The 57,671-nt window shown below is 71.2% G+C and carries 50 protein-coding genes and 1 tRNA gene (1 of these 51 running past the window's edge); 27 read left to right on the forward strand and 24 right to left on the reverse strand.

Annotated elements, in window-relative coordinates:
- Nucleotides 1–239: 239 nt before the first annotated feature.
- Entirely contained in the window at nt 240–563 is a 324-nt protein-coding gene (locus IF54_RS0129650; RefSeq protein WP_030324238.1) for a DUF202 domain-containing protein, read from the reverse strand.
- Nucleotides 560–952 (reverse strand): YidH family protein, encoded by a 393-nt coding sequence (locus tag IF54_RS0129655; protein ID WP_030324239.1) that lies wholly within the window; start codon nt 950–952, stop codon nt 560–562. The genes IF54_RS0129650 and IF54_RS0129655 overlap by 4 nt, the downstream gene beginning before the upstream one ends.
- A gap of 126 nt (nt 953–1,078) precedes the next feature.
- Here IF54_RS0129655 and IF54_RS0129660 point away from each other — a divergent pair, with 126 nt between their 5' ends.
- A complete protein-coding gene (locus IF54_RS0129660; RefSeq protein WP_234439096.1) occupies nt 1,079–1,894 on the forward strand; it encodes a response regulator transcription factor in 816 nt (271 codons plus the stop codon).
- A 10-nt stretch (nt 1,895–1,904) separates the two neighbouring features.
- Nucleotides 1,905–2,999: a sensor histidine kinase gene (locus IF54_RS0129665; RefSeq protein ID WP_030324244.1), complete on the forward strand. Its 1,095-nt coding sequence runs from the start codon at nt 1,905–1,907 to the stop codon at nt 2,997–2,999.
- On the opposite strand, the gene IF54_RS0129670 is transcribed toward IF54_RS0129665, so the two are convergent.
- The gene (locus IF54_RS0129670) at nt 2,974–3,489 is read right to left on the reverse strand and encodes an NUDIX domain-containing protein (RefSeq protein WP_030324247.1); all 516 of its coding nucleotides are present in this window, start codon (nt 3,487–3,489) and stop codon (nt 2,974–2,976) included. The genes IF54_RS0129665 and IF54_RS0129670 overlap by 26 nt on opposite strands.
- 96 nt (nt 3,490–3,585) lie before the next feature.
- Nucleotides 3,586–4,479, reverse strand: coding sequence for a DMT family transporter (locus IF54_RS0129675; protein ID WP_030324249.1), 894 nt, complete (start codon nt 4,477–4,479; stop codon nt 3,586–3,588).
- 519 nt (nt 4,480–4,998) lie between these two features.
- On the opposite strand from IF54_RS0129675, the gene IF54_RS0129680 reads away from it, so the two are divergent.
- The 4 genes from IF54_RS0129680 to IF54_RS0129695 all read left to right on the forward strand — a co-directional run bounded on the left by IF54_RS0129680 (nt 4,999) and on the right by IF54_RS0129695 (nt 8,996).
- On the forward strand, nt 4,999–5,943 hold the full coding sequence (locus IF54_RS0129680; protein WP_030324250.1) for a hypothetical protein: 945 nt from the start codon (nt 4,999–5,001) through the stop codon (nt 5,941–5,943).
- Nucleotides 5,944–5,972: 29 nt separating this feature from the next.
- Complete coding sequence (locus IF54_RS0129685) at nt 5,973–7,505, forward strand: APC family permease (RefSeq protein WP_030324251.1); 1,533 nt, start codon at nt 5,973–5,975, stop codon at nt 7,503–7,505.
- A 158-nt stretch (nt 7,506–7,663) separates the two neighbouring features.
- Nucleotides 7,664–8,392, forward strand: coding sequence for a molybdopterin-dependent oxidoreductase (locus IF54_RS0129690; protein ID WP_030324252.1), 729 nt, complete (start codon nt 7,664–7,666; stop codon nt 8,390–8,392).
- Entirely contained in the window at nt 8,376–8,996 is a 621-nt protein-coding gene (locus IF54_RS0129695; RefSeq protein ID WP_030324255.1) for a cytochrome b/b6 domain-containing protein, read from the forward strand. The genes IF54_RS0129690 and IF54_RS0129695 overlap by 17 nt, the downstream gene beginning before the upstream one ends.
- An 80-nt stretch (nt 8,997–9,076) precedes the next feature.
- On the opposite strand, the gene IF54_RS0129700 is transcribed toward IF54_RS0129695, so the two are convergent.
- Both IF54_RS0129700 and IF54_RS0129705 read right to left on the reverse strand, forming a co-directional pair.
- Complete coding sequence (locus IF54_RS0129700) at nt 9,077–10,474, reverse strand: GntP family permease (RefSeq protein ID WP_030324257.1); 1,398 nt, start codon at nt 10,472–10,474, stop codon at nt 9,077–9,079.
- Between the two features lie 162 nt (nt 10,475–10,636).
- Complete coding sequence (locus tag IF54_RS0129705) at nt 10,637–11,143, reverse strand: gluconokinase (RefSeq protein ID WP_030324259.1); 507 nt, start codon at nt 11,141–11,143, stop codon at nt 10,637–10,639.
- Nucleotides 11,144–11,285: 142 nt separating this feature from the next.
- On the opposite strand from IF54_RS0129705, the gene IF54_RS0129710 reads away from it, so the two are divergent.
- Entirely contained in the window at nt 11,286–11,987 is a 702-nt protein-coding gene (locus tag IF54_RS0129710; RefSeq protein ID WP_030324262.1) for a FadR/GntR family transcriptional regulator, read from the forward strand.
- A 13-nt stretch (nt 11,988–12,000) separates the two neighbouring features.
- Here the strand turns inward: IF54_RS0129710 and IF54_RS0129715 are convergent, their stop codons facing one another.
- From IF54_RS0129715 to IF54_RS0129730, 4 genes are all read right to left on the reverse strand, one after another.
- A complete protein-coding gene (locus IF54_RS0129715) occupies nt 12,001–12,393 on the reverse strand; it encodes a YchJ family protein (RefSeq protein ID WP_030324265.1) in 393 nt (130 codons plus the stop codon).
- Nucleotides 12,390–13,766 (reverse strand): M1 family metallopeptidase, encoded by a 1,377-nt coding sequence (locus IF54_RS0129720; RefSeq protein ID WP_030324267.1) that lies wholly within the window; start codon nt 13,764–13,766, stop codon nt 12,390–12,392. Before IF54_RS0129720 ends, IF54_RS0129715 begins: the two co-directional genes overlap by 4 nt.
- A 77-nt stretch (nt 13,767–13,843) precedes the next feature.
- On the reverse strand, nt 13,844–17,707 hold the full coding sequence (locus IF54_RS0129725; RefSeq protein ID WP_030324270.1) for a Pls/PosA family non-ribosomal peptide synthetase: 3,864 nt from the start codon (nt 17,705–17,707) through the stop codon (nt 13,844–13,846).
- Between the two features lie 272 nt (nt 17,708–17,979).
- Nucleotides 17,980–18,067, reverse strand: a tRNA-Leu gene (locus IF54_RS0129730).
- A gap of 198 nt (nt 18,068–18,265) precedes the next feature.
- Between IF54_RS0129730 and IF54_RS0129735 the strand changes: the two genes are divergently transcribed.
- The 3 genes from IF54_RS0129735 (at nt 18,266) to IF54_RS44090 (ending at nt 21,029) form a co-directional block, all read left to right on the forward strand.
- Entirely contained in the window at nt 18,266–19,591 is a 1,326-nt protein-coding gene (locus IF54_RS0129735) for a M20/M25/M40 family metallo-hydrolase (protein ID WP_030324273.1), read from the forward strand.
- 168 nt (nt 19,592–19,759) lie between these two features.
- Nucleotides 19,760–19,993 carry a chaplin ChpH gene (gene chpH / locus IF54_RS0129740; RefSeq protein WP_030324275.1) on the forward strand — a complete coding sequence of 78 codons (234 nt, stop codon included), beginning with the start codon at nt 19,760–19,762 and terminating at the stop codon, nt 19,991–19,993.
- Nucleotides 19,994–20,141: 148 nt separating this feature from the next.
- Nucleotides 20,142–21,029, forward strand: coding sequence for a chaplin (locus IF54_RS44090; protein ID WP_030324278.1), 888 nt, complete (start codon nt 20,142–20,144; stop codon nt 21,027–21,029).
- A 61-nt stretch (nt 21,030–21,090) separates the two neighbouring features.
- Here IF54_RS44090 and IF54_RS0129750 read toward each other — a convergent pair whose 3' ends face one another.
- Nucleotides 21,091–21,279 (reverse strand): DUF5703 family protein, encoded by a 189-nt coding sequence (locus IF54_RS0129750; protein ID WP_007380901.1) that lies wholly within the window; start codon nt 21,277–21,279, stop codon nt 21,091–21,093.
- 47 nt (nt 21,280–21,326) lie between these two features.
- Here IF54_RS0129750 and IF54_RS0129755 point away from each other — a divergent pair, with 47 nt between their 5' ends.
- The gene (locus IF54_RS0129755) at nt 21,327–21,995 is read left to right on the forward strand and encodes a hypothetical protein (protein ID WP_030324282.1); all 669 of its coding nucleotides are present in this window, start codon (nt 21,327–21,329) and stop codon (nt 21,993–21,995) included.
- An 85-nt stretch (nt 21,996–22,080) separates the two neighbouring features.
- Here the strand turns inward: IF54_RS0129755 and IF54_RS0129760 are convergent, their stop codons facing one another.
- Entirely contained in the window at nt 22,081–24,360 is a 2,280-nt protein-coding gene (locus tag IF54_RS0129760; RefSeq protein ID WP_030324285.1) for an ATP-dependent DNA helicase, read from the reverse strand.
- Nucleotides 24,357–25,343, reverse strand: a complete 987-nt coding sequence (locus IF54_RS0129765) for an aldo/keto reductase (RefSeq protein WP_030324287.1) — start codon at nt 25,341–25,343, stop codon at nt 24,357–24,359. The genes IF54_RS0129760 and IF54_RS0129765 overlap by 4 nt, the downstream gene beginning before the upstream one ends.
- A gap of 197 nt (nt 25,344–25,540) precedes the next feature.
- Between IF54_RS0129765 and IF54_RS0129770 the strand changes: the two genes are divergently transcribed.
- Together IF54_RS0129770 and IF54_RS0129775 are read left to right on the forward strand one after the other, a co-directional pair.
- A complete protein-coding gene (locus IF54_RS0129770; RefSeq protein ID WP_020139291.1) occupies nt 25,541–26,596 on the forward strand; it encodes an LLM class F420-dependent oxidoreductase in 1,056 nt (351 codons plus the stop codon).
- 806 nt (nt 26,597–27,402) lie between these two features.
- Nucleotides 27,403–28,191 (forward strand): hypothetical protein, encoded by a 789-nt coding sequence (locus IF54_RS0129775; protein WP_030324290.1) that lies wholly within the window; start codon nt 27,403–27,405, stop codon nt 28,189–28,191.
- Between the two features lie 105 nt (nt 28,192–28,296).
- Here the strand turns inward: IF54_RS0129775 and corA are convergent, their stop codons facing one another.
- The gene (gene corA, locus IF54_RS0129780) at nt 28,297–29,292 is read right to left on the reverse strand and encodes a magnesium/cobalt transporter CorA (RefSeq protein ID WP_030324293.1); all 996 of its coding nucleotides are present in this window, start codon (nt 29,290–29,292) and stop codon (nt 28,297–28,299) included.
- 61 nt (nt 29,293–29,353) lie between these two features.
- On the opposite strand from corA, the gene IF54_RS0129785 reads away from it, so the two are divergent.
- The 5 genes from IF54_RS0129785 to IF54_RS0129805 all read left to right on the forward strand — a co-directional run bounded on the left by IF54_RS0129785 (nt 29,354) and on the right by IF54_RS0129805 (nt 33,954).
- A complete protein-coding gene (locus tag IF54_RS0129785; RefSeq protein WP_028809915.1) occupies nt 29,354–30,040 on the forward strand; it encodes a histidine phosphatase family protein in 687 nt (228 codons plus the stop codon).
- Nucleotides 30,041–30,145: 105 nt separating this feature from the next.
- Nucleotides 30,146–30,736 carry a DUF3090 domain-containing protein gene (locus IF54_RS0129790; RefSeq protein ID WP_030324295.1) on the forward strand — a complete coding sequence of 197 codons (591 nt, stop codon included), beginning with the start codon at nt 30,146–30,148 and terminating at the stop codon, nt 30,734–30,736.
- Nucleotides 30,700–31,512 (forward strand): SCO1664 family protein, encoded by an 813-nt coding sequence (locus IF54_RS0129795; protein WP_199821262.1) that lies wholly within the window; start codon nt 30,700–30,702, stop codon nt 31,510–31,512. The genes IF54_RS0129790 and IF54_RS0129795 overlap by 37 nt, the downstream gene beginning before the upstream one ends.
- Nucleotides 31,513–31,613: 101 nt before the next feature.
- Nucleotides 31,614–32,843, forward strand: a complete 1,230-nt coding sequence (gene mshC, locus IF54_RS0129800) for a cysteine--1-D-myo-inosityl 2-amino-2-deoxy-alpha-D-glucopyranoside ligase (protein WP_030324297.1) — start codon at nt 31,614–31,616, stop codon at nt 32,841–32,843.
- A gap of 163 nt (nt 32,844–33,006) precedes the next feature.
- A complete protein-coding gene (locus IF54_RS0129805; protein ID WP_030324298.1) occupies nt 33,007–33,954 on the forward strand; it encodes an SMP-30/gluconolactonase/LRE family protein in 948 nt (315 codons plus the stop codon).
- An 80-nt stretch (nt 33,955–34,034) separates the two neighbouring features.
- On the opposite strand, the gene IF54_RS0129810 is transcribed toward IF54_RS0129805, so the two are convergent.
- Together IF54_RS0129810 and IF54_RS0129815 are read right to left on the reverse strand one after the other, a co-directional pair.
- Nucleotides 34,035–35,090, reverse strand: coding sequence for a PAC2 family protein (locus IF54_RS0129810; protein ID WP_030324300.1), 1,056 nt, complete (start codon nt 35,088–35,090; stop codon nt 34,035–34,037).
- 242 nt (nt 35,091–35,332) lie between these two features.
- Nucleotides 35,333–36,004, reverse strand: coding sequence for a FadR/GntR family transcriptional regulator (locus tag IF54_RS0129815; RefSeq protein WP_030324302.1), 672 nt, complete (start codon nt 36,002–36,004; stop codon nt 35,333–35,335).
- Between the two features lie 260 nt (nt 36,005–36,264).
- Here IF54_RS0129815 and mtnA point away from each other — a divergent pair, with 260 nt between their 5' ends.
- Entirely contained in the window at nt 36,265–37,296 is a 1,032-nt protein-coding gene (gene mtnA / locus IF54_RS0129820) for an S-methyl-5-thioribose-1-phosphate isomerase (protein WP_030324304.1), read from the forward strand.
- Between the two features lie 47 nt (nt 37,297–37,343).
- Here mtnA and mtnB read toward each other — a convergent pair whose 3' ends face one another.
- From mtnB to IF54_RS0129835, 3 genes are read right to left on the reverse strand one after another with little or no spacing between them, the layout of a single operon-like run.
- Complete coding sequence (mtnB, locus tag IF54_RS0129825) at nt 37,344–37,952, reverse strand: methylthioribulose 1-phosphate dehydratase (RefSeq protein WP_030324307.1); 609 nt, start codon at nt 37,950–37,952, stop codon at nt 37,344–37,346.
- Entirely contained in the window at nt 37,949–38,677 is a 729-nt protein-coding gene (mtnC, locus tag IF54_RS0129830; RefSeq protein ID WP_030324308.1) for an acireductone synthase, read from the reverse strand. Before mtnC ends, mtnB begins: the two co-directional genes overlap by 4 nt.
- Nucleotides 38,674–39,273 carry a 1,2-dihydroxy-3-keto-5-methylthiopentene dioxygenase gene (locus IF54_RS0129835; protein ID WP_030324310.1) on the reverse strand — a complete coding sequence of 200 codons (600 nt, stop codon included), beginning with the start codon at nt 39,271–39,273 and terminating at the stop codon, nt 38,674–38,676. The genes mtnC and IF54_RS0129835 overlap by 4 nt, the downstream gene beginning before the upstream one ends.
- 503 nt (nt 39,274–39,776) lie before the next feature.
- On the opposite strand from IF54_RS0129835, the gene IF54_RS0129840 reads away from it, so the two are divergent.
- Genes IF54_RS0129840 through mtnK form a run of 4 tightly spaced genes read left to right on the forward strand, consistent with a single transcriptional unit; the run spans nt 39,777 to nt 44,653 of the window.
- Nucleotides 39,777–40,874 carry a substrate-binding domain-containing protein gene (locus IF54_RS0129840; protein WP_030324312.1) on the forward strand — a complete coding sequence of 366 codons (1,098 nt, stop codon included), beginning with the start codon at nt 39,777–39,779 and terminating at the stop codon, nt 40,872–40,874.
- Nucleotides 40,861–42,381, forward strand: a complete 1,521-nt coding sequence (locus tag IF54_RS0129845; protein WP_030324313.1) for a sugar ABC transporter ATP-binding protein — start codon at nt 40,861–40,863, stop codon at nt 42,379–42,381. Before IF54_RS0129840 ends, IF54_RS0129845 begins: the two co-directional genes overlap by 14 nt.
- 25 nt (nt 42,382–42,406) lie before the next feature.
- Complete coding sequence (locus IF54_RS0129850) at nt 42,407–43,453, forward strand: ABC transporter permease (RefSeq protein ID WP_030324315.1); 1,047 nt, start codon at nt 42,407–42,409, stop codon at nt 43,451–43,453.
- Nucleotides 43,454–43,468: 15 nt separating this feature from the next.
- A complete protein-coding gene (mtnK, locus tag IF54_RS0129855; protein ID WP_030324317.1) occupies nt 43,469–44,653 on the forward strand; it encodes an S-methyl-5-thioribose kinase in 1,185 nt (394 codons plus the stop codon).
- Here mtnK and IF54_RS0129860 read toward each other — a convergent pair.
- From IF54_RS0129860 to IF54_RS0129880, 5 genes are all read right to left on the reverse strand, one after another.
- Nucleotides 44,613–45,128 carry a hypothetical protein gene (locus tag IF54_RS0129860; protein WP_030324319.1) on the reverse strand — a complete coding sequence of 172 codons (516 nt, stop codon included), beginning with the start codon at nt 45,126–45,128 and terminating at the stop codon, nt 44,613–44,615. The genes mtnK and IF54_RS0129860 overlap by 41 nt on opposite strands.
- Nucleotides 45,129–45,337: 209 nt before the next feature.
- Nucleotides 45,338–46,954 (reverse strand): glycerol-3-phosphate dehydrogenase/oxidase, encoded by a 1,617-nt coding sequence (locus IF54_RS0129865; protein WP_030324321.1) that lies wholly within the window; start codon nt 46,952–46,954, stop codon nt 45,338–45,340.
- 46 nt (nt 46,955–47,000) lie between these two features.
- Entirely contained in the window at nt 47,001–48,542 is a 1,542-nt protein-coding gene (gene glpK / locus IF54_RS0129870; protein WP_030324323.1) for a glycerol kinase GlpK, read from the reverse strand.
- A 48-nt stretch (nt 48,543–48,590) separates the two neighbouring features.
- On the reverse strand, nt 48,591–49,391 hold the full coding sequence (locus IF54_RS0129875; RefSeq protein ID WP_030324325.1) for an MIP/aquaporin family protein: 801 nt from the start codon (nt 49,389–49,391) through the stop codon (nt 48,591–48,593).
- Nucleotides 49,392–49,731: 340 nt separating this feature from the next.
- Complete coding sequence (locus IF54_RS0129880) at nt 49,732–50,505, reverse strand: IclR family transcriptional regulator (RefSeq protein ID WP_020139263.1); 774 nt, start codon at nt 50,503–50,505, stop codon at nt 49,732–49,734.
- Nucleotides 50,506–50,812: 307 nt separating this feature from the next.
- Here IF54_RS0129880 and metH point away from each other — a divergent pair, with 307 nt between their 5' ends.
- The 4 genes from metH to IF54_RS0129900 form a co-directional block, all read left to right on the forward strand.
- A complete protein-coding gene (gene metH / locus IF54_RS0129885; protein ID WP_030324328.1) occupies nt 50,813–54,334 on the forward strand; it encodes a methionine synthase in 3,522 nt (1,173 codons plus the stop codon).
- 142 nt (nt 54,335–54,476) lie between these two features.
- On the forward strand, nt 54,477–55,175 hold the full coding sequence (locus tag IF54_RS0129890; RefSeq protein ID WP_030324329.1) for an HAD family hydrolase: 699 nt from the start codon (nt 54,477–54,479) through the stop codon (nt 55,173–55,175).
- Between the two features lie 445 nt (nt 55,176–55,620).
- Entirely contained in the window at nt 55,621–57,225 is a 1,605-nt protein-coding gene (locus IF54_RS0129895) for an ABC transporter substrate-binding protein (RefSeq protein WP_030324337.1), read from the forward strand.
- A 77-nt stretch (nt 57,226–57,302) separates the two neighbouring features.
- Nucleotides 57,303–57,671, forward strand: partial view of an ABC transporter substrate-binding protein gene (locus IF54_RS0129900; RefSeq protein ID WP_030324343.1) — the start only. Its footprint extends 1,212 nt past the window's final position; the window shows 369 of its 1,581 coding nt (coding positions 1–369); it begins with the start codon at nt 57,303–57,305; its stop codon lies off the right edge, out of view.

The following is a 57,671-nucleotide window of genomic DNA, read 5'->3' on the forward strand; positions in this document are numbered from 1 at the left end:
AGACGGCATACGAGATTCGCCTTAGTCTCGTGGGCTCGGAGATGTGTATAAGAGACAGGTCGCGCAGTTCCCCGCGCCCCTGGGGGAGTGCGGGGGCCTGTGTCGAGGGGCTGGAGTGGGGCCGGGGCGGGAGTCCGGATCGGCTGGCCTTATGGCACTCGCCCATGTGACTCCGCGCCACGCGCCTGAAGGCCTCGCCGGGAGCGCCGACAACCCCGCATGCACCCCCCGTCACCCCCTCACAGCACCAACGCCGCCCCGCAAGCCGCCAACGCGACCGTGCACAACGCCGCTGCCGTGGCGTGGCGTGGGGTGAGGGGGGTCGGGAGGGTGGGGGACGCCAAAGAGTGGATGCGGCGGTGGGCGGCGTAGAGGAAGGTCAGCCAAAACGTGCAGCACAGGGCGCAGGCGATCAGGCCCGCGGGGGACGGTCCGCCGTGCAGCGCCGTCTTCACGGCGAGGACGGCACAGACGGTGCCCGAGAGGGTCGTACGGCGCCAGGCGAGCCGGGTGCGTTCGGGCTGGAGCCCCGGGTCGCGCTCCCCGGCGGCGCGCTCGCTCACCCCTCCCACCCGAGGAACACGACGACGACCATGGCCACGGCCACCACCGCGACCACGAGACTCAGCAACGTGGGGAACCGGGACGCCGGCAGATCCTCACCCCGCCGCATCGCCCGCTCGCACCGCACCCAGTGGTTGACCGCCCGCAGCGAGCACAGCACCCCCGCCGCGAGCAGCGCCAGCGCCAGCCCGACCCGCCAGCCCCAGCGCAGGTCCGGCAGGAACTGGTCCACGGCGAAGCCGCCGCCGATCAGGGCGAGCGCGGTCCGCAGCCACGCCAGGAAGGTGCGTTCGTTGGCGAGGGAGAACCGGTAGTCAGGGGTACGGCCCTCCTGCCGTACCTCCTCGGGGGCGAACCAGACGCGGACGTTCCGTGCGAAATCGATCACGCGCACGAGCCTATCCGCACGGCCGCGGGAGGACGCCGCCGCCCGGTGTTCACCGGCCGCGCCCGGCGCAGCGCTGCGCGGTTTTCGATATGCCGCCGATACGTGCCGGTTCGTAGCATCGGGACCATGCGTGTGCTGATTGTCGAGGACGAGCCCTATCTGGCCGAGGCCATCCGCGACGGCCTGCGCCTGGAGGCGATCGCCGCCGACGTCGCGGGCGACGGCGACACCGCGCTGGAGCTGCTGGACGTCAACACCTACGACATCGCCGTCCTCGACCGTGACATCCCCGGACCCTCAGGTGACGAGATCGCCAAACGCATCGTCGCCTCCGGCAGCGGGATGCCGATCCTCATGCTCACCGCCGCCGACCGCCTCGACGACAAGGCCTCCGGGTTCGAACTGGGCGCCGACGACTACCTCACGAAACCCTTCGAACTGCGGGAACTCGCGCTCCGGCTCAGGGCGCTCGACCGCAGACGTGCCTACAGCAGGCCACCGGTGCGGGAGATCGCCGGGCTGCGCCTCGACCCGTTCCGCCGGGAGGTCTTCCGGGACGGCCGCTTCGTCGCGCTGACCAGGAAGCAGTTCGCCGTGCTGGAGGTCCTCGTCGCCGCCGAGGGCGGTGTCGTCAGCGCCGAGGAGCTGCTGGAGCGGGCGTGGGACGAGAACGCAGACCCGTTCACCAACGCCGTCCGCATCACCGTCTCGGCCCTGCGCAAACGGCTCGGCGAACCGTGGATCATCGCCACCGTGCCAGGCGTCGGCTACCGCATCGACCCGGAGCCCGGCGTGGGCCACCGCATCGACCCGGAGCCCGGCGTGGGCCACCGCATCGAACCGCAGCCCGGCGTGGGCCACCGCATCGAACCGCAGCCCGGCGTCGGCTGCCGCACCGACCCGCAGCCGGGCGCCGGAGACGCGGGAGCGGGCCGTGGATAGGCGGCCCGGGGTGAGCGTCCGCCTGAAACTCACCCTCAGCTATGCCGGGTTCCTCATGGTCGCCGGTGTCCTGCTGCTCGCCGCTGTCTGGCTGTTCCTGCTGCGGTACGTCCCCGACCGCGGGATGCTCTACAACCCCGACGACCGGCCCGCGGGGGTCTTCCCCATCCGGTCCGCCCTCCTGGAGGTGTTCGCGCCGAGGGCGGCCGCCGTGCTGGCGTTCCTGCTGGTGTTCGGTCTGGTGGGCGGGTGGATCCTCGCCGGCCGGATGCTCGCCCCGCTGACCCGCATCACGGAAGCCACCCGCTCGGCCACCCACGGATCGCTCTCCCACCGGGTCCTGCTGCCGGGCCGCAGGGACGAGTTCCGTGAACTCGCCGACGCCTTTGACGCGATGCTCGCCCGGCTGGAGGCGCACGTCGCCGAGCAGCAGAGGTTCGCGGCCAACGCATCGCACGAGTTGCGCACCCCGCTGGCCATTTCGAAGGCCCTGCTCGACGTGGCCCGCGCCGACCCGCACGCCGACACCGGCGAGGTCATCGAACGCCTGCACTCCGTCAACGCCCGGGCGATCGACCTCACGGAGGCGTTGCTCCTGCTCAGCCGCGCCAACCAGCGCTCCTTCACCCGGGAGCCGGTCGACCTGTCCCTGCTCGCGGAGGAGGCCACCGAGACGCTCCTCCCACTCGCGGAGAAGCACGGTGTCGGGGTCGAGACCGGCGGGGACGCCGCCGCCACCGGCGGATCACCCGCGCTGCTGCTGCAACTCACCACGAACCTCGTGCACAACGCGATCGTCCACAACCTGCCCGACGGGGGCGCGGTGCGGGTCACGACCGGCGTCCGCCCGGGGACGGTGGTGCTCACGGTCGAGAACACCGGCGACAGGCTCACCCCGGAGCGGGCCGCCACCTTCGCCGAACCGTTCCAGCGGGGCACGGAGCGCGCGCACACCGACCACGCGGGCGTCGGCCTCGGACTCGCCATCGCCAGGACCATCACCCACGCGCACGACGGCACCCTCGACCTCGCGCCGCGTGAGGGCGGCGGGCTCCGCGTCACGGTGGAGCTTCCGGCGGTCAGCCCATCGAGCGGTACGCCTTGAGCCGTTCGTAGGCCGCCAGTCCGTCGGGCACCCACTCCCAGTCACGCAGCCGGAGCTCCACCTCGTCCTCGGTCAGGAAGTCGTGCCAGGCGACCTCCTCCACCTGGGGGCTGACCGGGAGCTCGCAGCGGACCTCGTAGACCGCGGACCACCAGGTGCGGCCGGCGCCGTCGTCGTAGAGGAACTTGAAGAGGAACTCCGGCCGGGGCAGCCCGCTCACGCCGAGCTCCTCCTCCGCCTCGCGCAGCGCCGCTTCGTCGTAGGACTCGCCCGCGCCGACGACTCCGCCCACGAACATGTCGTGGAGCGAGGGGAAGACCAGCTTGGTGTCCGTGCGGCGATGCACGAACAGCCGTCCCTCGGCGTCCCTGGCCTGGACGAACACACAGCGGTGCCGCAGTCCCTCGGCGTAAGCCGCCCCTCGGGGTGATTGGGAGACGACGTTGTCGTTCTCGTCGACGATGTCGAGGATCTCGTCAGCAGAACTCATGACCCCATCCAACCAGGGGCCACGATTCAATCGGGGGCCAGGACTCAACCAGGCGCCACGCACGCGAACCCACGCGCGACCGACGCCCCGGAACGCTCAGCTCGGCTGAAGATCCCGCCTCGGTTCCGAGCTGTCGGCTCCGCACGGCATCGCCGGGTGCATGCCCAGCAGGACGATGCCCGTGACGATCGCCGCGAGGCCCACCGCCTCCCAGGTCAGCGCTCCCGTGTCGGTGCGCAGGCGGTCGCCCAGGAAACCCACGCCGCAGACGATCCCGGCGAGCGGCTGGGCCGCGGTCAGTGCGGGGAGCGACATCCGCAGCGGGGCCGTCTCGAACGCGCTCTGCACCAGGACCAGCCCGGTGACCCCGAGGGCCAGCACGGCGTACGGCTGCCAGCCGGTCAGCAGCTCGGCGAGGCCGCCCTCGGTGAAGCGCTGGCCGCTGACCCGGGTCAGCGCGTCCTGGACGCCGTAGAGGAGGCCTGCCGCCAGGGCGAGCAGCACCGGGCCCGCGCTCAGCCGGGAGCGCTTGGCGTACGTGGTGAGCAGCAGGGCGAGGCCGATCATCGCGCCGATGATCAGCCAGTGCCGGAGGGGATCGGTGACCGCGCTGCCCCCGCGCGGCTCGCCCGCCACGATGAACGCGCTCACCCCGCCCGCGAGGAGGGCCAGGCCCGCCCAGCCCTGGCGCCCCAGCGGCTGCTTCGTCTGTCGGCGGGACAGGGCGAGGGCGAAGAGCAGGTTCGTGGCGAGCAGGGGCTCGACCAGCGAGACCTCGCCCTGGCCCAGCGCGATCGCGCCCAGCACCATGCCCGCCACCATCAGGCCGATGCCGCCGAGCCACCGCGGCACCTTGACCAGGTCGAGCAGCAGCCGGGGTGAGAGGAAGTCGCTCAGCGGTGCCTGACGGGCCGCGTTCTGCTGGAGCACGAACCCGAAGCCCAGGCAACAGGCCGCACTCACCGCGAGAGTCAGAACCAGAACCGACACGCTGTCTACCTCGATCATCCGGCCGGGCGGCGGCGGAGTGGGGGTGGTAGTCGCCGACTGTAGCGTCCCAGTGCCCGGCTTGCCCCTGGGAGTACCCGCATTCGGACCGTCGACTCTGCCGTCGACGCCATCGACGCCATCGACGCCATCGACGCGATGACCGACAGGACCGGCATCGACGCCGTCGACCCGGACCTCGCGCCCGTCTCGGCGGCGGGGGTTCCCGTCATGGTGCGGGGCGGCGGAAGGCCGCGCCATGGCGTACGCCACAACCATAGGGCCTTGACCGGGCCCCACCAGCATCAATTCACCACAACTTCCCCTCAGGTGTGGAGAGTTGACGCGTGTAACACGCCGTCTGCTCTTGACTCGAACCATGGGTGAGGGGTTGGCTGTGCGTGATCGATCGATGGCGGTGCGAATCACCCGTCGATCTGCCCGCATCGGTTGTCGGCCCGCCCGCACCGGGCCGGGCGCCCCTGTGCACATTCGCCACGTTCCGTGAGGAAAGCTCACACGGTGTCCCCGCCCCCCTTCGGCCGCAGCCGCAAACGCGCCGCCCAGGCTTTCGACGCGGCCCTCGACGACGCCGAACTCGTCGACGCACGCGCCGCGTTGGCGCAGGGCAGATGGCAGGCGGTCCGGACGCTCCTCACCCGCACCGGCGACGACTGGGACCGGCGCGGCCACCGTGTGACGGTGCTCGCCGCGGAGCCGTCCAGCGAGGCCTGGGCCCGCGACTGGCTGGTGGCTGAACCGGACGCCCCGGACGCCGCCGTACTCCTCGCTCTGGCCCTGGTCCAGCGCGTGCGGCAGGGCAAGGGCAAGCCCGAGGCCGCGCGTGAGGCCTGCCGGACCGCGGCCCTGCGCGCGCCCGCCGACCCGACCCCCTGGCTGGGCCTGCTCCTGCTGGAGCGCGACCTCGGCGCGGCCGACGTGATGTCCGACGTCTTCGGCGAGATCAGACAGCGCCACGCCGACCACCACCACGCCCACCACCTCATGGTGGCGCGGCTGGCCGAGCGCCGCTCCGAGGCCGGTCCCGACCCGCTGCACGAGGTGTACGACTTCGCCAACTGGGCCGCCGAGCAGGCCCCCGCCGACTCCCCGCTCGCGATCCTGCCGGTCATCGCGCACGCCGAGCGCTACCGCGCCCTGGCCGCAGCGGGGCACGAGCCGGGAGATCCCACCGCCTCCGGCCACTGGACCGGCCGCCGGGCCCGCCAGGTGATGAAGTCTGCCTTCGACTGGTGGCTGGAGTGGGAGCACGAGGGCCACCCCCGCCGCCTGGTCGACCTGAACTTCCTCGCCCACGCGAAGGTCTGCGAGGGCCGCGGCGCCGAGGCCGCCGCCCTCTTCCACCGCATCGGCGAACGCCCCACCCCGGCCCCCTGGTCCTATCCGGACCGGGATCCGTACTCCGCCTTCCGTACGGCACGCGACAGCGCGCTCGGCACGGTGTAGCACCCCCCAGACCCCAGAAGGACGGTCCCATGACCACCGAGAGTTCCAGCAAGAGCAGACCAGGCATCAGTACGTTCAAGGGGGAGGACCGCGCGCTGCGGGCCGGCCGCCTCGGCACGGGGGGCCTGCTGCTCTCCGTCCTCGCGGCGACCGCGCCCCTCATGGTCGTCGCGGGTGTCATGCCCACCACATTCGCGGTGATGGGGATCGTCGGCCAGCCCCTGCTCTTCGTCGTCCTCGGCGTCGTCCTCGTCCTGTTCAGCGTCGGCTACGCGGAGATGAGCCGGCACGTCCACAACGCGGGTGCCTTCTACGCCTACATCTCCCGCGGCCTCGGCGGCACCGCGGGCGCGAGCGCGGCCCTCGTCGCCCTGGTCGCCTACAACGCCCTCCAGGTCGGCATCTACGGCATCTTCGGCTTCGAGGTCTCCGGACTGTTCGCCACCTACGCCGACCTGTCCGTGGCCTGGTGGATCCCGGCCCTGGTCGCCGCCCTGGTCGTCGGCACGCTCGGCTGGCTGAAGATCGACGTCAACGCGCGCGTGCTCGGCGTCCTGCTGATCATCGAGGTCGCCCTGGTCGTCATCTTCGACATCGCCGCCGTCTCCGACCCGGCCGCCCAGGGCCTGTCCCTGCACGCCTTCAACCCGGACACCCTCTCCGGCGCCGGCATCGGCACCGCCCTGTGCTTCTGCATCGCCGCCTTCACCGGCTTCGAGCAGGCACCCGTCTACGCCGAGGAGACCAGCCGCCCGCACGTGCTCGTCCCGCGCGTGATGTTCCTCGCCGTCAGCGGCGTCGCCGTGTTCTTCGCGCTCAGCAGCTGGGCCCTCACCGTCGCCACCGGTCCCTCGGCCATCGTCGGCGAGGCCCAGAAGCAGAGCGCGGGACTGCTCTTCGGGCTCACCGAGGACCGCCTCGGCGCCACCTTCACCGACGTGCTGCACTTCCTCTTCGTGACCGGCATGTTCGCGGCCCTGCTCAGTTTCCACAACGTCGTCGCCCGGTACGCCTTCGCCATGGGCCGTGAGGGCCTGCTGCCCGCCGCCTTCGGCCGCACGAACAGCGCGAGCGGCGCGCCCGGCACCGGCTCGCTCCTCCAGACCGCCGTCTCCGTCGTGGTCATCGCGGTCTTCGCCATCGCCGACGACAAGCCCACGGGCGACCCGACCGAGCCGGTCCTGCACCTGTTCACCTGGTTCGGCAACATCGGCTCCCTCGGCGTGATCCTGCTGATGGCGGCGGCCTCCGCCTCCGTGGTCGTCTTCTTCGTCCGGCGGGGTGCGGCGGGCGCCCAGGCCTGGCGGCTGATCACCTCGGCCCTCGCGGGGATCGCCCTGCTGGTGATCGCGGTCTACACGGTGAAGGACTTCGACGTCCTCGTCGGCGCGGGCCCGGACTCCTCGCTGAGCTGGGTGCTGCCCGGCATCATCGGCCTCGCCGTGCTGGTGGGCCTGGCGCAGGGCCTGGTCATGCGGGCCCGCAGGCCCGAGGCGCACGCGCGGATCGGCCTCGGCAACGAGGCGTTCCAGCTGGAGAAGGCCGCCGAGGAGACGCCGTAGCACTCCAGGACGGCGCCGAGGAAACGCCGTCGCACTCTGAGAGCGGCGCCGAGGAGACGCCGTAGCACTCTGAGAACGGCGTGAGAAGTCGTTACGGAAGTCTGACGAGCACCCGCGATTCCTGGTCCCGCCGGGGTCGCGGGTGTTCGAATGGATACGTGAACTCCGAACAACCCGAGGAGCGGTCCGGTACGCCGATCGGCCGCCGCGTCCTCCTCGGAACCCTCGGCCTGGGCGCCCTCGGCGTGGTCGCCGCGCCCTCCCTGCAACGCGGCCTGGAGGCCTTCCTCGGCAGCGCCGCCGACAAGGACCCCACGGGCCTGACCGGACTGCTCCCCAACGGAGGCGGATTCCGCTACTACTCGGTGACCTCGTCCGTGCCGCACAAGGACGCCACGGACTACCGGCTCAAGATCGACGGCCTGGTCTCCCGCCCTCGCTCCTACACCCTGGCCGACCTGCGGGCCCTGCCCCAGACGCGGCTGGTCAAGGACGTGCAGTGCGTGACGGGCTGGCGGGTCCCGGACACCCCGTTCGAGGGAGTCAGGCTCTCCGCGCTGCTGGACGCCGCCGGAGTGACCGCCAGGGCCGGAGCCGTCCGCTTCAGCTGCTTCGACGGGGCGTACACCGAGAGCCTCACCCTGGAGCAGGCCCGCCGCCCCGACGTCCTGGTCGCCCTGCGCATGCAGGACAAGGACATCGGCCACTCCCACGGCGGCCCGGTCCGCCTCTACGTGGCCCCCATGTACTTCTACAAGTCTGCCAAGTGGCTCTCCGGCATCACCGTCACCGAGGACGTCGAGCCGGGCTACTGGGAGGACCGGGGCTACGACGTGGACGCCTGGGTCGGCAAGTCGAACGGGCGGGACGATGAACCTACGAGTTGACGCCCCGCCCCGGGCCCGGATCCGGCGCTTCGGCCGCTCCCAGAAGTGGGTGCACCGCACGACGGCCGCACTGATGGGCGTCTGTGTGGCCACGGCGGCCTGTCTCTACATCCCGCAGTTCGCCGAACTCGTCGGCCGCCGCGAGCTGGTGGTGCGCGTCCACGAGTGGGCGGGCCTGGCCCTGCCCGTACCGGTCCTCCTGGGCCTGGCCTCCCGTGCCTTCCGCGCCGACCTGGGCTTCCTGAACCGCTTCGGCCCGCACGACCGGGTCTGGCTGCGCGCCGCCCTGCACCGCGACAAACGCCGGGCCTCGCGCCCCGCGGGCAAGTTCAACGCGGGCCAGAAGGTCTACGCCGCCTGGATCGCCGGCGCGACCCTCGTCATGCTCGGCACGGGCCTGCTGATGTGGTTCACCCACCTCACCCCGATCCAGTGGCGCACCAGCGCGACGTTCGTCCACGACTGGCTCGCCCTGACGATCGGCATCGTCCTCGCGGGCCACATCGGGATGGCCCTGGGCGACCCGGAGGCGCGGAGAGGCCTCAGGACGGGCGAGGTGAGCCAGGAGTGGGCGGAACGCGAACACCCCCTGTGGCGGCCGTAGCCGACAGGGGGCGCCGCAGGGGTCGTACCCCTGGATGACCGGGGTGGTCGTGCCCCTGGATGACCAGGGTGGCCGGACCCCTAGATGACCAGGGACAGCAGCAGCACCAGGCCGCCCGCGACCACCGAGATGATCGTCTCCATGATCGACCAGGTCTTGAGGGTCTGCGGGACGTCCAGGCCGAAGTACTCCTTGACCAGCCAGAACCCGGCGTCGTTGACATGGCTGAAGAAGAGCGAGCCGGCCCCGATGGCGAGGACCAGCAGGGCCGTCTCCCCGGTCGACATGCCTTCCGCGAGCGGCGCGACCAGGCCGGCCGCGGAGATCGTGGCCACCGTCGCCGAACCCGTCGCGAGCCGGATCGCCACCGCGATCAGCCAGGCCAGCAGCAGGGCCGGGATCGACCAGTCCTTGGAGATGTCCAGGACCATCTGACCCACCCCGCAGTCGATCAGGGTCTGCTTGAAGCCACCGCCCGCGCCGACGATCAGCAGGATGCCGGCGATGGGCGCGAGGCCCCTCTCGACGAGCGGCGAGAGCCGTTCCTTGCCGAAGCCGGCCGGGCGCAGCAGCGTGAAGATGCCCACCAGGACCGAGGCCAGCAGGGCGATCAGCGGGGAGCCGATCACGTCGAAGACGCGCTGGGTGAGGTTCTCCGGGTCGTCGATCACGATGTCGACCAGGGCCTTGGACAGCATCAGCACGACCGGGAGCAGGATCGTGGCGAGCGTCGGGCCGAAGCCCGGGCGCCTCTCCAGCTCCTCGGAGGCACGCTGCGGGATCATCCGGTCCGGCGCCGGCACGTCCACCCAGCGGGCCGCGTACCGCGAGAACAACGGCCCCGCGATGATCACCGTCGGTATGGCGACCAGGACACCGAGCGCGAGCGTGACACCGAGGTTGGCGCCCACCGCGTCGATCGCGACCAGCGGGCCCGGGTGCGGCGGCACCAGACCGTGCATCACGGACAGACCCGCGAGGGCCGGGATGCCGATGCGCATGAGCGAGTAGTTGCCGCGCTTGGCGACCATCAGCACCACCGGGATCAGCAGCACCACGCCGACCTCGAAGAACAGCGGCAGACCGATCACGGAGGCGATGAGAACCATCGCCCACGGCATCGAACGGCCGCCCGCCTTCTCCAGGATCGTGTCGACGATCTGGTCGGCCCCGCCCGAGTCGGCGAGCATCTTGCCGAGGATCGCGCCGAGGGCGATCAGCACGCCGACACCGGCGACCGTGGTGCCGAGGCCGGTGGTGAAGCTGGCGATGGCCTTGTCGAGGGGCGCTCCGGCCACCGCGCCGAGCACGAGCGTGCCGAGGGTCAGCGACAGGAAGGCGTGGAGCTTGAACTTGGTGATGAGCAGCACGATGACGGCGATGCCCGCCAGGACGGCGATGCCCAGCTGAGCGTGCCCGGCCGAGGTGATCGGCTCCGGTGCGTCCGCTGCCAGCATCTCGACGCTGAGTCTGGTCACGGGGGTTCCCTTGCAGGTACGGGGGTGTTCTTCGGAAGGGGTGGTGCGGGCGTTCTCTTCGGAAGGGGGCGCGGATGTCCTCCGGAAGAGGCTGTTACCGGGGTGCGGATGCCCTCCGGAAGAGGCTGTTACCGGGGCGCGGATGTCCTCCGGAAGAGGCTGTTACGGCAGTTCGGCGAGCGCTTTCGCGGCCCGCGCGGTGATCTCCTCCGGGCTGCCGGACACGTCCACCGCGACCCCGGCCTCGTCCTCCTGGAGGGGCTGGAGCGTGGCGAACTGCGAGTCCAGCAGCGCGGTGGGCATGAAGTGCCCCTGCCGGTGCGACATCCGGTCCTCGATGAGGGCCCGGTCGCCCGCCAGGTGCACGAAGACGACCCCGGGCGCCTCGGCCCGCAGCCGGTCGCGGTACGACCGCTTCAGCGCCGAGCAGCTGACCACCCCGCCGAGCCCCGCCCGTCCGTGCGCCCAGGAGCCGATGGCGTCCAGCCAGGGCCACCGGTCGTCGTCGGTGAGCGGGGTGCCGGCCGACATCTTGGCGATGTTGGCGGGCGGGTGGAAGTCGTCGCCCTCGGCGTAGGGAACGCCGAGCCGGGCGGCGAGCAGGGGACCGATGGTGGTCTTCCCGGTGCCCGCGACGCCCATGACCACGACGACCTTCGGGGTACTCATCACTGCCTCGCTGTCCTCGTCCGCTGCCGTCCCCGGCATCTGATGCCGACGCCACTGAAGCCGATTAGGTAGGACTATTCAAGAGTCCGAACCAAATAAGTCTGACTTTTTCTCGGCGTGACGCGCCCCGTACTCTGAGTGCATGAGCACATCGGGCCGGGGGCTGCACGGCCGGGTTCTGGACACCCTCGGCCCCGCGATCACCGCGGGCGAGTACCCGCCGGGCAGCGTTCTGCGCACCGACGAACTGGCCCAGCGTTTCGACGTCTCACGCTCGGTGATGCGGGAGGCGGTCCGGGTCCTGGAGTCGATGCACCTGGTCGAGTCCCGCCGCCGGGTGGGCGTCACGGTCCGCCCGAAGGCCGAGTGGAACGTCTACGACCCGCAGGTCATCCGCTGGCGGCTGGCCGGCGCCGACCGCCCCCACCAGCTGCGCTCACTGACCGTGCTGCGCTCGGCGATCGAGCCGGTGGCGGCCGGCCTGGCCGCCAAGCACGCGACCGCCGAGCAGTGCGCCGAACTCACCGAGTGCGCGCTCGGCATGGTCGCCAACTCCAAGGGCCACCGCCTGGAGGGCTACCTCTTCCACGACATCGCCTTCCACCGCGTGATCCTCAACGCGTCCGGCAACGAGATGTTCGCCCGCCTCGGGGACGTCGTCGCCGAGGTCCTCACCGGCCGCACCCGGCACGAGGTCATGTTCGAGGACCCCGACCCTGCCGCCGTCACCCTGCATGTCCGGCTCGCCGAGGCGATCCGCGCGGGCGACGCGGGCCACGCCGAGGCACTGACCCGCGAGATCGCGGAGGGCGCGCTCCACGAACTGGACATCCTCGCGCCCTAGTCGAGGAAAGCCGTCAGTCCAGGATGTCGCCGTCCACGTACACCCACGCACCCTCGGTCCGCTCGAAGCGGCTGCGCTCGTGCAGGGAGCCGCCCCGGAACGAGGCGCGGAAGGTCACCGTGGCGGTGGTGTGGAAGGCCGAACCGTCGGTCGTGTCCAGGATCTCGAGTCCCGTCCAGCGCATGGCCGGGTCGAGCTCCAGCGCACCGGGACGGGTCCGGGGGTGCCAGGTGCGCAGCAGGTAGTCCCGCTCCAGCTTCACGAAGGCGCTGTACCGCGAACGCATCAGCGTCTCGGCCGTCGGCGCGGCGGCCTCGCCCCGGTGGAAACGGCCGCAGCAGGCGTCGTACGGCTCCTGACGACCGCAGGGACAGCCGGGCCGCTGCCGCGGGGACCGGCGGCTCACGGCTGCACCGTCCCGGAGTTGGTCGGCGGGTGCGCCGGCCGTGCCGGACCCAGCGTCGGCAGCGCGGGCAGCGCCCCGCCGTGCACCCAGGCCCGGAACAGACCGTCCAGCGACTCGTCCGCGTACCGGTTCACATGGGCCGCGAGGGTCGCGGTGGTCACGGCCCCGCCCTTGTGCAGCCCGGCCCAGCCGCGCAGCATCCGGAAGAACGCCTCGTCGCCCAGCGCACAGCGGATCGCGTGCACGGTGAGCCCGCCGCGCTCGTAGAGCCGGTCGTCGAACATCGACTTGCGGCCGGGGTCCGCGAGGCGCAGGTCCTGGGGGAGCGAGGACAGCAACCGGTGCGCGGCGGCGGCGAGTTGCTGGGCCGTACGGCCCCCGGAGCGCTCGGACCACAGCCACTCGGCGTACTTGGCGAACCCCTCGTTCAGCCAGATGTGCCGCCAGTCGGCGATCGACACGCTGTTGCCGAACCACTGGTGGGCCAGCTCGTGCGCGACCAGCCGCTCCGAACCCCGGGCCCCGTCCACATGGTTGGCGCCGAACAGCGACAACCCCTGTGCCTCGACGGGCACATCGAGCTCCTCCTCGGTGACGAGGACCGCGTACTCGTCGAAGGGGTAGGGCCCGAACAGCTCCTGGAACAGGTCCATCATCTGGGGCTGCCGCGCGAAGTCCCGCGAGAACTCCGGCAGCAGATGCGCCGGGATGTGCCCGTGCTGCGGTACCCCGCCGGGGCCCGGGTCGCCGAGCAGCACCGTCTGGTACTTGCCGATCGCCAGCCCGACGAGATAGCTCGACGTGGGCGCGGCCTGCTCGTACACCCAGGTCGTCGTGGACGCCTTGGTCGTACGGGTCAGCAGCCGCCCGCCCGCCACCACCGCGTAGGCCGACGGCGTGGTGACCGAGATCTGGTACGACGCCTTGTCCGCGGGCCGGTCGTTGCACGGGTACCACGAGGGCGCCCCGATCGGCTGGCTCGCCACCAGCGCCCCGTCCTCCAGCTCCTCCCAGCCGAGCCCGCCCCACGGGCTGTTCACCGGCTTGGGATTGCCCGACCAGTGCACCTCGACCGTGAACGCGGCCCCGGGGCGCACCGGCTTCGCGGGCCGGATCCGCAGCTTGCCGCCGCGATGCGTGTAGTGCGCCTGCCGCCCGTCCACCCGCACCCGGCCGATCTTGAAGCCGGACAGGTTGAGCATGAACTCGGAGAGCGGCGAACGCCCCGCTATGGCGTTGATCCGGGCGCTCGCGGCCAGCCGGTTCGGGGCGGGGCGGTAGTCCAGCGCGAGCTCGTACCGGTGCACCCGGTACCGGGCGTCACCGTGGTCCGGGAAGTACGGGTCCGAACCCGCCGCCTGCTGAACTGCCACTGCCGCTTCCGCTCCCTGCGCCGCGTCGCCACTCGGATCCGCCGGTACACCGCTCACCGACTCCGGGTGGCCCGCGTTCAGGGACGCCATGCCTCGATCGGGTTGCCGAGCCAGCGGGTGTCGTCCGGGACGGACTCCGCGGCCATGACGAGCGACGCGGGACCCAGCGTGGTGCGGGCCCCGACCGTGCTGCCGGGCAGCACGATCCCGCCAGGGCCCAGCGTGGCGCCCTCACGGAGAACAACAGTATCCGTCCGCAAGATCCGGTCGTGGAAGAGGTGGGTCTGGAGCACACAGCCCCTGTTGACCGTCGCCGCGTCCTCCAGCGTCACCAGGTCGGTCTCCGGCAGCCAGTAGCTCTCCACCCAGACGCCCTTGCCGATCTTCGCACCGAGGCCCCGCAGCCACGCCGTCATCAGCGGCGTACCGGGCACCGAACCCGCCAGCCACGGCACCGCCAGCACCTCTACGAAGGTGTCCGCGAGCTCGTTGCGCCACACGAAGCCGCTCCACAGCGGGTGCTCCCCGCTCCGGTGCCGCCCCACCAGCAGCCACTTCGCGATCACCGACACGAGCCCCGCCACCGCACCTGCGGCCAGCAGCACCACCCCGGCCAGCAGCCAGGCCCACGGCCCCAGCACGCACAGCGCGGCGATCGTCAGCACCGCGAGCCCCGCCGAGCAGAACACCGGCACGATCCGGCACAGCTCCACCAGACCACGCGCCCACAGCAGCCCCGCCGAGGGCTCGTACGTCCGGCTCTGGTCGCTGTCGGCCGTGCTGCGCGGCAGCTTCACCGGCGGCAGACCCAGATACGACGTGCCCTTCTTGGCCTTCTTCGGCGTCGCCGACAGCACACCCACCAGACCGCCGTCCGGCACGGTCCGCCCGGGCGCGGTCATCCCGGAGTTCCCGAGGAAGGCCCGCCGCCCGATCTCCGCACGCCCTATCCGCACCCAGCCGCCACCGAGCTCGTACGGCGCGGTCAGCGTGTCGTCGGCCAGGAACGCGCCCTCGCCGACCGTCGTCAGGCTCGGCAGCGCCAGCACGGTCGACACCTCGGCACCGCGCCCGATCCGCATCCCGAGCAGCCGCAGCCACACCGGGGTGACCAGACCCGCGTACAGCGGGAACAGCGTCTCGCGCGAGCGGTCCATCAGCTGGGTCACGGTCCACGCCTGCCACCCGATGCGGCTGTGCGTCGGATACGTCCCCTCGCGCAGCCCCAGGCTCAGCAGCCGTACGGCGACCAGGAGCAGCAGCGCGTAGGCGAGCCCGAAGGCGAGCGTGGCCGGGACCAGCGCGAGCGCCACACCGCTGGCCGTGAACTCCGGCATGACGATGGCGTGGGCCACGAGGAGGGCCGCTCCTCCGGCGAGCACCGGCAGGGCACTGAGCGCGAAGCCCGTGACGCCGTACATCGCCCGCCACCACGTGCCCCGCACCGGCCGTTCCTTCGGCCAGTTCCGCTTGGCCTTGCCGAGCTTGACCGCGGGCGCGCCCGCCCAGCGCTGCCCGGTCGGGATCTGCCCGGTGACCGCCGAACCCGGTGCCACCTCGGCCCGCTTGCCGACCCGGGCGCCCGGGAAGAGCATGCTGCGGGTCCCGACGACCGCGTGCGCACCCACCTTGACCTGGCCGATCTCCAGCCGGTCGCCGTCCAGCCACCAGCCGGACAGGTCCACCTCGGACTCCACCGCCGCACCCCGGCCCAGCTTGAGCATGCCGGTCACCGGCGGCAGCGAGTGCAGGTCCACGTCCGGACCGATCCTGGCGCCCAGGGCCCGCGCGTACCGCTCCAGCCAGGAGCCGGTCAGCGAGGTCGCACCGGTGAACTCGGCGAGCCGCTCGGCCGTCCACAGCCGCAGATGGACGCTGCCACCGCGCGGGTGACGGCCGGGCTGCACACCGCGCAGCAGCAGCCGCGCCCCGCCCGCCGCCAGAGCGAGCCGCCCGGGCGGACTGAACAGCAGCAGGGCCCCGGCTCCCACGAGCCACCAGGAGACGTTCGGCAGCCAGGAGTACGGCAGGACATGGCCGAGCGCGGCCAGCGGCACCATCCAGCGCAGCCCCATCAGGGTGAACAGGGGCAGCAGAACGAGGAGTTGAATCGCCTTGGCGCGCAGCGGCACCGGCGCGATCACCCGCGCCGCGCTGTCGTCCTGCGCGGACTCCTCCAGGTGCCGGGCCAACTTCCGCAGCGTGGGCTGCTGGTAGATGTCGAGGACGGCCGCGCTCGGGTAACGGGTGCGCAGCCGGGTGGTCAACTGGGCGGCGGCCAGACTGGATCCGCCGATCGCGAAGAAGTCGTCACGGGCACTGGAGACCGGCATGCCGAGCACTTCCGCCCACTGCTCGGCGAGCCAGGCCTCGGTGCCGTACAACTCCTCCGTCTTCACGGCGCCTTCGAGCCCCTCCAGCGGCCAGGGCAGCGCGTTGCGGTCCACCTTGCCGGAGGTCCGGGTCGGCAGGTCCTCGACCGGGGCCAGCAACGGCACCAGGGCGGCGGGAAGTTCGGCCCGCAGCTTCGCGACCGCGGCCGCGTGGTCCCAGCCGTCCTGCGTGACGACGTACCCGACCAGGAGCTGGTTGCCGCTGCGGGCGGTGCGCACGGCGGCGGCCGCTCCCGCGACCCCGGGCAGGGCCTGGAGGGCCGCGTCGACCTCGCCGAGCTCGATCCGCCGGCCGCCGAGCTTGATCTGCTCGTCGGCCCGCCCGAGGAAGACCAGCCCCTCGGGCTCCGCCTTCACCAGGTCACCGCTGCGGTACGCCCGCTCCCAGCCCAGGGACTTCAGCGGCGCGTACTTCTCCGCGTCCTTCTCGGCATCCAGGTACCGGGCCAGCCCGACCCCGCCGATCACCAGCTGCCCGCTCGCGCCCATCGGCACGGGCTCCCCGGCCTCGTCCACCACGGCCAGCTCCCAGCCGTCCAGCGGCAGCCCGATCCGGATGGGCTCCGCACCGGACATGAGCGAGGCGCAGGCCACCACGGTCGCCTCCGTCGGACCGTAGGTGTTCCACACCTCGCGCCCCTCGGTGACCAGCCGCTGCACCAGCTCGGGCGGACAGGCCTCACCGCCGAAGATCAGCAGCCGGACGTCGTTGAGGGTCTCGGGCTCCCACAGCGCGGCGAGCGTCGGCACGGTCGACACGACCGTGATCTCCTGCTCGACCAGCCAGGGTCCGAGGTCGGCTCCGCTCCTTACCTGCGCCCGCGGCACCGGCACCAGACATGCCCCGTACCGCCACGCCAGCCACATCTCCTCGCAGGAGGCGTCGAAGGCGACCGACAGACCCGCCATGACGCGGTCGCCGGGGCCGATGGGGTCGTCGGTCAGGAACAGGTTGGCCTCGGCGTCCACGAAGGCCGCCGCGCTGCGGTGCGAGACGGCGACGCCCTTGGGCTTGCCGGTGGAGCCGGAGGTGAAGATGATCCACGCGTCGTTGTCGATGCCGGGCCGGGCCGCGGGGGCCTCGGCGCGTCCGTGCACGGTCAGCTCGTGCCCGGCGCCGACCACGGCCCGCACCTCGGCCTCCCCGAACACCAGCTCGGCCCGCTCGTCGGGGTCCTCGGCGTCTACGGGGACGTAGGCGGCGCCGGCGGCGAGCACGGCCAGGATCGCGACGTACAGGTCGTTGCTGCCGGACGGCACCCGGACGCCCACCCGGTCGCCGAGGCCGACCCCGGCAGAGGCGAGCCTGCGGCGCAGCCGCTCCACCTCGACGGCCAGCGCCCGGTAGGTGAGCCGGGTCGTGCCGTCGTCGAGGGCGAGCTCGTCGGGGTAGGACCGCACGGACGCGTCGAGCACGTCGACGAGCGTGCGGGGTGAGGCGGCGTGCCCCCCGGAGAAACGGGCGGTGTCGCCGAACTGGTCGCGGATCTCTGCGCTGAACTCTTCGTTGAGCAGGCCGAGAGCGCTGCTCTCGTGAATGGCTGCCATCGGTCCTCGCGTCTCGATCCCGGAGGCCTCCGGGGCGCTGGCGGGCCCGCAGGTCTGCCTGGGGTTGTCCGGGTCCAGCTCGTAACAAGCCGGAAATTTTAGTACGAAGCTAGGTCCGTGCGGCTTGATCGGCCATTCCGGTGGGCTGTTCGGGGACTGAAAGAGATCGTCGGCGATGCTTTGACCTGCGGGTCTTCACTCCGACGAGAGATCGCACACACGGTGCGTGAAACGCAGACGACGCCGACCGATGAATCGGTCGGCGTCGTGCCTGGTGTCCGAGGGGGGACTTGAACCCCCACGCCCGATAAAGGGCACTAGCACCTCAAGCTAGCGCGTCTGCCATTCCGCCACCCGGACAAGGTGTCTGTCGTGCGGGGTCCTCCCCGCGGCGACGAAGGAAACATTACCAGGCTTTCGAGGGGCCCCGATCACCCCCCGACGGCCGCCCGGACCTCCCGTGAACGGCGTGTGACGGGCCGGGACCCGTCTTGGGGCGGGCCGGGTCGCGGAGGCAGGATGAGGGGAACCACCAGCAGTGACAGCGGGAGGAACAGCGTGAGCGACACGGACACGGCCAGGGACGTCACCGGCGAGGACGAGGTCGTGGACCTCTGCCGCGACCTGATCCGCTTCGACACCAGCAACTACGGCGACCACTCGGGGCCGGGGGAGCGCAAGGCGGCCGAATGGGTCGCGGAGAAGCTCGCCGAGGTGGGGCTCGACCCGCAGATCTACGAGTCGCACCCGGGACGCGCCTCCACCGTGGCCCGGATCGCCGGCGAGGACCCGTCCCGGCCCGCGCTGCTGATCCACGGCCACCTGGACGTCGTACCCGCCAACGCCCAGGACTGGACCCACGACCCCTTCTCCGGCGAGGTCGCGGACGGGTGCGTCTGGGGGCGGGGCGCCGTCGACATGAAGGACATGGACGCGATGACCCTCGCGGTGGTCCGTGACCGGCTGCGCAGTGGGCGCAGGCCGCCCCGGGACATCGTCCTCGCGTTCCTCGCCGACGAGGAGGCCGGCGGCACCTTCGGCGCCCGGCACCTCGTCGACCACCACCCCGAGCTCTTCGAGGGCGTCACCGAGGCGATCAGCGAGGTCGGCGGTTTCTCCTTCACCGTGAACGAGCAGCGCCGGCTCTACCTGATCCAGACGGCCGAGAAGGGCATGCACTGGATGAAGCTGACCGTGGCCGGCACCGCCGGGCACGGCTCGATGATCCACCGGGACAACGCCATCACCGAGCTGTCCGAGGCGGTCGCCCGGCTCGGCCGGCACAAGTTCCCGGTCCGCGTCACCAAGACCACCCGCGCCTTCCTGGACGAGCTCGGCGACGCGCTCGGCACCGAGCTGGACCCCGAGGACATGGAGGGCACCCTCGCCCGGCTCGGCGGTATCGCCAAGCTCATCGGCGCGACCCTCAGCAACACCGCCAACCCGACCCAGCTCGGCGCCGGCTACAAGGTCAACGTCATCCCGGGCGAGGCCACCGCGCACGTCGACGGGCGCTTCCTGCCCGGCTTCGAGGAGGAGTTCCTCGCCGACCTCGACAAGATCCTCGGCCCCAAGGTCAAGCGCGAGGACGTGCACTCCGACAAGGCCGTGGAGACCACCTTCGACGGCGCGCTCGTGGACGCCATGCAGTCCGCGCTGGTCGCCGAGGACCCGGCCGCCAAGGCGATCCCCTACATGCTCTCCGGCGGCACCGACGCCAAGTCCTTCGACGAGCTCGGCATCCGCGGCTTCGGCTTCGCCCCCCTCAAGCTGCCGCCGGAGCTGGACTTCGCCGGCATGTTCCACGGCGTGGACGAGCGGGTGCCGGTGGACGGTCTGAAGTTCGGTGTGCGGGTGCTCGACCGCTTTATCGACGCGAGCTGACGGGGGAGCGGGCGCGGCCATCGGTATGTTGACGCGTTGATTCGCCCGCTCGTGCGAGATCGCCCGGGAAGGGTGAATGCGCTCATAAGCTCGTATCCCCAATTGCTCCTCCTCGTTACAGGTGATGCGATCCGCTGCTTGGGATCGCATTGCCAACAAGGAGGAATAATGATCAAGAAGGTCGTCGCCGCTGCGGCTGCCACTGGTGGCCTGGTTCTGGCGGGCGCGGGCCTTGCCGTCGCCGATGCGGGTGCGCAGGGTGCCGCCGTGGGCTCCCCCGGCGTGCTGTCCGGCAACGTCGTCCAGGTTCCCGTGCACGTGCCGGTGAACGTCTGCGGCAACACGGTTTCCGTGATCGGTCTGCTGAACCCCGCCTTCGGCAACACGTGCATCAACTCGTGACGTTGTGCCTCGCCCTCAGTTAGACAGGGCTGAGCCCGTCGGCCCCGGAGTGCACGCCATGCGCTCCGGGGCCGACCGGCCTTTCCGAAAAGAAAAGAACCGCGTGAAAGCGGTATTTCGCGACAAGGTCGAAGGCAGGAATCAGTACATGCGACAAGTCACCCGTAAGGGCCTGATGACAGTGGCGGCCGCGACCGGCGTGATCGCCGCCGCGGGAGGCGCCGCCCATGCGGACGCGGGCGCGAGCGGATCGAGCACGAACTCACCCGGCGTACTGTCGGGCAACACGGTGTCCGCGCCGGTGCACGCGCCGGTGAACGCCTGCGGCAACACCGTGGACGTCGTCGGGGTACTCAACCCCGCGATGGGCAACAGCTGCGCCAACAAGGGCGGAAACAGCGGCAGCGGCCACGGGGCGCCCGGCGGTTACGGCGACTCGGGCGGCTACGGCGACTCGGGCGGTCACGGAGGCCACGGCGGATCCGGGGGCTCGGCGGGCCACGGCGGTCATGGGGGCTCGGCGGGCCACGGCGGTCACGGCGGTCACGGAGGTCACTGGGACCACGGCGGCTCGCACGCCGGCGGGCACACCGGTGGCTCGCCCGGCGTGGGCTCCGGCAACCACGTCGAGGTGCCGATCGACGCCCCCGTGAACGTCTGCGGGAACAGTGTCGACGTCATCGGCATCGGCAACCCCGCCATGGGCAACGACTGCGGAAACGGCTCCGGTGGGCACCACACCCCGCCCGGCGGCTCCCAGACGCCGCCCGGATCGCCTCAACAGCCGGGCAGCCCCGGCCACCCGGGAAGCCCCGTGGTGCCCGGTCCGCCCGGGACCCCGGGCACTCCGCACACCCCCGGAGCTCCGGGCGTCCACGGCAACCACCCCGGCACCCAGACGGTGACCCAGCCCCTGGGCAGCGCCCAGCTCGCCCGGACCGGCAACGACCTGCCGATCGGTCTGGCCGTCCCGGTCGGAGCGGGCGCGCTCCTGGCGGGCGCGGTGCTCTACCGCAAGGCACGGGCCTCGGCGTAAGGCGCACCACGTGAAACGGAGCGGGCCCCGCCTCGGCGGGGCACGCTCCGTTCGTGCTGTCTCACCACGTGGCCCGCACCTGGCGGATGATCCGCCGGCGCAACCGCACCCTGCGGCTGCCGTCGCGCATGAGGCTCAGTCGGTCCAACTCCCAGTGTCCGTACTCGGCATGGTCCGTCAGCAGGCGTGTGGCGTCCTTGCGGGAGACCCCGCGCGGTACGTACACGTCGACAAATTCGTATTCCGGCATCGCATCTATTGTGCGGGCCGGGGCCCGGTACGGATAGCGTCTGCACTATGTCTGATGCTGTGCAGCCCACCGCTGCCGAGGTACGTGCCGCCGCCGAGGCGGTCAAGACCGCGCTCGACCGCCACCTGGCCGCGGTCGAACGGAGGTCGGGGGAGGACGACCCGGCCGTCTACGAGGCCTTCAACGAACTGGCCGCGGCCGCCGAGGTGTACGACGAGCTGCTCTACGACCGCTATGACGAGGTCACCCCCTTCGAGATCCCCGGCGCGGACGACACCGCGCCCTACACCGGCCCCGAGGAGCCGAACGCGCTGAGCGTGCTGATCCGCCGTGACTACTCGGTGGTGGAACCGCAGCGGCTGCTGGCGCAGGCGCAGCGGGTCGAGGCGGCCGACGAGACGCTCGGCACGGAGGCCTCCGGCACCGTGCACGGCGCGCTGGGTGTGCTCTTCGGCGAGTTCGAGCCGGACGAGATCGCCTCCAGGCACAAGGAGTTCGGCCTGGAGGAGGGCGACTCCACGCTGTGGGTGACCGCGGCGGACGAACCGGCCGAGCCGGGGGAGTGGCTGGAGACGCCGTTCGAGCAGGTGGACGTGGAGCGGGTGGTGTGCCGGTTCGACGTCAGCGCGGTGTTCGACGACGACGATGACGACCTGGCCGACGGGGTCGATCTCGAGGACGAGGACCTGGAGCCGTTGGACCTGGATCAGCGCTGAGGCACTGCGACGGCGGCCCCGGAGCTCTGGTCTCCGGGGCCGCCGTCGTGCTGTCCGCCCGGTGCCGGGCCCCGTCCTGGACGACTCAGCCGGCCGCCGGTGTCGCCAGAAGGGTGGGGAGGCGGGTCGTGCGGGGCTTGGCCGGGATCTCGGCCACCGCTCTCGGCAGGGCCTGGTCCGCGCCCTGGACCACGGAGAGGTGGCGGGCCGCCCTGCCGAAGGCCGTGTAGACCCAGGGCCGGGTCAGGGCCTGAGCGGCGTCACCCGGCAGGACCACCACCACCGCCGGCCAGCGGCCCCCCACCGCCTGGTGCGCGGTCAGGGCCCAGCCGTGCCGCACGGACTGCTCCACCCGCTCCTTCGGCACGACAACGGGCCGGCCGGCGCAGGTCAGGTGCAGGCCGTCCGCGTCGGCCTTGACCACCTGGCCCGGGACCGTACGGCCCGGGGTGGGGGAGTAGGCGACGCGGTCGCCGGGGTCGAAGCCGCCGAAGCGGCCGGGGCCGGGGTTGAGGCGCTCCTTCAGGGCCGCGTTGAGCGCGCGGGTGCCCGCCGCTCCGCCGTGGCCCGGCGTGATCACCTGGGTCTCCTCGGGCGGCACGCCGATCGCCCGCGGTACCGAGTCCGCGACCAGCTGCACGGTCCGGTGCACGGCCTCACCCGCGTCCCGCACCGGCACGATCACGACCTCCTTGCCGGGCGCCTCGACCTTGTTCAGCTCACCGATGCCGATCCCGGAGACCAGCTCGCCCAGCGGTCCGGGGTCCGGCGTGCGCGAGGCGACCTGCGGGCAGATCCGCGCGGCGAGGAGGTCCGCGAAGACCCGCCCGGGTCCCGCCGACCACAGCACCGCCGGGTCCCCGGCCAGCACCAGCCGCGCCCCGTCCGGCAGCGACTCCACCAGCAGCGCGGCCGTCTCCACGTCCAGCTGGGGCGCGTCGAGCACGACGAGCACATCGAGATCGAACGCCCCGTCCCCGTCCCGCCCGGGCCCTTCGGCCCCGGAGAGCAGTCCGGCGACGGTGACGACGGGCCCTGCGGCTCCTTGTGCGGTCGCCGTACCGTCCGGGTCGGATCCGAGGAGGGCCTCGAAGCGGGCGCGGCCGAGTGGGCTGTGGATGGCCGCCCAGGCCCGCAGGCCCAGGCTCCGGGCCGCCTCCAGCAGGGCCGCCGGTTCGGCCACGGACGCCTCGCCGCCGGTGTGCAGCACCAGGCCGTGGGCCGCCGTCGCCCGGATCAGCTCGGCGGCGGAGCCCTTGGCCGACGCGGTCGCGCGCTCCCAGTCCTCGGCCGAACCGTCCGTCTTGGGCACGGAGTTGATCAGCCGGGCAAGACCGTCGGCGAGGCTCTCTTCCGCGAGGGCGTAGCGCTCCAGCCCGACCAGGATCCGCACCGGCCGCTCCGCACCCTCCTCCTGGTCCTCCGCGGGCTCGGGGGCGGTCGGGTCGAGGGCGTCCTGGAAGACCAGGGCCTCAGCCTCGGCGATCGTGCTCTGTACGGCCGCTTCGGTGTCCGGCACGCCCCGCTGGGCCAGCGCGGCGGTGAGCGCCGGCATCTCCAGCGCGGTGTGCCCGGCGAGCGCCGCCTGCTCCAGGAGCCAGACGGTGACCGCCCGCCCCCGCCGCTCGTCGTCCGGCGCGCACTGAGCGCCGAGCAGCGCCCGCGCGAACCCGTCGGCCTGCTCGGGCCGCACCCCGGCGACCCGCAGCAACTGCCACGGATCCGCCCGCAGCTCGTCGTCCGCCGCTTCCCCGAGGGCCGCGGCCACCTGCGGCGCGAGCCCTTCCGGTGCGCCGCCCTCGGCCAGCACCCGCCGCACGGCCGCGACGACTTCCGGCCCGGGCCCGACGGGGGAACCGACTCCGCCGGCTCCCGTACCACCACCGCTGTTGGCACCGGCACCGGCACGGACTCGCTCCGCATCCGCCGACACCGGTCGGGGCCGAGCCGCCTCCGGCGCGGGCCGACGCGGTGGCTCGGGCTCGCCGAACACGGCGGCCACCGGCTTCGCCCCGCTCTCCACGGCCCGTACGGCGGCGAGGAGATCGGCGGCCTTCCCGCTGAGCTTGGCCCCGCTCTCGACGGGCGCCTTCTTCTCGGCCTTGCGCCGGGCGATCCGCTCCCGCTCGACCCGCTGCGCCGCCAACTCGGCCTCGGCCTCGGAGAGCTGCGCCTTGTCCGCGCCCTCGCCGGATTCCCCGCTCGCGCCCTCGCCGGCTTCGCTCCCGGTCGGCTCCGCCGCCTCGGTCGTCCTGTCCTCGGCCTCCGCTCCCGGCTCGCCGTCCGTCTCCTCCGGCTCCGGCTCCGGCGCGGCCCCCCGCGTCCCCGGCTCGGTCTTCTCCGTGGGCTCCGGCTCCGTGCTCACAGCGTGCTCCAGTCGTGATCGGGATAGCGGTGCACGGGCGCCGACACATCGTCGAGCGCCCGGCAGATCTCGTCAGGAAGACTAAGGGCCTCCACTGACAATGCCGCCGTGAGCTGCTGCGAGTTGCGCGCGCCGACGATCGGGGCGACCACGCCCGGCCGGTCCCGGACCCACGCGAGGGCCACCTGGAGCGGGGTGACGGCGAGTCCGTCGGCCGCGGTCGTCACCGCGTCCACGATGCGGCTTGCCGTGTCGTCGAGGTAGGGCGCGACGAACGGCGCCAGATGCTCCGAGGCGCCCCGCGAGTCGGCCGGTGTCGTGTCCCCGCGGTACTTGCCCGTCAGGACACCGCGCCCCAGGGGTGAGGACGGCAGCAGTCCGATGCCCAGGTCCAGCGCGGCCGGCAGCACCTCACGCTCGATGCCGCGCTGGAGCAGTGAGTACTCCAGCTGCGTCGCGGCCAGCCGGGTCCGCACCCCTGGCGCCGCCAGCTGCCAGGTCCCCGCCTTGGCGAGCTGCCAGCCGCAGAAGTCGGACACCCCGGCATAGCGGACCCGGCCGCTGCTGACCGCCAGGTCGAGCGCGTGCAGCGTCTCCTCCAGCGGGGTGCGGGGGTCGTAGGAGTGGACGTGCCAGACGTCGACGTAGTCCGTGCCGAGCCGGGCCAGGGAGTCGTCCAGCGCGGAGAGGAGGTGCCCGCGCGAGCCGTCGACGCGGCGGTCCGGGTCGGGCACGCTGCCCGCCTTCGTGGAGATGACCAGGTCCCGGCGCGGGACCAGGCCGTCTATGAGGCGCCCGAGCAGGTACTCCGCCTCCCCGTCGCCGTACACGTCCGCCGTGTCGACCAGCGTCCCGCCCGCCTCCCAGAACGTTTTCAGGAGGTCCGCCGCGTCGTGCTCGTCGGTGTCCCTGCCCCAGGTGAGGGTGCCGAGTCCGATGCGGGACACGCGCAGGCCGGTGCGGCCGAGATGCCTCTGCTCCATGAACGCCGAGATTACTGGCCAGAACCTGTCGCGTGGGTGCCTGTGGACAACGGATTCCAGCAGGTGTGGGACAACGGGTTCCAGCAGGACGGGGATCCGCGTCCGGTCACCGAACGGCCCACCACCTGCCCCTGCCCGTCCGGCCGCGCTAAGGTCTGCCCACAAGGGACGTTACTGATCGGTAAGGGGAATCGGCCATGCAGCTCGGGATCAACCTCGGCTACTGGGGCGCCGGAATGGACGCGGACAATCTCGCCGTCGCCAAGGAGGCCGACCGCCTCGGGTACGCCGTCTGCTGGGCCGCCGAGGCCTACGGCTCGGACGCGGCCACCGTGCTGACGTGGGTCGCCGCCCAGACCGAGCGCATCGACGTCGGCTCGGCCATCTTCCAGATCCCGGCCCGCCAGCCGGCCATGACCGCGATGACCGCCGCGACCCTCGACTCGCTCTCCGGTGGCCGCTTCCGCCTCGGCCTCGGCGTCTCGGGACCGCAGGTCTCCGAGGGCTGGTACGGCGTCAAGTTCGACAAACCGCTGGCACGCACGCGTGAGTACGTCGAGATCGTCCGCAAGGCCATGTCGCGTGAGCGTCTGTCCTACGAGGGGCAGCACTGGACGCTGCCGCTGCCCGGTGGACCGGGCAAGCCGCTCAAGCTGACCGTGCACCCCGAGCGCGAGTACATCCCGCTGTACATCGCCGCGATCGGCCCGAAGAACCTGGAGCAGACCGGCGAGATCGCCGACGGTGCCCTGCTGATCTTCCCCTCCGCGGAGCACCTGGAGGAGACCGCGATCCAGTACCTGCGGGCGGGCCGTGAGAAGGCGGGCAAGACCCTCGAGGGCTTCGACATCGTGCCGACCCTGCCGCTCGCCCTGGGCGAGGACAAGGACGTGACGACGCTCGCCGACACCTTCCGCCCCTACACCGCGCTGTACGTGGGCGGCATGGGCAGCCGCAAGCAGAACTTCTACAACCAGCTCGCCCGGCGCATGGGCTTCGAGGCGGCGGCCACCGAGATCCAGGACAAGTACCTGGCCGGTGACAAGGAGGGCGCCGCGGCGGCGATCCCGCACGACCTGATCGACAAGACGACGCTGCTCGGTTCGGTGGACCGGATCGCGGACCGGATGAAGGAGTACGCGGCGGCCGGCGTGACCACCCTGACCCTCGCCCCCGCCGGCTTCACCCTCGACGAACGCCTCGCCGCACTCCGCGCGGGCACGGAGGCCCTGGAGCGCGCGGGCCTCGCGTAGCCGTACTCCGACCCCGTCCGCGGGCGGGCGCCAGGGCCGTACACCTCGGTCCCCGTCGGCGGGCAGGGCCAGGGTCGTATACCTCGGTCCAGGCTCGTATACCTCGGTCCCCCTCCGCGGGCGGGCGCCAGGGCCGTACACCTCGGTCCCCGTCCGCCCCGGACCCCGACATCGCTCTGCGCAGTGGCCCCGCCCGCGCACACGGGGCCCTCCACAGAGACGCCGGCGTGGCCCCTGGCCCGACCCAGGCGGATCAGCGCGTACCCCGATGTCGGCGAGATGAGTTCGTACCCCGACGCCGGCGAGATGCGCGCGCACTTGGTCCGGCCGCAGAGAGGCCGGCGCCCACCTGGTCCTGGCCGTAGAGAGGCCGTCGCTCACCTGGTCGGCGCCGTAAGTCGGCCCGCCCGCCGGGAGCGTTGGCCTGCACCCGCCCCGTGTGCCGCTGACCTCGACATGCACCCGGCCCACCCCGTCGGGCCCGTAGCTGTGCGGCCGACTCACCCGCCGACGGCGTCACCCTGCACCCCGACCGACGGCCGGTCGCATCACCCCGACCCCGGCCCATCCGCGTACCCGGCCCACCCGCCGGAGGCATCCGGCCGTGGTGGGGGCTCGGGGGTCTTCCCCGCCACGGCCGTCATGTGAACCAACGCGCCCGTGCCCGCGCGGTTACGCCCGTGTGGCGAGCCCGCTGGTCCTCCTTTTGGCGGAGTTGTCCGACACAGCTGTTGCGGCCCCCTTCACGCCGCATTTGACTCGTTCTTTGCGGATTGCCGCGGAATCCGGCAGAGAGGTGCCCCACGATGCTTTCGGCCAAGAGTCTGTTCCAGGAGATCCTCGACGACGACGAGTCCTTCCGGCTGTTCTGCTCCATCGCGGCCAGCGGGGAGTCCCAGGGCGGCTGGGAGAACGCCCGCATCGCCGCCCTCGTGCCGCCCGGCGAGCGCGCCCTCGCCCCCAAGATCACCCGGCATGGGGCGGACGAGGACAAACACGGACGGATCTTCAACGCCCTGATGAAGAAGCGCAGGCTCGAACCCGTCCCGGTCCCCCCGGAGACCGACTACACGATGCTCCTGGAGCGGCACGGCATCGGCCTCGCCCACGACAAGCTCAAGAGCGACGAACCGCTCAGCGTGCAGGACATCGTCACCTACCTCGCGCACAGCAGGGTCACCGAGCAGCGGGCCTCCGAGCAGATGGAGCTGCTGCGCAAGCACTTCGCCGACCATCCCGAACTCGGCCGCGCGGTGCGGATGATCTCGGCGGACGAGGACAATCACCTCGCCTACTGCCACGAGGAACTGCTCCGCTTCGCCCGCGCGGGCCACGGCCGTGTCATCCAGCGCACGCTCAGGGAGTGCGCGCTGGCCGAGATCCGCGTCTACCGGGACGTCAGCCTCGCCGTGATGGCCCACATGGGCCGCATCCTCGGCTGGTCGCGCGCGAAGTCCGCCGTGCTCGCCGCGGGCATCCACGCCGTCTACGCCTACGAGCGCGCCGCCGGCTGGCGCCGCATGGTCTCCCTGCGGATGCCGGAACGCCGCGACGCACTGGGCGGCCCGGCCGCCTCGGCGCCCGAGTTCGCCTGAGTCCGCCCGCGCGCCCCAGGGCCCCTACAGCTCCCGGGACCCCTAAAGCCACGCCCTGGGCCCCTAAAGCCACGCCCGGGACCCCTAAAGCCACGGCCAGGACCCCTACAGCCACCCCCGGCGCTTGAACGTCCGGTACAGCAGCACCTCCAGGACAGCCATCACCACGATGACCGCCGGATACGACCACACCCAGTGCAGCTCCGGCATGTGGTCGAAGTTCATGCCGTAGATCCCCGCGATCATCGTGGGGACCGCGGCCATGGCCGCCCACGCGGAGATCTTCCGCATGTCGTCGTTCTGCCGCACGCTCATCTGCGCGAGATGCGCCGACAGCACGTCCGACACCAGCCGGTCCAGGCCCTCCACGGACTCGTTCACGCGCACGAGATGGTCGTTGACGTCCCGGAAGAAGGGCCGTGCCCGGTCGTTCACGAACGGCACCGTGCCGCCGGACGCCCCCACCCCGGCGAGCCTCGTCATCGGCATCGAGAGCGGGACCGTGGCCCGGCGGAACTCCAGGACCTGCCGCTTGAACGTGTAGATCCGCGAGGCGGTGCCCCGAGAACCGCCGCCGTCCGGCGAGAAGACCTCCGCCTCCAGTTCCTCCAGGTCGGTGCTGAGCTCCGTCGCCACCTCCAGGTAGTGGTCCACGACGGCGTCGGCGACGGCGTACAGCACCGCGGTGGGTCCCTTGCCGAGCAGCTTCGGCTCCCGCTCCAGACGCTCACGGACGGCCTTCAGCGGCGAGCCCACGCCGTGACGGACCGTCACCACGAAGGCGTCACCGAGGAAGAGCATCACCTCGCCGGTGGAGACGGCATCGCTGTCCGGCTCGTACACGACCGGCTTGAGAACGACGAACAGCGAGTCGTCGTACACCTCCAGCTTGGGTCGCTGATGAGCTTTGAGGGCGTCCTCCACGGCCAGCGGATGCAGTCCGAACTCCTTGGTGACCAGCTCGAACTCCTTCTCCGACGGCTCGTGCAACCCGATCCACACGAACCCGCCCGCCGACCGCGCCTCGTCCAGCGCGTCCGACAGGTCCGAAGGTCCGTCGGTCCGGTGTCCCTCCCGGTAGATGGCACAGTCGACGATCACGGAGGGTATTCTCCCGTCGCTCGAGAAACATGGCATTACGGCGTACGCCTACCCTTGCCGCATGCCCACGTTGATCCTTGTCAGGCACGGACGGTCCACCGCGAACACCGAAGGGCTGCTCGCCGGGTGGACGCCCGGGGTCGCCCTGGACGAGCGCGGCGCCGCACAGGCCGCCGCGCTGCCCGGCCGGCTCGACGGCGTGCCGGTCTCCGAGGTCGTCGTCAGCCCCCTCCAGCGCTGCCAGGAGACGGTCCAGCCGCTGCTCGACGCCCGGCCCGGCCTCCCCGTGCACAGCGAGGAGCGCATCGGCGAGTGCCACTACGGCGACTGGTCCGGCCGCAAGCTCGCCGAGCTGATGGACGAGCCCCTCATGGAGGTCGTCCAGGCCCACCCCTCGGCGGCCGCGTTCCCCGGCGGCGAGTCCATGCGGGCGATGCAGACCCGCGCGGCGGAGGCCGTACGGGAGTGGAACGCGCGCGTGGAGCGTGATCACGGCGCCGACGCCGTCTATCTGATGTGCTCGCACGGCGACATCATCAAGTCGCTCGTGGCGGACGCACTCGGACTTCATCTGGACCTCTTCCAGAGGATCTCCGTCGAACCCTGCTCGCTCACGGTCATCCGCTACACACGACTCAGGCCGTTCCTCGTCCGTCTCGGCGACACCGGTGACTTCGCGTCCCTGATGCCGCGCGAGGAGACGGCGGGCGGCGACGCCCCGGTCGGTGGTGGTGCGGGCGCACCGTGATCGCCGGGCGCAGTAGGGTGAAGCGGTTCACACACGCGCGTTCACGCATGGACGTCCCCACCGTTCCCGTCGTTCCCGTACTCACGAATCCCATGGAGACAGGACGTGTCCCGTCAGGTGTTCCTCTTTGACCCGCCGGACCGCTTCGTGGCCGGCACGGTCGGACTGCCCGGGCGCCGTACGTTCTTCCTCCAGGCCACGGCCGGCCCCCGAGTGACCAGCGTGGCCCTCGAGAAGACACAGGTGGCCGCCCTCGCCGAGCGGATGGACGAACTCCTCGACGAGGTCGTGCGCCGCAGCGGCGGCAGCGCCCCCGTGCCGGCCGTGCCGCCCACCGACATCGCCGACACCGCGCCCCTCGACACCCCCGTCGAGGAGGAGTTCCGGGTCGGCACCATGGCGCTGGCCTGGGACGGCGAGGAACAGCGCATGATCGTCGAGGCGCAGGCCCTCGTCGAGCTGGAGGCCGACTCCGAGGAGGACCTCGCCGAGGCCGAGGAGCGGCTCCTCCAGGACGAGGAGAACGGACCCCCGATGCTGCGGGTCCGGCTCACCGGCGCGCAGGCCAGGGCCTTCGCCAAGCGCGCCCTGGAGGTCGTCAACGCCGGGCGGCCGCCGTGCCCGCTGTGCAGTCTCCCGCTCGACCCGGAAGGACACGTATGTCCGCGCCAGAACGGATACCGCCGCGGAGCGTGACCACGGCAGAGGTGCTCACCCGCGGTGAGCTGACGGTACGCGGGCAGATCCGGGACGCCTCCAACGCGGTGCTCCAGTGCTCCGTCGCGTACGAGGGCCAGGAGGTCCTCTGCGTCTACAAGCCGGTGCGCGGCGAGCGCCCCCTGTGGGACTTCCCCGACGGCACCCTCGCCCAGCGCGAGGTCGCCGCGTACGAGGTGTCCGAGGCCACCGGCTGGGGGCTCGTCCCGCCCACGGTGCTGCGCGACGGGCCCTACGGCGAGGGCATGTGCCAGCTGTGGGTCGAGGGCGCCCCGGGCAGCGAGCTGCTCGCCCTGGTCGACGCCGAGGAGCCCGAGCCGGGCTGGAAGGCCATCGGCTTCGCCGAGGTCGGCGAGGGGCGGACCGCGCTGCTGGTGCACGCCGACGACGAGCGGCTGCGCAGGCTGGCCGTCCTCGACGCGGTGATCAACAACGCCGACCGCAAAGGCGGCCATCTGCTGCCCGCGGAGGGCGGCCGCCTCTACGGCATCGACCACGGCGTGACCTTCAACGCCGAGAACAAGCTGCGGACCCTGCTGTGGGGCTGGGCGGGAGAGCCCTTGACGGGGGAGGCGGTCGAGGTGCTGAAGGGCCTCAAGGACGCCCTCGCGGGACAGCTCGCCGCCCGGCTGGCCGGCCTGATCACCCCCGCCGAACTGGACGCCACGCGCGCGCGTGTCGACGCGCTGCTGGAGACCGGCAAGCACCCCGAGCCGAGCGGAGAGTGGCCCGCCATTCCCTGGCCGCCCGTCTGACGGCGCGCTGCACACCGGGCCGTATCGCGCAAGAAGGCCTTACCGGCCATCCGGCCCGGTCCGGTTCGTATACGGAACATCCGTCCGGTTAGGCTCATGACATGCATGCCTGGCCCGCTTCCGAGGTCCCCGCCCTGCCTGGTCAGGGCCGCGACCTGAGGATCCACGACACCGCGACCGGTGGCTTGGTCTCCCTTGACCCCGGTCCCGTCGCCCGTCTCTACGTCTGCGGTATCACGCCGTACGACGCCACCCACATGGGGCACGCGGCGACCTACAACGCGTTCGACCTCGTGCAGCGCGTGTGGCTCGACACCAAGCGGCAGGTTCACTACGTCCAGAACGTCACCGACATCGACGACCCGCTCCTGGAGCGGGCCGAGCGGGACAGCGTCGACTGGGCAGCCCTCGCCGAGAAGGAGACGGCTCTCTTCCGCGAGGACATGACCGCCCTGCGCATGCTGCCGCCGCGGCACTACATCGGCGCGGTCGAGGCGATACCCGGGATCGTGCCGCTCGTCGAGCGACTGCGGGACGCCGGTGCCGCCTACGAACTCGAGGGGGACACCTACTTCTCCGTCGAGTCCGACCCGAACTTCGGCAAGGTCTCGAACCTCGACGCGGCCGCGATGCGCCTGCTGTCCGCCGAGCGCGGCGGCGACCCGGACCGGCCGGGCAAGAAGAACCCCCTCGACCCGATGCTGTGGATGGCCGCCCGCGACGGCGAGCCCAGCTGGGACGGCGGCTCCCTGGGCCGTGGCCGCCCCGGCTGGCACATCGAGTGCGTCGCCATCGCCCTCGACCACCTCGGCATGACCTTCGACGTCCAGGGCGGCGGCTCCGACCTCGCCTTCCCGCACCACGAGATGGGCGCCTCCCACGCCCAGGTGCTCACCGGCGAGTTCCCCATGGCCAAGGCGTACGTCCACGCCGGCATGGTCGCCCTGGACGGCGAGAAGATGTCCAAGTCCAAGGGCAACCTGGTCTTCGTGTCGCAGTTGCGGCGCGAGGGCGTCGACCCCGCCGCCATCCGCCTGGCGCTGCTCGCCCACCACTACCGCGCCGACTGGGAGTGGACCGACCAGGTCCTCCAAGACGCCCTGGACCGGCTCGGGCGCTGGCGTGCCGCCGTCTCACGGCCCGACGGACCGTCCGCCGAGGCGCTCGTCGAGGAGATCCGCGAGGCCCTCTCGAACGACCTGGACGCCCCCGCCGCGCTCCTCGCCGTCGACCGCTGGGCCGCCGTGCAGCAGGAGCAGGGCGGCACCGACGCGGGCGCGCCCGGTGTGGTGACACGTGCGGTGGACGCTCTCCTGGGCGTGGCCCTCTAGGCAGCACGACCGAAGGGGCGCTCCCGCCGGGGGGCGCCCCTCCGTCCGTCACAGGGCAGGCAGAAAACGCGGGACCACTGTGGTGGCGGCCGTCATGTGATGGGGTAGGAGCGTCGCTTGACCGTTCGGCCGGCCCCGCCGGCCTCCTTGCGGAAGGACGCACGTGGCACACGCAGAACGTTCCTTCGCACGTCGCACACTCCTGACCTCGACCGCCGCCCTGACCGGAGCGGCCCTGCTCGGCGGCACCGCGCAGGCGGCCGGCACCGCGCGGGCGGCCGGCACCCGGCAGGCCCCCTGGCCCGTCCGGTTTCTCCTCCCCGACGGCTTCCAGCCCGAGGGCATCACCATCGGCTCCCGCCCGTACGCGTACTTCGGCTCCCTGGCCGACGGCGACGTCTACCGGGCGAGCCTGGCGACGGGCCGCGGCTCGGTCGTCGTGAAGGGCTCCGGCCGCCCGACCGTGGGCCTCAAGATCGACCGGCACGGCACGCTCTTCCTCGCCGGCGGCGACAGCGCCGAGATCCGGGTCGCCGACGCCCGCACCGGCGAGACCGAGCAGGTGCACGCCACCGGTGGGACCTTCGTGAACGACGTGGTCCTCACCCCGGGCGCCGCCTGGTTCACCGACTCCTTCAAGCCGGTGCTCTACCGACTGGCCAAGGGCGCGGTGGAGACCGTACCGCTGACGGGCGAATGGCAGCAGGGGCCCGACTTCACCGCCAACGGCATCGAGCGCACGCCCGACGGCCGCGCGCTGCTGCTGGTGAACGCCTTCGCGAACGGCGGCGGCCTGATGCGGGTCGACCCGCGCACCGGAGCCGCCCGCGCGGTCGACCTGGGCGGGGCGAAACTCCCCAACGGCGACGGCCTGTTGCTGCTCGGCCGGATCCTCTACGCCGTCCAGCAGCAGCAGAACGCGATCGACGTGTTCCGGCTGAACGACTCCGGCACCCGGGGCACCGTCGTCACCCGCATCACCGACCCGCGCTTCCGCATCCCGACCACGGTCGCCGCCTGGGGCAGCCGTCTCTATCTGCCCAACGCGCGCTTCGACACGGAGCCGACGCCGACCACCGAGTACGACGTGGTGGCGGTGGACCAGGTCTGACACGGCCGAGGGCGGTGCGCGGCATTCCGCGCACCGCCCTGTGTCCGCTCACGCCTGCGTGGGCTCACGCCTGCGTGGGCTCACTCCTGCGACGGCGAGTCCCCGTCGTCCGGCTCGGCCCCCGTCCCGGTCCCCGCGTCGGTGTCCCGGTCGGTCTCCGCCTCCGCCCCTGTCTCCGGCTCCGGCTTCGGCGCCTTGGACGGCCTGGTGCGGCCGCCGCCGGGGCTGTCCCGCAGATAGGCCGTGCTGTCACTCCCGTCCGCGGTCGCGTGCCCGCCCGGCTGACCCGGCTGGCCGCCGTCCCGGCGCCGCAGATACCGCTCGAACTCCCGGGCGATCGCCTCACCCGAGGCCTCCGGCAGCTCCGCGGTGTCCCGGGCCTCCTCCAGCGTCTGCACGTACTCCGCGACCTCGCTGTCCTCGGCGGCCAGCTGGTCCACGCCCACCTGCCAGGCGCGCGCGTCCTCGGCCAGCTCGCCCAGCGGGATCCGTACGTCGATCAGGTCCTCCAGACGGTTCAGGAGGGCCAGCGTCGCCTTCGGGTTCGGCGGCTGCGACACGTAGTGCGGTACGGCCGCCCACAGCGACACCGCGGGCACGCCCGCGTGGGTGCAGGCCTCCTGGAGGATCCCGACGATGCCCGTGGGGCCCTCGTACTTCGTCTCCTCCAGGTCCATCCGCTGGGCCAGGTCCGGATCGGACGTGGTCCCGCTGATCGGCACCGGACGGGTGTGCGGGGTGTCGCCGAGCAGCGCGCCCAGGATCACCACGAGCTCCACGCCGAGTTCGTGGGCGAAGCCCAGCAACTCGTTGCAGAACGACCGCCACCGCATCGACGGTTCGATTCCTCGGACCAGTACGAGATCGCGCGGCTTCTCACCGCCCACACGGACCACGGACAACCTTGTCGTCGGCCACGTGATCTTGCGCACTCCGCCGTCCAGCCACACCGTGGGGCGGTTCACCTGGAAGTCGTAGTAGTCCTCGGCGTCGAGCGCCGCGAACACCTCGCCCTTCCACTCCCTGTCCAGATGCGCGACCGCGGTGGAGGCGGCGTCGCCGGCGTCGTTCCAGCCCTCGAACGCGGCCACCATGACCGGGTCGATCAGCTCGGGAACCCCCTCGAGCTCGATCACCCAGCGCCTCCTTCCGACGTGCCCTCGCTTAACGCACCAACCTTACGGCGTCCGGCGGGGGCGCCCGCAGCCCCCTTGCACGGGGGAGTGAACGGATCACTGCCCCGTCCGCCACCCCGGAACACCCCCCGTTCCGGTGCTGATCGGCGGCTTCACACAGGCTTCTCACAGGGCGGCTTCACGCAGGCTCCTCACAAAGCGGCTTCACGCAGGCTTCCCCGGAGCGGCTTGCCGCGGGTTTCTCACAGGGAGGAGCGCAACCACTGCTCCACGCTCGCGATGTGCACGGTCGCCCAGGAGCGGGCCGCCTCGGTGTCCCGGTCGCGCAGGGCCGCGAGGATCGCCCGGTGCTCGTGCAGGGTGCGGCTGACCGCGTCCTCCTGGGTCAGTCCGCGCCAGATCCGGGCCCGGGTGGTGGGCCCGGACAGCCCGTCCATGAGCGAGCAGAGCACGGAGTTGCCGGAGCTCTGCACGATCCCCCGGTGGAAGTCCAGGTCGGAGGCGACCAGTTCCTCCACCGACGGGCTGTCGCCGAGTTTGTCCAACTGGGCGCCCAGCGCGTCCAGTTGCTGTTCGCTGATCCGGGAGGCGGCCATCGCGGTGGCGGCCGGCTCCAGGATGCGCCGCACGGCAAGGAACTCCAGGACCGTGTCGTCGCGGTGGAAGTCCACGACGAAGCTCATCGCCTCCAGCAGGAGTTGCGGATCCAGGCTGGTCACATAGGTGCCGTCGCCCTGCCGGACGTCCAGGATCCGGATGAGCGACAGCGCCCGGACCGCCTCGCGCAACGAGTTGCGGGACAGCCCGAGGTCGGCGGCGAGCTCGCTCTCCTTGGGGAGCCGGTCGCCGGGGCGCAGTGCGCCGGAGACGATCATGTCCTTGATCTTCTCGATCGCCTCGTCGGTGACAGCCATGACAGGCCCCCTTCTCGCCCCGCACTGTGCCGAGACGTCCGATGTCTCAGCACAGTATGCCGAGTGCGCCGTGTCCGCCGGAGTCGATCAGGCGTCATACGGAGTCCGCGGATGCCGGGCTTCCTTGTTTGTCTCATTCTGCGGACAGGGCGCTCGGCCATGAGGCCCGTTTCCGGGCAAGTGTCCGATTGTCTCGAACTGTGGTTCGTCCAGGTCATGTACGGTGGCGAGAGCCACCGGAACATCAGGAGTGTCCCGAAATGCCCCAGGAACTGCGCGCCGTCGAATGGACCGGATCCGGCCTCGCGCTGATAGACCAGACGCTGCTGCCGCAGCGCGCCGAGTCGCTGAGTGTCCACGATGTGGACACCCTGGTCGACGCGATCCAGCGCCTCGTGGTCCGGGGCGCACCCGCGATCGGCGCGGCGGGCGGCTACGGCGTCGCCCTCGCCCTCATCGAGGGGCAGCGCAAGGGGTGGTCCGAGGCCGAGGTGCGGGCGGCCGTCGCCCGGGTCCGTGAGGCCCGGCCCACCGCGGTCAACCTCATGGTCTGCGTGGACCGGGTCATGACCCGCTTCGAGGAGGGCCTGGACGCGGTACTGGAGGAGGCCGCCGCCGTCCAGCGCGAGGACGTCGCCGCGAACCGCGCGATGGGTGGGTTCGGTGCCGACTGGCTGCTCGAACGGGTCGGCGGGGACCGGCCGTTGCGGATCCTCACGCACTGCAACACGGGAGCGCTGGCCACCGCGGGCTGGGGCACGGCCCTCGGGGTCGTCCGCGAACTCCACGCGCGCGGCCTTCTGGAGGTCGTCTACGCCGACGAGACGCGCCCGCTGCTCCAGGGATCCCGGCTCACCGCCTGGGAGTTGGTCCAGGAGGGCATCCCGCACTACGTCCAGACGGACGGGGCCGCCGCCGGGACGATCCTGCGCGGTGAGGTCGACGCGGCGATCGTCGGGGCCGACCGCATCGCGGCGAACGGCGACACGGCGAACAAGGTGGGCACCGTGGGCGTGGCCCTCGCTTGCGCCGACGCGGGCATCCCCTTCCTGGTCGCGGCACCGACCACCACGGTCGACCTCGCCACCAAGACCGGCGACGACATCCACATCGAACTCCGCGCCGAGGCCGAGGTGCTGGAGTGGGCGGGCGTCCGGACGGCGCCGGCGGAGTCCCGCGGCCACAACCCGGCCTTCGACGTGACACCGGGCCGGCTGATCACGGGGCTGGTGACCGAGCGGGGCGTGCTGGAAATCTCGGCCGGTGAACTGCCGGGCGACCGGCTGAAGTAGACGCACACAGCAGAGGGGACCCCGGCCGGGGATCCCCTCGCGCGGTCTCAGCGGCCCGTCAGCTCCAACTCCAGCAGCCACTCCACCACTTCGGTGTGATGCCGGGCCTGGCGCGGATCGGCGCCCCACACGTACAGCCCGTGCCCGGCCACGACCACCGCCGGCATCCGGGGGTCGCGCGCCTCCTCCAGCCGGTCGCCCAGCACCTTCATGTCCTGGCTGTTGGCGATCACCGGAAGGGTCACCTCGACGTCGTGCGCGGGCTGGCCGACGCCCTTGAGCATCTCCAGGTCGCTGAAGACGATCCCGCCCGGCTCCCGCCTGCCCATGGCCACCGAGGCGACGGTGTGCACATGGACCACGGCACCGGCCCCGGTGAGCGCGGCCACGCGCGCGTGCAGCTCGGCCTCGGCGGACGGCTTGCCGCCCCGCACGGCCGCCCCCTGTGCGTCCACCAATACGACGTCCGCGGGCGTCAGTTCACCCTTGTCGTGGCCGCTGGCGGTGACCGCGAGCCGCAGCGGGTCCCGCGAGAGCACCACGGACAGGTTGCCGGAGGTGCCCCGCATCCAGCCGAAGGAGGCGAAGCGGGCGGACTCGGCGGCGAGGACCGCCCCCGCCTCTTCCAGGTCGAATGCGCTGATGTCGGTTGTCACGTGGTGCTCCTGGAAACGGTGATCTCGTCGAACGTCCCCGCCGCAGCGTGGTCGCCGACGCCTTGCTCGAAGTACGGCTCCCCGGGCCGCCGTACCCCGACGGTGTGCCAGCCCGCCGCGCGGGCCGCGTCCAGTTCGCCGGGCCGGTCGGACAGGAACAGCAGGCGGTCCGGCGCGACGCCGGTCGTCGCGGCGATCCGGCGGTACGACTCCGCCTCCTGCTTGGGCCCGGCGTTCTCGGTGTCGTAGAGCCCGGAGACCAGTGACGTCAGGTCACCCTCCGGGCTGTTGGTGAGCCACGCCCGCTGCGCCGCCACCGACCCCGAGGAGTACACGTACAGCCGTACGCCCGCGGAGTGCCAGGCGCGCAGCCGCGGTACGACGTCGTCGTAGAAGTGCGAGACGAGGTCGCCGCGGGCGAAGCCCTCGGACCAGATGAGGCCCTGGAGGGTCTTCAGCGGGGTCGCCTTGACGTCGTCGTCGAGCCAGGAGTTCAGCGCCTTCTCCACGCGCGCGGCGTCGGCGTCCGGTTCGCCGATCTCCTCGCGCACCTGGGCCACCGCCCGGGCCACCTCCGGGTCCTTCGACCGCTCGGCGAGCAGCGCGGCGAACCGGGAGCGCGAGTACGGGTACAGCACGTCGACGACGAACCCCGTGGCGCTCGTGGTGCCCTCGATGTCGAGCACCACGGCGTCCACGGCGTACGTCAGGTCCCGCACGCTCACGCGGCGGCCCTGTCGGCTTCGTACCCGGCCGCGATGGTGTCGTAGTCCGGGAAGCGGGAGGCGATGGCCGAGCCGGTGAAGTTGCCGATCCAGCCGTCCTCCTCGTGGAAGAAGCGGATCGCCGTGAACGACGGCCTGGTGCCCATGTCGAACCAGTGGGTGGTGCCGCGCGGCACGCCCAGCAGGTCGCCCTTCTCGCAGAAGACCGCGTGCACCTCGCCGTTCACGTGCAGGTAGAAGATGCCGGAGCCGGAGACGAAGAAGCGCACCTCGTCATCGTCGTCGTGCGTGTGCTCCTGGAGGAACTTCTCGCGTGCCGCCTTGGCCTTCGCGGGGAACTCCGGGTCGTCGCCGGGGTGCAGGCCGAGGACGTCGACCGTCGTGAAGCCCTCCTCGGCGTTCAGCCTGTCGATCTCGGGGCCGTAGGCGGCGAACACGGTCTCGCTGTCGGCGTCGGAGGGGACGTCCTCGCGGACCGGCCACTGCTCGTAGCGCACGCCCAGGGGCTTCAGCGCCTCGGCGATCTCGGCCGGATCCGAGGTGCGGCGGACCAGGGTCTCGGGGCCGGACTCGGACCAGGTGGTCAGCAGCGTCATGGGAACAACTCCAGGAGTCTGGAAGGGAAGTCCGGATAGCGGGACAAGCGCCGGACGGGCAGGGGAGGAAGAGGGACGGCGGCGGTGGGTCAGCCGCGACACAGCGCGCGGCAACAGCGGCGCATGTCAGGCATGCACATCGCTTTCGCGCCAGCTGTCGTCATCGGGGCCTCACTGTGCCGGGTCGGGTGCCGGTCTTGTGATGGTAACCGGGGTCATGACCTGCACCTGGTGTGACGTAGTCGTTGTCTCACCTGCTGAGAAAGCGGTTCCAAAACATTTGACGCCTGGCTGAAAACGTTCCCATGATCTGCGTATGAAGACGCTGCTGCTCGTGCGGCGGCTGTACGTGGACCTGCTTCGGACGACCACCGCCAGCTGTCGCTGACCCCCTTCCGGAGCCCCTTCGCGCCCCGCCACCTTCTGCTTCGGTGGCGCACTTCCCGTGCCCGCTCCGGGACTCACACCCCTTTTGCCTTCTTCCTCTCGCCCCTGGAGCACCTATGTCCCGCACCCGTCTGCCTCTTGCCGCGCTCTCTCTCGCGTCCGTGTCCGCCCTCGCGCTCGCCGGGTGCTCGCAGTCGACGGACGCGTCGAAGAACACCGGCGACGCCGTCGCCTCCGCCTCGGCCGCCACCGGCAAGAAGCCCGCCCCCTTCAGCGCGGGCGCGGTCAAGGTGGCCCTGGTCCGGCAGAGCGGTGCCGGCGACTACTTCGAGCAGTGGGGCAACGGCGCCAAGGCCCAGGCCAAGGCCCTCGGCATCGACCTGACGGTGTACGACGCCCAGGCCGACAACGCCAAGCAGGCCACCGACCTGTCCTCCGCGATCAACTCCGGCGCCAAGGCGATCATCATCGACCACGGCTTCCCGGCGACCATCCAGCCGGAGATCGACCAGGCCGTGAAGAAGGGCATCAAGGTCGTCGTCTACGACGTGGAGACCTCCACCAAGGGCGTGGTCAGCACCGAGCAGGACGACGCCAGCATGGCTCAGGCCGTCCTCGACGTGATGTCCAAGGACCTCGGCAAGAACGCCAAGGTCGGCTACGTCAACGTCGCCGGCTACGCCGCCCTCGACAAGCGGAACACCGTGTGGGCGAAGGAGGTCGCCGCCCAGGCCTGGAAGCAGCAGTTCAAGGTCGGCAAGGTCACCGACTCCACGGCCACCGACAACGTTCCCCTGGTCTCCGCCGCGCTCACCCAGCACTCCGACGTGACCGGGATCTTCGCGCCCTACGACGAGCTCGCCAAGGGCACGGTCCTCGCGGTGCAGAACAAGAAGCTCCAGGGCAAGGTGAAGGTCTTCGGTGCGGACGTCTCCAACGCCGACATCCAGCAGATGACAGCCGCCGACAGCCCCTGGGTGGCCACGGCCGGCACCGACCCCTCCGCGGTCGGCGCGGCCGTCGTCCGCACCACCGCGCTGGAGCTGGCCGGTCAGCTGAACAAGTCCTCCGTGGAGTTCCCGGCCGTCGCCATCACCCAGGACTTCCTGCGCGAGAAGAAGATCCAGAACATGGACCAGCTGCGGTCGGCGCTTCCCGCGCTGAACCTGTCCCAGGTCTCCACCGCGGACTGGATCTCGAATGTCGCCCACTGAGGCTCCCGCGGTCGCCCTGACCGACGTCAGCATGGCGTTCGGCGGCAGGACCGTGCTCGCCTCCGTCTCGCTCGACATCGCTCCGGGCAGCGTGGTCGCGCTGCTCGGGGCGAACGGCGCCGGCAAGTCCACGCTGATCAAGATCCTGTCCGGCGTGCACACCGGCCACGGTGGCCAGGTGCAGGTCGCCGGGGAGCCCGCGGCTCTCCAGTCCCCGCTCGCCGCCCGCCAGTTGGGCATCCAGACCGTGCACCAGCGCATCGGCGAAGGCATCGTGCCGGGACTCTCGGTCGCCGAGAACCTGGTCTTCGAGGAACTGGCGCAGGCACGCGGCAACCCGTTCCTGAACGGACGCCGCCTGCTGGCGCGGGCCCGCGAGATCCAGGCCGGCCTCGAACTCGGCTGGAGCGACGCCGTACTCAGGAAGGACGTCACCGAACTCGGCATCTCCGACCGCCAGTTGCTGATCCTTGCCCGTGCGCTGGCCACCCGGCCCCGGCTGCTGATCCTCGACGAACCCACCTCGGCGCTGTCCGCCGCCGAGGCCGAACGCCTCTTCGCGCTCGTGGAGCGGATGCGCGACGACGGCATCGCGGTCCTGTACGTCTCCCACCGCCTCGGTGAGATCGACGCGCTCGCCGACCGCCTGGTCGTCCTGCGGGACGGCCTGCTCACCGAGGACCAGGCCAGGCCCTTCGACTGGGACAGCGCCCTGCGCGCGATGCTGGCGCAGGCCCAGGAGGCGACCACGGCACGGCCTGTCCGGGAAGGCGCGGAAGGGGACGTCGTCCTCTCCCTGCGAGGCGTCCAGCTCTTCGAGGGCCGAAAGCCCCTGGACCTCGACCTGCGCACCGGCGAAGTCACTGGCGTCGTGGGCCTGTTGGGCGCCGGCAAGACCGAACTGGCCCGCGGTCTGTTCGGCGCCGAGCCCTTCACGACCGGTTCCACCGCACTGGACGGCGAACCGTACGCGCCCAAGCGGCCCTCCGACGCGATCCGGGCCGGAGTGCACCTGGTCCCCGAGGACCGGCACGCCGACGCCCTCGTCCCGGGCTGGTCGCTGGCCCAGAACATCTCGCTGCCGTTCCTGAAGTCCCTCTCGAAGGGCGGACTGGTCCAGCGTGCCAAGGAGGACACCCTCGGCCGCGACACCATCGAGGCCCTCGGTGTCGTCGCCCGCGACGAGCACAGCACCGTGGAGGAGCTGTCCGGCGGCAACCAGCAGAAGGTCGTCGTCGGCCGCTGGCTCGCCGAGACCCCCCGTGTCCTCATCCTGGACGAGCCGTTCCGAGGCGTGGACATCGGCGCCCGCCGGGACATCGGCCGCCGCGCCCGGACCCTCGCCGCCGAGGGCGCCGCCGTGCTCGTCCTGTCCGCCGATGTCGACGAGGTCCTGGAGATCGCCGACCGGGTCGTCGTCCTCGCCGCCGGCGAGATCCACCTCGACGCGTACGGCGAGGACGCGGAACGCGACCGCGTGATCCAGACCATCTCGGCGTCCGTGTGACCCCGGCTCCCTGAGGAACTACGCCATGACCACCACCCAGAGCACGGAAGTCCCCACGAAGGCGGCGCTCCCGCCCGCCACCAGCACCGCCGTACGGGTCCAGAACGCCGTCATCAAGTACGGCTTCATCTTCGTCACGGTCGCGCTGTTCCTGTACTTCGCGCTGAGCGAGGGCTCCTTCCGCGAGTCGGCGACCCTCCTCGACACCCTCCGCTACGTCTCCGTCGCCGCGATCCTCGGCCTCGGCGTCACCCTCACCATGGCCGTCGGCGGGATGGACATGTCCGTCGGCGCGGTCGCGGGCCTCGGCGTCTCGGTCGCCGCCCAGACGATGGTCGTCCAGAACCAGGTCGGCACGGTCGCCATCATTGCGGTCCTCGCGGCCGGCGCCCTCGCGGGCCTGCTCAACGCGCTGCTGATCGTCGTCCTGAAGATCCCCGACATGCTCGCCACCCTCGGCACCATGTTCGTGATCCAGGGCGGCAAGCTCATCCTGGTCGACGGCCAGTCCATCACCCCCGGCATGACCCTGGACGACGGCACCACCGCCCCCGGCAGATTCACCGCCGGGTTCCTGCGCATCGACCGCGGCACGGTCCTCGGCATCCCCGTCTCGGTCCTCATCTTCGGCGGCCTGACCCTCGCCGCCTGGGTCTTCCTCGCCCGCACCCGCTGGGGCCGGGTGCTCTATGCGATCGGCGCCAACCCCGAGGCCTCCCGCCTGGCCGGCATCCGCGTCGGCGCGTACCGGGCGCTGGCCTACGTCCTCTCCGGCGTCCTCGCCTCGATCGGCGGACTGATCCTGGCGTCCCGCATCGGCCAGGGCGACGTATCCGCCGGCACCTCGCAGCTGCTGGAGGCGGTGGCCGTCGCGCTCGTCGGCACCTCGGTGCTCGGCCGCGGCCGTCCCAACGTCTGGGGCACGGCCCTCGGCGCGGTCCTCATCGGCATCATCACCACCGGCCTGACCATCAAGGGCCTGCCTTACTACACCCAGGACGTCGTCGAGGGCGCGGTCCTCATCCTCGCTCTGGTCTTCAGCTTCACCCTGTCCAAGCGCCGCACCGCATAAGGGAGTTCTCCCACCATGGGCTACCGCATCCTGGAGACCGACGACATCCCGGCGTACCTGCGCGAGCGCGGCCACTGGGACGACCTGGACGACATCGCCGTACGGGAGGTCTCCGACGGCAACGTCAACCGGGTCTTCCTGGCCTCGAACGCCGCCGGCACCCGCAGCCTCGCCCTCAAGCAGGCCCTGCCCTGGGTGCGCGTCGCCGGTCCCTCCTGGCCGCTGAGCCCCGACCGCGCGAACGCCGAGGCCCGCGCCTACGAGCAGCTCGCCAGGGTCGCCCCCGACGAGATCCCGGCGATCCACGGCTACGACCCCGAGAACTACGCCCTCGTCATGGAGGACCTGTCCGACCTGGAGGTCCTGCGCACGCTCCTGAACGAGGGCGCCTCCTACGGCCCCCACACCTCGGTGCAGATCGGCCGCCTGGTCGCCCGACTCGCCTTCTCCACCAGCGACTTCGGCATGCCCTCCGCCGAACGCAAGGCCCTGGTCGCGGCCTCGGTCAACCCGGAGCTCTGCAAGATCACCGAGGACGTGGTGCTGTCCGAGCCGTACATCGAGCACGAGCACAACCACTGGCACGAGGGCGTGGCCGACCTGGCGGCGGCCTTCCGCTCCGACTCCCCGCTGCGCACGGAGGTCGCCGACCTCCGCCACGTCTTCATGACCAGCGCCCAGGCCCTTCTGCACGGGGACCTCCACTCGGGCAGCGTCATGGTCGGCACCCGTGAAGGCGCCCCGGTCGTGCGCGTCTTCGACCCCGAGTTCTCCTTCGTCGGCCCGATCGGCTTCGACCTCGGCCTGTACTGGGCCAACGCGCTGGTCTCGGAGGAACGGGCCCGCGCCCTGGGCCGCCTGACGGACCACGCAGACCAACTCCGGCTGTCCTGGGAGGCGTTCGAGACGGAGTTCCGCCGCCTGTGGCCGACCCGCGTCGACACCTTCTTCGACGACGCCTACCTGGACCGCTTCCTGGGGCGGGTCTGGACCGACTCCCTGGGCTTCGCGGGCACCGAGATCGTCCGCAGGATCATCGGCTTCGCCCACCTGACCGACCTGACCACCCTGGACGACCCGGTCGAGGCGTCCCGCAGGGCTCTGCTGACCGGGCGCGAACTGATCGTGCGCCGCGCGGAGCTGGCGACGCCGGACGATGTCAGGGCAGTAGTCGCGACGGACAGACGACGAGGGTGCTGACCGTCCCGTCGCCCCACAGGGTGGTGTTCATCAGCAGGCGGCCGTCGAGGCTCATCACGGTGAACTCCGGGACGAACCTGCGGCCCATGTAGAACCGCATCCACAGGGGCAGCGGGCCGTCGTCGCCACCACCCAGGTCCCATTCGTCCAGCAGCCGCACACGGACCCATTCCCACTCGCTGTCGACGTCCTCGGGGTCCGAGTAGTCGACGCACAGCAGGAACTCACGGCCGTCGTCGAGAAGTCCGTACTCGACGGCCATGTCGTGCCAGCCGGCCCGCACCTTCGCCGGCAGATCCGGGTCGTCGATGTCCACCAGGGGGGAGTCGATCCGTCCGTGCTCGCGCAGACAGCTCGCCGCTCCGCGGTCGGGCGGTGTCGGCAGGGGCGGGACCTCGTCCTCGGCCAGGCGGCGCAGGAAGCGGAAGCCACCGGGGGCGAGCAGGGCGGTCATCTCGGCGTCGGTGATCGTCACGGCCGTACCGTAGACGGCGCACGGACCTGTCTGCCCGCCCTTTTCCCGTTCCCGGACCGCCGAAAGGGGCCCGCCCCTTTCCTGGACAGGCGAAAGGGGGCGGCCCTTCGATGAGGGGCCGCCCCCTTTCGCATGCCGGCCCCCATAGGGGGAGGTGCCGTTCTCGGGACGCCGGCCCCGGTCGGGGAGGGTGGGGCCGGCGTCCAGCGCTACTTCTTGTCGAGCACGTCCTGCACCTTCGCGCGCACCTCGTCCGTGGCCAGGCCGCGGATCGTGAGGGTCGTACGGCGGCGCAGCACGTCGTCCTGCGTCTCGGCCCACTCGTTGTCCCGGGCGTAGACGACCTGCGCCCAGATCTCCGGGGCGTCGGGGTGCACCCGCTCGCCCAGCTCGGGGTTCTCGTTGGCCAGGCGGGCGATGTCGAAGGCCAGCGAACCGTAGTGCGTCGCCAGGTGCTTCGCCGTGTCGGCGGCCATTCGCGGACCCGGCGCCGGGTTGTCCACCAGCAGCCGGTGCGCGACCGCGCGCGGGTTGGCGACACCGGGCAGCGGGAGCTTCTTCGGCAGCGAGGAGATGGGCTCGAAGTCGTCGCCCAGCGGGTGGCCCGGCAGCGCCTCCAGCTTCTGCATGACCGTACGGCCGATGTGCCGGAACGTCGTCCACTTGCCGCCCGCGACGGACAGCATCCCGCCCCGGCCCTCCGTGACCACGGTCTCGCGCTTGGCCTTCGCGGTGTCGCCGGGACCGCCCGGCAGCACTCGCAGGCCGGCGAAGGAGTAGGTGATCAGGTCACGGCTCAGCTGCTGGTCGCGGACCGAGAACGCGGCCTCGTCCAGGATCTGGGCTATGTCCTTCTCGGTGACCTGGACGTCCGCCGGGTCGCCCTCGAACTCCTCGTCGGTCGTGCCGAGCAGCAGCATGTCCTCCCAGGGGAGGGCGAAGGTGATGCGGTACTTGTCGATGGGGGTGGCCAGCGCGGCCTTCCAGGGGGAGGTGCGCTTGAGGACCAGGTGCGCGCCCTTGGACAGGCGGATGGACGGGGCCGCGTTCGGGTCCTCCATCCGGCGCAGGTGGTCCACCCACGGCCCGGTCGCGTTGAGCACCAGCCGGGCGTTCACGCCGAACTCGTCACCGGACTGCCGGTCGCGCAGGTCCGCGCCGGTCACCCGGCCCTTGGTGAACCGGAGCCCGGTCACCTCGGCGTGGTTCAGCACGACCGCGCCCGCCTCGACGGCCGCACGGACCGTCATCAGCGCCATGCGCGCGTCGTTCATCTGGTCGTCGCCGTACACGGCCACGGCCTTGAGGTTCTCGGTGCGCAGCTCGGGCACGTCCTGCGCCGCCTTCGCGGGGGACAGGAGGTGGCCGACGCCGTCGCCGAACGCGGAGAGCGCGGAGTAGGCGAAGACGCCCGCCCCGAGCTTCGCCGCGCCGTGCGGTCCACCCTTGTACACCGGGAGGTAGAAGGTGAGCGGGTTCGCCAGGTGAGGGGCCACCTGGCGGGAGACCGCACGGCGCTCGAAGTGGTTCTCCGCCACCAGCTTCACCGCGCCGGTCTGAAGGTAGCGCAGACCGCCGTGGAGCAGCTTGGAGGAGGCGGAGGAGGTGGCGCCGGCGAAGTCGCCGGCGTCGACCAGGGCCACCCTCAGGCCGGACTGCGCGGCGTGCCAGGCGGTGGAGATGCCCAGGATGCCGCCGCCGATGACGAGAAGGTCGTACGACGCCTTGGCGAGCTGCTCCCGGGTCTCGGCGCGGCTCGGGTTGGAGCCGGAGGCCGGGCGCGTACCGAGGGCGGGCACGGACTGGAGGGTGGACTGACTGGTCATGTGGGGTTCTAACTCCTCTTCAGAGCCGCAGAGGGGGGTGTTTCTCTCAGCTCTCGTCGTCCTCGAGCCAGCCCATGGTCCGCTCGACGGCCTTGAGCCAGCTCTTGTACTCACGGTCGCGGGCGTCCGCGTCCATGCGGGGGGTCCACTCGGCGGCCCTGCGCCAGTTGGCGCGCAGGTCGTCGGTGCTGGTCCAGAAGCCGACGGCGAGACCGGCGGCGTAGGCGGCACCGAGGCAGGTGGTCTCGGCGACCATCGGGCGCACCACGGGGGCGTCCAGGAAGTCCGAGAGGGTCTGCATCAGCAGGTTGTTGGAGGTCATGCCGCCGTCGACCTTGAGGGCCGCGAGCTCGACGCCCGAGTCCTTGGTCATGGCGTCCGTGATCTCACGGGTCTGCCAGGCGGTGGCCTCCAGGACGGCGCGGGCCAGGTGCGCCTTGGTGACGTACCGGGTCAGACCGGCGATCACACCGCGGGCGTCGGAGCGCCAGTACGGGGCGAACAGGCCGGAGAAGGCCGGAACGAAGTAGGCGCCGCCGTTGTCCTCGACGGAGAGCGCGAGCGTCTCGATCTCGGCGGCGGTGGAGATCAGGCCCATCTGGTCGCGCATCCACTGCACCAGCGAACCGGTGACGGCGATCGAGCCCTCCAGGGCGTACACCGGCTTGTCGTCACCGATGCGGTAGCCGACCGTGGTCAGCAGGCCCGAGTAGGAGTTGATGATCTTCTCGCCGGTGTTCATCAGCATGAACGTGCCGGTGCCGTACGTCGACTTGGCCTCGCCCTCGGCGAAACAGGTCTGGCCGAACAGGGCCGCCTGCTGGTCGCCGAGCGCGGAGGCGACCGGGATGCCGCCGAGCAGGTCGCCCAGCTTGCCGCCGGTGACCTCGCCGTAGACCTCGGCGGAGGAACGGATCTCCGGCAGCATCGACAGCGGCACGCCGATGGACTCGGCGATCTTCTCGTCCCACTCCAGGGTGTGGAGGTTCATCAGCATGGTGCGGGAGGCGTTGGTGACGTCGGTGTAGTGCTTGCCGCCGTCGACACCACCGGTTAGGTTCCAGATGACCCAGGTGTCCATCGTGCCGAACAGGATGTCGCCGCGCTCGGCGCGCTCGCGCAGGCCCTCGACGTTGTCGAGCAGCCAGCGGGCCTTCGGGCCGGCGAAGTACGAGGCGAGGGGCAGACCGGTCTCGCGGCGGAAGCGGTCCTGGCCGACGTTGCGGCCGAGCTCCTTGCAGAGGGCGTCGGTGCGGGTGTCCTGCCAGACGATGGCGTTGTGGACGGGCTCACCGGTGTTCTTGTCCCAGAGGAGAGTGGTCTCGCGCTGGTTGGTGATGCCGATGGCCTTGATGTCGTCCCGGGTGATGCCGGCCTTCTGGATGGCTCCGGCGACGACTTCCTGGACGTTGGTCCAGATCTCGTTGGCGTTGTGCTCGACCCAGCCCGGCTTCGGGAAGATCTGCTCGTGCTCCTTCTGGTCGACCGAGACGATACGGCCGTCCTTGTCGAAGACGATGCAGCGGCTGGACGTGGTGCCCTGGTCGATCGCGGCGATGAAGGGGCCGGCGGTGTGGGCGTCGGTCACTGTGTGCTCCTGGGATTCCGTGAGGGAAGGGGACGTTCTACCGGTGCTTTAAGCGAAAGCGACGTTGTAGATGCCTGCGGCGATCGCACCGCCGATCAGCGGACCGACGATCGGAACCCAGGCGTAGCCCCAGTCGGAGCCGCCCTTGTTGGGCAGGGGCAGGAGGGCGTGCACGATACGCGGACCGAGGTCACGGGCCGGGTTGATGGCGTACCCGGTCGGACCACCGAGGGACAGACCGATGGAGACCACGACGAACGCGGTGATCAGGGCGCCCAGGGTGCCCAGGCCCTTGCCGTCACCGTTGAGGCCCTGGGTGAGCACGGCGAGTACCAGCACGATGGTGCCGATGACCTCGGTGGCGACGTTCTGCCAGGCGACCCGCACCTCGGGTCCGGTGGAGAAGACGCCCAGGACCGGGCCGGCGCCCTTCTCCTGCGCCTCGACGGCCTTGGCGGCGGTGGCCTGCGCGCCCGGAGCACCGACGATCTCCTTGTCGGTGAGGTGCGCGTGGAACTGGCCGTAGTAGGCGATCCAGACCAGGGCCGCGCCGATCATGGCGCCGAGCAGCTGTCCGCCCCAGTAGATCGGGACGTCACTCCAGGAGATGCCGTCCTTCTTGAGCGCGAGCGCCAGCGTGACGGCCGGGTTGAGGTGGGCGCCGGAGAGCGGCGCCGAGGTGTACACGGCCGTCAGAACGGCGAAACCCCACCCGAAGGTGATGGCGAGCCAGCCGGCGTTGCGGGCCTTGGAGGCCTTCAGCGTCACGGCGGCGCACACGCCTCCGCCGAGCAGGATGAGTATGGCGGTACCGATGGTCTCGCCGATGAAGATGTCGGAGCTGGACACCCGCGACTCCTTTGTCCTTCGTCCAGGGGACCGAACCCCGGGTCCCTCCGGTGGTTCGAGCTGCCCTCGGGGGTGAGAGCGATGCCGGCCCTTGGCTTGTCACACTCTAGCGCGTATTGCCGGTAGGTGTTCGACAATGCCGACCGATGGACGGGAGTCTTTCTCCGGCGTTACGTGCACGTCAAGAGTTTGGGTGTCGAAAACACGATCGTTATGGATACCTGTGCGTCAACGATCTTGTTCGAGTGGTTTGTGGCGTTGTGTCAGGGAACGACAGAGGGCCGGTCGTCACCTGACGTACCGGCCCCTCCCGGTCCTCGGAACCGGATCTCGCGTGTCCTCAGAAGCGCCCAGCGCCCAGGTCCCGCGACACCGCGCGGGCACAGTCCCGCACCGCCGCGATCAGCTCCGGACGCAGCGCGCCCTCCTCGTCGGGCCGGCACAGCCGCTCCACCGCCCCGGTGATGCCGACCGCGCCGACCGGCATGCGCCGCCGGTCATGGATGGGTGCGGCGACGGAGGCCACGCCCTCCCAGGTCTCCTCGACGTCCGCCGCGTACCCACGCGCGCGCGTGAGGTCGAGGATCTGCTCGAACGCGTCCAGCTCGCACACGGTCCGGTCGGTGAACGCCTTGCGGTCGCTCTCCAGCGCCTCGCTGTGCGCCACCGGGTCGTACGCCGACAGCACCTTGCCCAGGGCCGTGCAGTGCAGCGGCTGCATGGCCCCGATCTCCAGCACCTGCCGGCTGTCGTCGGGCCGGAAGACGTGGTGCACGATCAGCACGCCCTGCTGGTGCAGCACGCCCAGGTGGACGCTCTCGCCGCTGGAGCGGGCCAGGTCGTCCGTCCACACCAGCGCACGCGCGCGCAGTTCGTGGACGTCCAGATAGGTGGTGCCCAGGCGCAGCAGCTCGGCACCCAGCTGGTACCGCCCCGAGGCGTCGTCCTGCTCCACGAACCCCTCCGCCTGGAGGGTGCGCAGGATGCCGTGCGCGGTGCCCTTGGCCAGGTCCAGGGACGAGGCGATGTCCGACAGGCCGAGTCTCCGCTCGCCGCCCGCGAGGAGCCGCAGCATCGCGGCCGCCCGTTCGAGCGACTGGATGTTCCGTGCCATCGCCGTGCTGCCTCCGTCCCCTTCGACTGCCGATTGTTACGGCGTCGCTGCCGCTGTTCGGCAATGCCGAACACTACCGGTCCATGCCGACCTCCCGCTAATGGTCGGTCGGCATCTGTTGCGTCACCGGTCGGCATCTGTTGCATCACCGGTCTCCCGCCGGTGACCTGCCCGCCATCCTCGTCCGTCCCGTGGACGCGCCGACCATCCGCACCCGGACCCGGCTACCCTGGCGTGGTGCGCCCGGAGCGGGACCTCTCGCAGGCGCCGTGAAGCCGACAGCCGTCGCAACTGAGGGAGCCCTTTCATGGCCTCGTCGCCACTGACCCCTTCCGCCGACAGCCGGACCCGTGTGTCCGCGCTCCGCGAGGCGCTCGCCACCAGAGTGGTGGTCGCCGACGGAGCGATGGGCACCATGCTGCAAGCCCAGGACCCCACTCTCGAGGACTTCGAGAATCTTGAGGGCTGTAACGAGATCCTGAACGTCACCCGGCCCGACATCGTCCGTTCGGTCCACGACGCCTACTTCGAGGTGGGCGTCGACTGCGTGGAGACCAACACCTTCGGCTCCAACCACACGGCCGCGTCGGAGTACGACATCGCCGACCGCGTGCACGAACTGTCCGAGGCCGGTGCCCGGATCGCCCGCGAGGCGGCCGACGAGCACACCGCCCGCGACGGCCGTCAGCGCTGGGTTCTGGGCTCCGTCGGCCCCGGCACCAAGCTGCCCACCCTCGGCCACATCGACTACGCCACCATCCGCGACGGCTACCAGGCCAACGTGGAGGGCCTCCTCGCCGGCGGCGCCGACGCCCTGATCGTCGAGACCACCCAGGACCTCCTCCAGACCAAGGCCTCCGTGCTCGGCGCCCGGCGCGCCCTGGAGGCGACCGGCGCCGACGTGCCGCTGGTGGTCTCGATGGCGTTCGAGACCACGGGCACCATGCTGCTCGGCTCGGAGATCGGCGCCGCGCTGACCGCGCTGGAGCCGCTCGGCATCGACATGATCGGCCTGAACTGCTCGACCGGCCCGGCCGAGATGAGCGAGCACCTGCGCTACCTCGCCCGGCACTCCCGCATCCCGCTGCTGTGCATGCCGAACGCCGGACTGCCGATCCTCACCAAGGACGGCGCGCATTTCCCGCTCGACCCCGAGGGCCTGGCCGACGCCCAGGAGAACTTCGTCCGCGACTACGGCCTCTCCCTGATCGGCGGCTGCTGCGGCACCACCCCGGAGCACCTGCGCCAGGTCGTCGAGCGCGTCCGCGACCTCACCCCCTCCGAGCGCACCCCGCAGCCCGAGCCCGGCGCCGCCTCCCTCTACCAGACGGTCCCCTTCCGTCAGGACACCTCCTACCTGGCGATCGGCGAGCGCACCAACGCCAACGGCTCCAAGAAGTTCCGCGAGGCCATGCTGGAGGCCCGCTGGGACGACTGTGTGGAGATGGCCCGCGAGCAGATCCGCGAGGGCGCCCACATGCTGGACCTCTGCGTGGACTACGTCGGCCGCGACGGCGTCGCCGACATGCAGGAACTGGCCGGCCGCTTCGCCACCGCCTCCACCCTGCCGATCGTCCTGGACTCCACCGAGGTCCCCGTCATCCAGGCCGGCCTGGAGAAGCTCGGCGGCCGCGCGGTCATCAACTCCGTCAACTACGAGGACGGCGACGGCCCCGAGTCCCGCTTCGCCAAGGTCACCAAGCTCGCCCGGGAGCACGGCGCCGCCCTGATCGCGCTGACCATCGACGAGGAGGGCCAGGCCCGCACCCCGGAGACCAAGGTCGCCATCGCCGAACGGCTGATCGAGGACCTGACGACGAACTGGGGCATCCACGAGTCGGACATCCTCATCGACACCCTGACCTTCACCATCTGCACCGGTCAGGAGGAGTCCCGCAAGGACGGCATCGCCACCATCGAGGCGATCCGCGAACTCAAGCGCCGCCACCCCGACGTCCAGACCACGCTCGGCCTGTCCAACATCTCCTTCGGCCTCAACCCGGCCGCCCGCATCCTGCTCAACTCCGTCTTCCTCGACGAGTGCGTCAAGGCCGGCCTGGACTCGGCGATCGTCCACGCGTCGAAGATCCTCCCCATCGCCCGCTTCAGCGAGGAGGAGGTCCAGACCGCCCTCGACCTCATCTACGACCGTCGCGCCGAGGGCTACGACCCGCTACAGAAGCTGATGGCCCTGTTCGAGGGCGCCACCGCCAAGTCCCTCAAGGCCGGCAAGGCCGAGGAGCTGGCCGCGCTCCCGCTGGAGGAGCGCCTCAAGCGGCGCATCATCGACGGCGAGAAGAACGGCCTGGAGGCCGACCTCGACGAGGCCCTCCAGACCCGCCCCGCCCTCGACATCGTCAACGACACCCTCCTGGACGGCATGAAGGTCGTCGGCGAGCTCTTCGGCTCCGGCCAGATGCAGCTGCCGTTCGTCCTCCAGTCCGCCGAGGTCATGAAGACCGCCGTCGCCCACCTCGAACCGCACATGGAGAAGGTCGAGGGCGACGAGGCCGGCAAGGGCACCATCGTGCTCGCCACCGTCCGCGGCGACGTCCACGACATCGGCAAGAACCTCGTCGACATCATCCTGTCCAACAACGGCTACAACGTGGTCAACCTCGGCATCAAGCAGCCGGTCTCCGCCATCCTGGAGGCCGCCGAGGAACACCGCGCCGACGTCATCGGCATGTCGGGGCTCCTGGTCAAGTCCACGGTGATCATGAAGGAGAACCTGGAGGAGCTGAACCAGCGCGGACTCGCCGCCGACTTCCCCGTCATCCTCGGCGGAGCGGCGCTCACGAGGGCGTACGTCGAACAGGACCTCCACGAGATCTACGAGGGCGAAGTCCGCTACGCCCGCGACGCGTTCGAGGGACTGCGCCTCATGGACGCCCTCATCGGCGTCAAGCGCGGCGTGCCCGGCGCCAAGCTGCCCGAGCTCAAGCAGCGCCGGGTGCGCGCCGGTGCCGTGGCCGTGCAGGAGGAGCGGCCCGAGGAGGGGCACGTCCGCTCCGACGTGGCCACCGACAACCCGGTGCCCACGCCGCCGTTCTGGGACACCCGGGTCATCAAGGGCATCCAGCTCAAGGAGTACGCCTCCTGGCTCGACGAAGGCGCCCTGTTCAAGGGCCAGTGGGGGCTCAAGCAGGCCCGCACCGGCGAGGGACCGACCTACGAGGAGCTCGTCGAGACCGAGGGCCGGCCCCGCCTGCGCGGCCTCCTCGACCGGCTCCAGACCGAGAACCTCCTCGAAGCCGCCGTCGTCTACGGCTACTTCCCGTGCGTGTCCAAGGACGACGACCTGATCATCCTGGACGAGCAGGGCAACGAACGCACCCGCTTCACCTTCCCGCGCCAGCGCCGGGGCCGGCGGCTGTGCCTCGCCGACTTCTTCCGTCCCGAGGAGTCGGGGGAGACCGACGTGGTGGGCCTCCAGGTCGTCACCGTCGGCTCCCGGATCGGCGAGCAGACCGCCAAGCTGTTCGAGGCCAACGCCTACCGCGACTACCTCGAGCTGCACGGACTGTCCGTCCAGCTGGCCGAGGCCCTCGCCGAGTACTGGCACGCGCGCGTGCGGTCCGAACTCGGCTTCTCCGGCGAGGACCCGGCCGACGTCGAGGACATGTTCGCCCTGAAGTACCGCGGTGCCCGCTTCTCGCTGGGCTACGGCGCCTGCCCCGACCTGGAGGACCGCGCCAAGATCGCCGACCTGCTCCAGCCCGAGCGCATCGGCGTCCACCTCAGCGAGGAGTTCCAGCTCCACCCCGAGCAGTCCACCGACGCGATCGTCATCCACCACCCGGAGGCGAAGTACTTCAACGCCCGCTGAGACCTCTCACCCGGCGAGGCCTCTCACCCGGCGAGGTATCTCACTCGGCACACTGATCGGATAAGTCGTACACTGGTCGGTCCACCGCAGGCCGGTTCCCTTCGTGGGAACCGGCCTGCTCGTCCCTCAAGGAGGTACGTGGATGACCAGCACGGTCCCCGCACCAGTAACCCGTACGGCCGACGGCTCCGCCCTCCAGGCCGTCCTCCTCGACATGGACGGCACCCTGGTGGACACCGAGGGCTTCTGGTGGGACGTCGAGGTCGAGGTCTTCGCCCGCCTCGGCCACACCCTCGACGACTCCTGGCGCCATGTCGTGGTCGGCGGCCCCATGACCCGCAGCGCCGGCTTCCTCATCGAGGCCACGGGCGCCGACATCACCCTCCCCGAGCTCAGCGTCCTGCTCAACGAGGGCTTCGAGGAGCGCATCGGCCGCGCCCTGCCCCTGATGCCGGGCGCCATGCGGCTGCTCGCCGAACTCTCCGCCCACCGGATGCCCACGGCCCTGGTCTCCGCCTCGCACCGGCGGATCATCGACCGCGTCCTCACCTCCCTCGGCCCCCGGCACTTCGCCCTCACGGTCGCCGGCGACGAGGTGTCGCGCACCAAGCCCCACCCCGACCCGTATCTGTTCGCCGCCGCCGGACTGGGTGCGGATCCGGCCAGATGCGCGGTCGTCGAGGACACCGCGACCGGAGTCGCCGCGGCCGAGGCGGCAGGCTGCCAGGTCGTGGCCGTACCCTCGGTCGCCCCCATCCCGCCCGCCCCCGGCCGCACCGTCGTCGGCTCCCTCGAAGAGGTCGACCTGACGTTTCTGCGCGGCTTGATCAGCTTTCGATGATCCTTCGATGACGGAAATGCCTCCGCTGTTCACCCAGCGTGCAACGCGGATAGCGCGGTAATTCCCCAGATCCCCGTCGCCGGAATTCGAACCACGCCGGATGGCCGAATTCCGGTCGGCTGCCGCCCCGTTACGGGTGTGAGGTTCCCCACTCGGCGGAGGCTCGACAGCCAGGCCGGGCTGTGCCGGACGCGCCGCTTCCGCGGGCCCGGCCGTGCCTATGTGTCCCGATTCATGGAACCCTGCACTAATCCTTCCCCTGTCGGGTTTTCGGTGTGTCCACGCCCGGTTCCGCTGTGTGATGGCACTTCAACTCCGGTACCCGCGAACCCTCCTTCAGGTGCGGACTAATCTCCTGCTGAGAACATCGCCCCACCCCCGTGATCCGCCGCACCACCCATGCATGCCGGTTACACGGACCCAAGAGCTCTGGAGAAACTCGAGCATGAACCGCAAGACTTTGGTGCTGCCGGCCGTCATCGGTCTGCTCGCGCCGGTGCTCGCCGCCTGCGGCGGGACCGACGCCGGCAGCGGCTCGAGCGACGCGATCGGCGTCGGCACCACGGACCGGTTCACCGCCACGAAGGACGCCCCGGCGCCGCTCGACCCCGCATACGCCTACGACGTCGGCACCTGGAACGTCCTGCGCCAGACCGTGCAGACCCTGATGATCCAGCCCAAGGGCGACGGCGAACCCGTCCCCGAGGCAGCCCAGTCCTGCGGCTTCAGCGACAGCGGCAACGAGCGCTACGTCTGCACCCTGCGCGACGGCCTGAAGTTCGCCAACGGCCACGCCATCACCGCGGCCGACGTGAAGTACTCCATCGACCGGGCCCGTGCCCTCAAGGCCGATTCCGGCGTCTTCGCGCTGCTCTCCACGATCGACACCGTCGAGACCAAGGGCGAGCGGGAGGTCATCTTCCACCTCAAGACCGCGGACGCCACCTTCCCGTACAAGCTCTCGACCCCGGTCGCCGGCATCGTCGACCCCGAGGACTACCCGAAGGGCAAGCTCCGCGACGGCTTCGACGTCGACGGCTCCGGCCCCTACACCATGAAGGCCGACGTCAAGAACGACGAGCTCGTCGACGCCGTGTTCACCAAGAACCCCAACTACAAGGGTTCGTTGACCGTGAACAACGACAAGGTCGAGCTGCGCTCCTACGCGGACGCCGACAAGATGGGCGAGGCCCTCGAGAAGGGCGACATCGACCTCATCACCCGCACCATGTCGCCGGCGCAGATCAACAAGCTCTCCAACGAATCCGGCGGCGCGGTCGACCTCGTCGAGATGGCCGGCCTGGAGATCCGCTACCTGGCCTTCAACACCAACGCGCCGACTGTGAAGTCCCGCGCCGTACGCCAGGCCATGGCCCAGCTGATCAACCGCAGCGAACTCGTCTCCAAGGTCTACGGCACCCAGGCCGAGCCGCTCTTCTCGCTGGTCCCGGCCTCCATCACCGGCCACTCGAACGCGTTCTTCAACAAGTACGGCGACCCCAGCGTCACCAAGGCCAAGTCCCTCATGGCCCAGGCCGGCGTCAGCACCCCGGTGAAGCTGACCCTGCACTACACGACCGACCACTACGGTCCGGCCACCAAGGAGGAGTTCGAGGACCTCCAGAAGCAGCTCAACGACAGCGGGCTCTTCGACGTCAGCATCCAGGGCGCTCCCTGGGACACCTTCCGCCCGGCCGAGCAGAAGGGCAAGTACGACGTCTACGGCATGGGCTGGTTCCCGGACTTCCCCGACGCCGACAACTACCTCGCGCCCTTCCTCGACAAGGACAACTTCCTCGGCTCGCCGTACGCCAACAGCAAGATCCGCAACACCCTGATTCCGGACTCCCGCCGCGAGGCCGACCGCATCGCCGCAGCCGGAAGCCTGACCGAGATCCAGGACATCGTCGCCAACGACGTCCCCGTGCTGCCGCTGTGGCAGGGCAACCAGTACGTCGCCGCGCGCGACGACGTCACGGGCACCGCCTACGCGCTCAACTCCTCGTCGACGCTGCAGCTGTGGGAACTCGGCAAGGGCGTGAGCGGCTGACCGGCCGTCACCCCCTTCGCCCCGGGCCGCGGGACCGGCCCGGGATTCCAACAGAATCGACGACAAGGCACTCGCACGTGAACAAGCGCATCCAGTGGCCGGTCCTGCCGATCGTGGCGGGACTGGCCTCCGGCCTGTTGACCGGCTGCGGTACGGACTCGGGTGACTCCGGGTCCGGCGGCTCCTCTGTGGTCATGGGCATGTCCGACGACGTCCTCGCCACCGACCCGGCCTCCGGCTACGACCCCGGCTCCTGGCTGTTGTTCAACAACGTCTTCCAGTCGCTGCTCAGCTTCCCCAAGGGCGGCACCGAACCGGAGCCGGACGCCGCCCGGAAGTGCGAGTTCACCGACACCAGGACCCAGGTGTTCACGTGCACGCTCAAGGACGGCCTCAAGTTCAGCAACGGTGACGCGCTCACCTCGAAGGACGTGAAGTTCTCCTTC

The sequence above is a fragment of the Streptomyces sp. NRRL B-3229 genome, from assembly GCF_000719505.1.
Taxonomy (GTDB): Bacteria; Actinomycetota; Actinomycetes; order Streptomycetales; family Streptomycetaceae; genus Streptomyces; species Streptomyces griseorubiginosus.

Excerpts from the sequence above, each read along its gene's own strand:
- IF54_RS0129670 (WP_030324247.1), bottom strand. The coding sequence starts at position 3,489 with ATGAGTTCTGCTGACGAGATCCTCGACATCGTCGACGAGAACGACAAC.
- IF54_RS0129765 (WP_030324287.1), bottom strand. The coding sequence starts at position 25,343 with ATGGAGCAGAGGCATCTCGGCCGCACCGGCCTGCGCGTGTCCCGCATC.
- IF54_RS0129660 (WP_234439096.1), top strand. The coding sequence starts at position 1,079 with ATGCGTGTGCTGATTGTCGAGGACGAGCCCTATCTGGCCGAGGCCATC.
- IF54_RS0129895 (WP_030324337.1), top strand. The coding sequence starts at position 55,621 with ATGAACCGCAAGACTTTGGTGCTGCCGGCCGTCATCGGTCTGCTCGCG.
- IF54_RS0129785 (WP_028809915.1), top strand. The coding sequence starts at position 29,354 with ATGCCCACGTTGATCCTTGTCAGGCACGGACGGTCCACCGCGAACACC.
- IF54_RS0129770 (WP_020139291.1), top strand. The coding sequence starts at position 25,541 with ATGCAGCTCGGGATCAACCTCGGCTACTGGGGCGCCGGAATGGACGCG.
- IF54_RS0129850 (WP_030324315.1), top strand. The coding sequence starts at position 42,407 with ATGACCACCACCCAGAGCACGGAAGTCCCCACGAAGGCGGCGCTCCCG.
- IF54_RS0129880 (WP_020139263.1), bottom strand. The coding sequence starts at position 50,505 with ATGGCACGGAACATCCAGTCGCTCGAACGGGCGGCCGCGATGCTGCGG.
- IF54_RS0129890 (WP_030324329.1), top strand. The coding sequence starts at position 54,477 with ATGACCAGCACGGTCCCCGCACCAGTAACCCGTACGGCCGACGGCTCC.
- IF54_RS0129755 (WP_030324282.1), top strand. The coding sequence starts at position 21,327 with ATGTCTGATGCTGTGCAGCCCACCGCTGCCGAGGTACGTGCCGCCGCC.
- IF54_RS0129725 (WP_030324270.1), bottom strand. The coding sequence starts at position 17,707 with ATGGCAGCCATTCACGAGAGCAGCGCTCTCGGCCTGCTCAACGAAGAG.
- metH (WP_030324328.1), top strand. The coding sequence starts at position 50,813 with ATGGCCTCGTCGCCACTGACCCCTTCCGCCGACAGCCGGACCCGTGTG.
- IF54_RS0129840 (WP_030324312.1), top strand. The coding sequence starts at position 39,777 with ATGTCCCGCACCCGTCTGCCTCTTGCCGCGCTCTCTCTCGCGTCCGTG.
- IF54_RS0129750 (WP_007380901.1), bottom strand. The coding sequence starts at position 21,279 with ATGCCGGAATACGAATTTGTCGACGTGTACGTACCGCGCGGGGTCTCC.
- mtnA (WP_030324304.1), top strand. The coding sequence starts at position 36,265 with ATGCCCCAGGAACTGCGCGCCGTCGAATGGACCGGATCCGGCCTCGCG.
- IF54_RS0129685 (WP_030324251.1), top strand. The coding sequence starts at position 5,973 with ATGACCACCGAGAGTTCCAGCAAGAGCAGACCAGGCATCAGTACGTTC.
- IF54_RS0129710 (WP_030324262.1), top strand. The coding sequence starts at position 11,286 with ATGAGCACATCGGGCCGGGGGCTGCACGGCCGGGTTCTGGACACCCTC.
- chpH (WP_030324275.1), top strand. The coding sequence starts at position 19,760 with ATGATCAAGAAGGTCGTCGCCGCTGCGGCTGCCACTGGTGGCCTGGTT.
- IF54_RS0129835 (WP_030324310.1), bottom strand. The coding sequence starts at position 39,273 with ATGACGCTGCTGACCACCTGGTCCGAGTCCGGCCCCGAGACCCTGGTC.
- IF54_RS0129865 (WP_030324321.1), bottom strand. The coding sequence starts at position 46,954 with ATGACCAGTCAGTCCACCCTCCAGTCCGTGCCCGCCCTCGGTACGCGC.
- IF54_RS0129815 (WP_030324302.1), bottom strand. The coding sequence starts at position 36,004 with ATGGCTGTCACCGACGAGGCGATCGAGAAGATCAAGGACATGATCGTC.
- IF54_RS0129845 (WP_030324313.1), top strand. The coding sequence starts at position 40,861 with ATGTCGCCCACTGAGGCTCCCGCGGTCGCCCTGACCGACGTCAGCATG.
- mtnK (WP_030324317.1), top strand. The coding sequence starts at position 43,469 with ATGGGCTACCGCATCCTGGAGACCGACGACATCCCGGCGTACCTGCGC.
- IF54_RS44090 (WP_030324278.1), top strand. The coding sequence starts at position 20,142 with ATGCGACAAGTCACCCGTAAGGGCCTGATGACAGTGGCGGCCGCGACC.
- mshC (WP_030324297.1), top strand. The coding sequence starts at position 31,614 with ATGCATGCCTGGCCCGCTTCCGAGGTCCCCGCCCTGCCTGGTCAGGGC.
- IF54_RS0129775 (WP_030324290.1), top strand. The coding sequence starts at position 27,403 with ATGCTTTCGGCCAAGAGTCTGTTCCAGGAGATCCTCGACGACGACGAG.
- IF54_RS0129705 (WP_030324259.1), bottom strand. The coding sequence starts at position 11,143 with ATGAGTACCCCGAAGGTCGTCGTGGTCATGGGCGTCGCGGGCACCGGG.
- IF54_RS0129695 (WP_030324255.1), top strand. The coding sequence starts at position 8,376 with ATGAACCTACGAGTTGACGCCCCGCCCCGGGCCCGGATCCGGCGCTTC.
- IF54_RS0129795 (WP_199821262.1), top strand. The coding sequence starts at position 30,700 with ATGTCCGCGCCAGAACGGATACCGCCGCGGAGCGTGACCACGGCAGAG.